This window comes from Streptomyces sp. NPDC031340, from assembly GCF_055569945.1.
Genome location: NZ_JBVIIE010000068.1, coordinates 1 through 48095, shown reverse-complemented (window position 1 = coordinate 48095; position 48095 = coordinate 1). Strand labels below are relative to the sequence as shown.

The 48095-nt window shown below is 73.6% G+C and carries 42 protein-coding genes and 1 pseudogene; 33 read left to right on the top strand and 10 right to left on the bottom strand.

All coding sequences use genetic code 11. The features are described 5' to 3' along the window. Positions 1-605: 605 nt before the first annotated feature. Positions 606-1412 carry a tetratricopeptide repeat protein gene (locus ACZ5GT_RS35465; RefSeq protein WP_469034718.1) on the top strand — a complete coding sequence of 269 codons (807 nt, stop codon included), beginning with the start codon at positions 606-608 and terminating at the stop codon, positions 1410-1412. A gap of 73 nt (positions 1413-1485) precedes the next feature. Here the strand turns inward: ACZ5GT_RS35465 and ACZ5GT_RS35460 are convergent, their stop codons facing one another. Then, a complete protein-coding gene (locus ACZ5GT_RS35460; RefSeq protein ID WP_469034700.1) occupies positions 1486-2778 on the bottom strand; it encodes a DUF1015 domain-containing protein in 1293 nt (430 codons plus the stop codon). Positions 2779-2850: 72 nt separating this feature from the next. Between ACZ5GT_RS35460 and ACZ5GT_RS35455 the strand changes: the two genes are divergently transcribed. From ACZ5GT_RS35455 to ACZ5GT_RS35440, 4 genes are all read left to right on the top strand, one after another. Continuing rightward, a complete protein-coding gene (locus ACZ5GT_RS35455; RefSeq protein WP_469034697.1) occupies positions 2851-3876 on the top strand; it encodes an HAD hydrolase-like protein in 1026 nt (341 codons plus the stop codon). A gap of 73 nt (positions 3877-3949) precedes the next feature. Beyond that, the gene (locus tag ACZ5GT_RS35450; protein ID WP_469034694.1) at positions 3950-4993 is read left to right on the top strand and encodes a FecCD family ABC transporter permease; all 1044 of its coding nucleotides are present in this window, start codon (positions 3950-3952) and stop codon (positions 4991-4993) included. After that, positions 4990-6027, top strand: a complete 1038-nt coding sequence (locus ACZ5GT_RS35445) for a FecCD family ABC transporter permease (RefSeq protein WP_469034692.1) — start codon at positions 4990-4992, stop codon at positions 6025-6027. Before ACZ5GT_RS35450 ends, ACZ5GT_RS35445 begins: the two co-directional genes overlap by 4 nt. Further along, entirely contained in the window at positions 6024-6914 is an 891-nt protein-coding gene (locus ACZ5GT_RS35440) for an ABC transporter ATP-binding protein (protein WP_469034689.1), read from the top strand. Before ACZ5GT_RS35445 ends, ACZ5GT_RS35440 begins: the two co-directional genes overlap by 4 nt. A 39-nt stretch (positions 6915-6953) precedes the next feature. Here the strand turns inward: ACZ5GT_RS35440 and ACZ5GT_RS35435 are convergent, their stop codons facing one another. Continuing rightward, entirely contained in the window at positions 6954-7301 is a 348-nt protein-coding gene (locus tag ACZ5GT_RS35435; RefSeq protein ID WP_469034687.1) for a sterol-binding protein, read from the bottom strand. 42 nt (positions 7302-7343) lie between these two features. On the opposite strand from ACZ5GT_RS35435, the gene ACZ5GT_RS35430 reads away from it, so the two are divergent. The 6 genes from ACZ5GT_RS35430 to ACZ5GT_RS35405 all read left to right on the top strand — a co-directional run bounded on the left by ACZ5GT_RS35430 (position 7344) and on the right by ACZ5GT_RS35405 (position 13665). Beyond that, a complete protein-coding gene (locus ACZ5GT_RS35430; protein ID WP_469034685.1) occupies positions 7344-7673 on the top strand; it encodes a hypothetical protein in 330 nt (109 codons plus the stop codon). A 67-nt stretch (positions 7674-7740) separates the two neighbouring features. After that, positions 7741-8556, top strand: coding sequence for a TlyA family RNA methyltransferase (locus tag ACZ5GT_RS35425; RefSeq protein ID WP_469034681.1), 816 nt, complete (start codon positions 7741-7743; stop codon positions 8554-8556). Further along, positions 8553-9458, top strand: coding sequence for an NAD kinase (locus tag ACZ5GT_RS35420; RefSeq protein WP_469034678.1), 906 nt, complete (start codon positions 8553-8555; stop codon positions 9456-9458). Before ACZ5GT_RS35425 ends, ACZ5GT_RS35420 begins: the two co-directional genes overlap by 4 nt. 301 nt (positions 9459-9759) lie before the next feature. Then, positions 9760-11478 (top strand): DNA repair protein RecN, encoded by a 1719-nt coding sequence (gene recN / locus ACZ5GT_RS35415; protein ID WP_469034716.1) that lies wholly within the window; start codon positions 9760-9762, stop codon positions 11476-11478. A 49-nt stretch (positions 11479-11527) separates the two neighbouring features. Beyond that, entirely contained in the window at positions 11528-12295 is a 768-nt protein-coding gene (locus ACZ5GT_RS35410; protein WP_469034676.1) for a hypothetical protein, read from the top strand. A gap of 209 nt (positions 12296-12504) precedes the next feature. Further along, complete coding sequence (locus ACZ5GT_RS35405; RefSeq protein WP_469034674.1) at positions 12505-13665, top strand: glycosyltransferase family 4 protein; 1161 nt, start codon at positions 12505-12507, stop codon at positions 13663-13665. On the opposite strand, the gene ACZ5GT_RS35400 is transcribed toward ACZ5GT_RS35405, so the two are convergent. The 3 genes from ACZ5GT_RS35400 to ACZ5GT_RS35390 all read right to left on the bottom strand — a co-directional run bounded on the left by ACZ5GT_RS35400 (position 13662) and on the right by ACZ5GT_RS35390 (position 17374). Further along, the gene (locus tag ACZ5GT_RS35400; RefSeq protein ID WP_469034714.1) at positions 13662-15302 is read right to left on the bottom strand and encodes a PucR family transcriptional regulator; all 1641 of its coding nucleotides are present in this window, start codon (positions 15300-15302) and stop codon (positions 13662-13664) included. The genes ACZ5GT_RS35405 and ACZ5GT_RS35400 overlap by 4 nt on opposite strands. A 168-nt stretch (positions 15303-15470) precedes the next feature. Continuing rightward, positions 15471-16103, bottom strand: a complete 633-nt coding sequence (locus ACZ5GT_RS35395; protein WP_469034712.1) for a response regulator transcription factor — start codon at positions 16101-16103, stop codon at positions 15471-15473. Next, the gene (locus ACZ5GT_RS35390) at positions 16103-17374 is read right to left on the bottom strand and encodes a sensor histidine kinase (RefSeq protein WP_469034709.1); all 1272 of its coding nucleotides are present in this window, start codon (positions 17372-17374) and stop codon (positions 16103-16105) included. The genes ACZ5GT_RS35395 and ACZ5GT_RS35390 overlap by 1 nt, the downstream gene beginning before the upstream one ends. 198 nt (positions 17375-17572) lie before the next feature. On the opposite strand from ACZ5GT_RS35390, the gene ACZ5GT_RS35385 reads away from it, so the two are divergent. Together ACZ5GT_RS35385 and ACZ5GT_RS35380 are read left to right on the top strand one after the other, a co-directional pair. Continuing rightward, entirely contained in the window at positions 17573-18310 is a 738-nt protein-coding gene (locus tag ACZ5GT_RS35385; protein ID WP_469034706.1) for an ABC transporter ATP-binding protein, read from the top strand. Further along, positions 18304-20760 (top strand): ABC transporter permease, encoded by a 2457-nt coding sequence (locus tag ACZ5GT_RS35380; protein ID WP_469034671.1) that lies wholly within the window; start codon positions 18304-18306, stop codon positions 20758-20760. Before ACZ5GT_RS35385 ends, ACZ5GT_RS35380 begins: the two co-directional genes overlap by 7 nt. A 120-nt stretch (positions 20761-20880) precedes the next feature. On the opposite strand, the gene ACZ5GT_RS35375 is transcribed toward ACZ5GT_RS35380, so the two are convergent. Then, entirely contained in the window at positions 20881-22683 is a 1803-nt protein-coding gene (locus tag ACZ5GT_RS35375; protein ID WP_469034669.1) for a glycoside hydrolase family 15 protein, read from the bottom strand. A gap of 502 nt (positions 22684-23185) precedes the next feature. Here ACZ5GT_RS35375 and ACZ5GT_RS35370 point away from each other — a divergent pair. From ACZ5GT_RS35370 to ACZ5GT_RS35330, 9 genes are all read left to right on the top strand, one after another. Then, on the top strand, positions 23186-24871 hold the full coding sequence (locus tag ACZ5GT_RS35370; RefSeq protein ID WP_469034667.1) for a CTP synthase: 1686 nt from the start codon (positions 23186-23188) through the stop codon (positions 24869-24871). A gap of 83 nt (positions 24872-24954) precedes the next feature. Then, positions 24955-25581, top strand: coding sequence for an NUDIX domain-containing protein (locus tag ACZ5GT_RS35365; RefSeq protein ID WP_469034663.1), 627 nt, complete (start codon positions 24955-24957; stop codon positions 25579-25581). Positions 25582-25842: 261 nt separating this feature from the next. After that, the gene (locus tag ACZ5GT_RS35360; protein ID WP_469034661.1) at positions 25843-27930 is read left to right on the top strand and encodes a tetratricopeptide repeat protein; all 2088 of its coding nucleotides are present in this window, start codon (positions 25843-25845) and stop codon (positions 27928-27930) included. A 136-nt stretch (positions 27931-28066) separates the two neighbouring features. Continuing rightward, complete coding sequence (gene ald / locus ACZ5GT_RS35355; protein WP_469034659.1) at positions 28067-29191, top strand: alanine dehydrogenase; 1125 nt, start codon at positions 28067-28069, stop codon at positions 29189-29191. A 399-nt stretch (positions 29192-29590) separates the two neighbouring features. Next, positions 29591-30727, top strand: coding sequence for a ParA family protein (locus ACZ5GT_RS35350; protein ID WP_469034658.1), 1137 nt, complete (start codon positions 29591-29593; stop codon positions 30725-30727). Beyond that, complete coding sequence (locus tag ACZ5GT_RS35345) at positions 30712-31311, top strand: hypothetical protein (protein ID WP_469034657.1); 600 nt, start codon at positions 30712-30714, stop codon at positions 31309-31311. Before ACZ5GT_RS35350 ends, ACZ5GT_RS35345 begins: the two co-directional genes overlap by 16 nt. Before the next feature lie 18 nt (positions 31312-31329). Then, positions 31330-32457 carry a segregation and condensation protein A gene (locus tag ACZ5GT_RS35340; protein ID WP_469034656.1) on the top strand — a complete coding sequence of 376 codons (1128 nt, stop codon included), beginning with the start codon at positions 31330-31332 and terminating at the stop codon, positions 32455-32457. Then, positions 32454-33107, top strand: a complete 654-nt coding sequence (scpB, locus tag ACZ5GT_RS35335; protein ID WP_469034655.1) for an SMC-Scp complex subunit ScpB — start codon at positions 32454-32456, stop codon at positions 33105-33107. The genes ACZ5GT_RS35340 and scpB overlap by 4 nt, the downstream gene beginning before the upstream one ends. Further along, positions 33107-34228, top strand: a complete 1122-nt coding sequence (locus ACZ5GT_RS35330) for a pseudouridine synthase (RefSeq protein WP_469034654.1) — start codon at positions 33107-33109, stop codon at positions 34226-34228. The genes scpB and ACZ5GT_RS35330 overlap by 1 nt, the downstream gene beginning before the upstream one ends. A 28-nt stretch (positions 34229-34256) precedes the next feature. Here the strand turns inward: ACZ5GT_RS35330 and ACZ5GT_RS35325 are convergent, their stop codons facing one another. Next, the gene (locus ACZ5GT_RS35325) at positions 34257-35126 is read right to left on the bottom strand and encodes a DUF72 domain-containing protein (protein WP_469034653.1); all 870 of its coding nucleotides are present in this window, start codon (positions 35124-35126) and stop codon (positions 34257-34259) included. A gap of 82 nt (positions 35127-35208) precedes the next feature. Here ACZ5GT_RS35325 and ACZ5GT_RS35320 point away from each other — a divergent pair, with 82 nt between their 5' ends. Further along, positions 35209-35961, top strand: a complete 753-nt coding sequence (locus ACZ5GT_RS35320; RefSeq protein WP_469034652.1) for an NUDIX hydrolase — start codon at positions 35209-35211, stop codon at positions 35959-35961. Beyond that, positions 35958-36980 carry an ADP-ribosylglycohydrolase family protein gene (locus tag ACZ5GT_RS35315; protein ID WP_469034651.1) on the top strand — a complete coding sequence of 341 codons (1023 nt, stop codon included), beginning with the start codon at positions 35958-35960 and terminating at the stop codon, positions 36978-36980. The genes ACZ5GT_RS35320 and ACZ5GT_RS35315 overlap by 4 nt, the downstream gene beginning before the upstream one ends. Positions 36981-37085: 105 nt before the next feature. Here the strand turns inward: ACZ5GT_RS35315 and ACZ5GT_RS35310 are convergent, their stop codons facing one another. Beyond that, positions 37086-37883: a nucleotidyltransferase domain-containing protein gene (locus ACZ5GT_RS35310; RefSeq protein ID WP_469034648.1), complete on the bottom strand. Its 798-nt coding sequence runs from the start codon at positions 37881-37883 to the stop codon at positions 37086-37088. Positions 37884-38082: 199 nt separating this feature from the next. On the opposite strand from ACZ5GT_RS35310, the gene aroH reads away from it, so the two are divergent. The 5 genes from aroH (at position 38083) to der (ending at position 42605) form a co-directional block, all read left to right on the top strand. Beyond that, positions 38083-38451 carry a chorismate mutase gene (aroH, locus tag ACZ5GT_RS35305; protein WP_351899740.1) on the top strand — a complete coding sequence of 123 codons (369 nt, stop codon included), beginning with the start codon at positions 38083-38085 and terminating at the stop codon, positions 38449-38451. Next, positions 38448-39533 carry a prephenate dehydrogenase gene (locus tag ACZ5GT_RS35300; RefSeq protein WP_469034644.1) on the top strand — a complete coding sequence of 362 codons (1086 nt, stop codon included), beginning with the start codon at positions 38448-38450 and terminating at the stop codon, positions 39531-39533. The genes aroH and ACZ5GT_RS35300 overlap by 4 nt, the downstream gene beginning before the upstream one ends. A 180-nt stretch (positions 39534-39713) precedes the next feature. Continuing rightward, positions 39714-40400 carry a (d)CMP kinase gene (gene cmk, locus ACZ5GT_RS35295; RefSeq protein ID WP_469034642.1) on the top strand — a complete coding sequence of 229 codons (687 nt, stop codon included), beginning with the start codon at positions 39714-39716 and terminating at the stop codon, positions 40398-40400. A gap of 53 nt (positions 40401-40453) precedes the next feature. After that, entirely contained in the window at positions 40454-41059 is a 606-nt protein-coding gene (locus ACZ5GT_RS35290) for a lysophospholipid acyltransferase family protein (protein WP_469034703.1), read from the top strand. 67 nt (positions 41060-41126) lie between these two features. Then, a complete protein-coding gene (der, locus tag ACZ5GT_RS35285; RefSeq protein ID WP_469034640.1) occupies positions 41127-42605 on the top strand; it encodes a ribosome biogenesis GTPase Der in 1479 nt (492 codons plus the stop codon). Between the two features lie 126 nt (positions 42606-42731). Here der and ACZ5GT_RS35280 read toward each other — a convergent pair whose 3' ends face one another. Together ACZ5GT_RS35280 and ACZ5GT_RS35275 are read right to left on the bottom strand one after the other, a co-directional pair. After that, on the bottom strand, positions 42732-43118 hold the full coding sequence (locus tag ACZ5GT_RS35280) for a hypothetical protein (protein WP_469034637.1): 387 nt from the start codon (positions 43116-43118) through the stop codon (positions 42732-42734). A 44-nt stretch (positions 43119-43162) separates the two neighbouring features. Continuing rightward, the gene (locus ACZ5GT_RS35275; RefSeq protein WP_469034633.1) at positions 43163-43945 is read right to left on the bottom strand and encodes a hypothetical protein; all 783 of its coding nucleotides are present in this window, start codon (positions 43943-43945) and stop codon (positions 43163-43165) included. Between the two features lie 453 nt (positions 43946-44398). Here ACZ5GT_RS35275 and ACZ5GT_RS35270 point away from each other — a divergent pair, with 453 nt between their 5' ends. The 4 genes and pseudogenes from ACZ5GT_RS35270 to ACZ5GT_RS35255 all read left to right on the top strand — a co-directional run bounded on the left by ACZ5GT_RS35270 (position 44399) and on the right by ACZ5GT_RS35255 (position 47977). After that, on the top strand, positions 44399-45076 hold the full coding sequence (locus tag ACZ5GT_RS35270; protein ID WP_469034631.1) for a LysM peptidoglycan-binding domain-containing protein: 678 nt from the start codon (positions 44399-44401) through the stop codon (positions 45074-45076). Between the two features lie 544 nt (positions 45077-45620). Continuing rightward, a complete protein-coding gene (locus tag ACZ5GT_RS35265; RefSeq protein ID WP_469034628.1) occupies positions 45621-46430 on the top strand; it encodes a hypothetical protein in 810 nt (269 codons plus the stop codon). A 46-nt stretch (positions 46431-46476) separates the two neighbouring features. Then, positions 46477-47439, top strand: a pseudogene (locus ACZ5GT_RS35260) (helix-turn-helix transcriptional regulator); the annotation flags it as partial. Between the two features lie 322 nt (positions 47440-47761). Then, positions 47762-47977: an I78 family peptidase inhibitor gene (locus tag ACZ5GT_RS35255; protein ID WP_469034626.1), complete on the top strand. Its 216-nt coding sequence runs from the start codon at positions 47762-47764 to the stop codon at positions 47975-47977. Positions 47978-48095 lie beyond the last annotated feature (118 nt).

The window sequence follows — 48095 nt, the reverse complement described above, 5'->3', positions numbered from 1 at the left end:
CGGACCGTGGTGACCGGGGCGACCGTCCCTCTTTCCGTCGTGACGACCGTGACCAGGGTCCGCGTCGTGACGACCGGGGCGAGCGTCCGTCGTTCCGCCGTGACGACCGCGGCGACCGTCCGTCGTTCCGCCGTGATGACCGTGGGGACCGTCCGTCGTTCCGTCGTGACGACCGTGGTGACCGGGGCGACCGTCCCTCTTTCCGTCGTGACGACCGTGACCAGGGTCCGCGTCGTGACGACCGGGGCGAGCGTCCGTCGTTCCGCCGCGATGACCGTGGCGACCGCGGCGACCGTCCGTCGTTCCGCCGCGATGACCGCGGCGACCGGGGCAACCGTCCCCCCTTCCGTCGCGACGACCGCCGGGACGACCGCCGAGATGACCGCAGGGACGACCGCGGGGACCGCGGTGGCTTCCGTCGGGACGACAGCCGGGCCGGCGAGCGCGGAGGCTTCCGGGGCCGTGACGACCGTGGCGCCCGTGGGCCCCGGCGCGACGACCGCGGTGGCCGTCCCGGTGGCTTCCGGGGCCGTGACGACCGGGGCGGCGGCGGCCGCTTCCAGGACGACCGGAGCCGTGACCGCGACCGCGAGCCGATCAAGCGGCTGCCCATCCCCGAGGACGTCACGGGCGACGAGATCGACAAGGACGTACGGCAGGAGCTGCAGAGCCTGCCCAAGACGCTCGCGGACGACGTCGCCAGGAACCTGGTGATGGTCGCGCGGCTCATCGACGAGGACCCCGAGGGCGCCTACGGCTACTCCCGGGTGGCGCTGCGGCTCGCCTCCCGCGTGGCCGCCGTCCGTGAGGCCGCCGGATTCGCCGCTTACGCGAACCAGAAGTACAGCGAGGCGCTCGCCGAGTTCCGGGCCGCGAGGCGGATGACCGGTTCCGTCGACCTGTGGCCCGTCATGGCCGACTGCGAGCGCGGGCTCGGGCGGCCGGAGAAGGCGCTGGACATGGCCGGCGCTCCCGAGGTGAACAAGCTCGACAAGGCGGGCCAGGTCGAGATGCGCCTCGTCGCGGCCGGCGCCCGGCGTGACCTCGGACAGTTGGACGCGGCCATAGTGACGCTGCAGAGCCCCGAGCTCGCCTCCAACTCCGTGCAGCCGTGGACCGCGCGGTTGCGGTACGCCTACGCCGACGCGCTGCTCGCCGTCGGCCGTGAGGGCGAGGCACGGGAGTGGTTCGCCAAGGCCGTCGAGGCCGACCGGGACGGCAGCACGGACGCCTCCGACCGGCTCGCCGAGCTGGACGGGGTCGAGTTCGTCGACGCCCTCGACGAGAACGAGGCGGACGACGAGGCCGAGGCCCAGGGCGAGGCTGAGGCCGAGATCGAGACCGAGACCGAGGCGAAGGGCGTGGAAGACGTCCTGAAGGCGGCCTCGGAGGAGGACGGCGACGACGACTGACGTCCGCCGCGTCCGCGCGTGAGAGAAGGGCGGGATCCCTACGGGGTCCCGCCCTTCGTCGTGTCGGGACCCGTCAGGACTCCAGCGTGCGCAGCACCAGACCCGACGCGGGCTTCGGGCCGAAGGACGTCGACTTCCGGGGCATCGTCACGCCCTGGCGGGCCAGATCGCGGACGACCTCCTCACGGACCGGGTGCATCAGGACGGCCGTCCCGCCGTCGCGTTCGGCCTTCTCCACCGTGGCCGCCGCGTCGTGGATGTAGGCGACACGGTCCGGGGAGTCCCCGGGGATGTGCCAGACGTGGTCGAGGAGGGCGGCGTGCAGGACCGTCGCGTCCAGGGTGCGCCAGGCGGTGGGGCGGTCGGCGGGGACCGTACGGGCGAGGAGGCCGGGGTCCGGGCGGTCGACGAGGTGGAAGGAGCCGTCGCCGGCCAGCAGGAACGCGTTGCCCTCGCGGGCCGCGTCGGCGAGGGCGTGCAGGGCCTGCGGCAGGGACACGTCCAGGCGCCGCACGCGGAGCAGTCCGTCGAGGGCGGCGAGCGCGTCCGGGACCGGCAGGTGGTGCAGCAGGCGGTGGATCGCACGGACCCGGAGCGGGTAGCGGGCCGTGTCGACCAGCAGGACCAGGCCGTAGTCCCAGGGGCTGGGGGAGGGATGCTCCGCGCGTAGACGACGGTACGTCGCCCAGCGGTGGTGGCCGTCGGCGATGAGAGCCTGATGCCGGGCCAGGTCGGATTGCACCCGGGCCACCTCGGCCGGGTCGGTGACCGACCAGAGGCGGTGGGCGAAGCCGTCCTCCGTGGTGGTGGCGAGCAGCGGGGGCCGCTGCGCGGTGCGCTCGACGAGTTCCGTGGTGTCCGCGGTCGCGCCGTCGCCGCGGTAGGTCAGCAGCAGCGGTTCGAGGTTCGCGGAGGTGGCCCGCATCAGGGCCGCGCGGTCCGCGACCACGTGCGGCATCACGTCCTCGTGCGGTAGGACCACGCCCTCCGCCGGGTCCGACACGCGCAGGGCGCCGATGACCCCCCGCTGCAGCATGCCGTCGTCGTCCCGCTGCTCGTAGACGTAGAGGCCGGGTTCGGGGTCGGTGGTCAGGATCCCCTCGGCGAGCCAGCGGCGCAGGGTGTCGGCGGCCTGCTCGTTGCGGGCGTCGGGGGTGGTGGCCTGCGGAAGGATCAGGCGGACGATGTTGTGCGGGTCCGCGTCCTGGAGATGGTGCAGGCCGTCGGGGCGGACCACGACGTCGTAGGGAGGGGACGTCACGGCTGCCAGGCTGCCGACCCGGTCGGGGTCGTACCGCAGGCCTCTGAACGGGGTGAGTTCGAGGCCTCGGGGCACCATTGCTTCCGAGTGACCTGCAGTGTTCATCCCGGCATCGTACGTGTGTCGGTGGCATGCGGGATGATCGGGGGAAACCGAGCGAACGAGGAGCGATGTGGAATGAGCCAGAGCGTCAGGACGAGGCCCGAGGCCAGTGGGCAGGCCCTGAGCGAGGCGTACGACACGGCGCTGCTCGACCTCGACGGAGTGGTGTACGCGGGCGGTAACGCGATCGCGCACGCCGTCGAGTCGCTGGCCGCGGCCCGCGCGGGCGGGATGCGTCTGGCGTACGTCACCAACAACGCGCTGCGCACCCCGGACGCGGTGGCGGGCCACCTGACCGAGCTGGGGATACCGACCGGCGCCGACGACGTCATCACCTCCGCCCAGGCGGTCGCCCGGCTGATCAGCGATCAGGTGCCGTCGGGGGCGCGGGTGCTGGTGATCGGCGGGGACGGGCTGCGGGTCGCCCTGCGCGAGCGGGGGCTCGAGCCGGTCGAGTCGGCGGACGACGATCCGGTGGCGGTCGTACAGGGCTACGGGGGGCCCGAGTTGCCGTGGGGGCGTTTCGCGGAGGCCTGTTACGCCATCGCGCGCGGGGTGCCCTGGTACGCATCCAACACCGACCTGACCATTCCGGGCGCACGCGGGATCGCTCCGGGCAACGGGGCCGCGGTGGAGGTCGTCCGGATCGCGACCGGCGCCGAGCCGCAGGTCGCGGGCAAGCCGCTGCCTCCGATGCACCGGGAGACCATCCTGCGCACCGGCGCCGAGCGGCCGCTGGTGGTCGGGGACCGCCTGGACACGGACATCGAGGGCGCGTTCAACGGAGACGTCGACTCGCTGCTCGTCCTGACCGGCGTGACCGACGGCGCGCAGCTCCTCGCCGCGCCGCCGCAGCACCGGCCGACGTACGTCGACGCCGACCTGCGCGGGCTGCTCACCGGGCAGCCGGAGATCACGCAGGCGGGCGACGGGTTCCGCTGCGGCGGCTGGACGGCGACCGCGGGCACCGAGCTCGAACTGGACGGCGACGGCGAGACCCTGGACGGACTGCGGGCCCTGTGCGCCGCGGCCTGGACGGCGGCCGGGGACGGCGTGTGCACGCTCGACCCGGGGAAGGCACTGGCCCGACTGGGCCTGTGAGCCGACGCCGCGGCGGAGAGGGGAAGAGCGGAGGCCGGAGAGGAATGGTGTGAGGGTAGGCTAACCTAACTGCGTGTTGGTCGACGGTCCTCCCGAACAGCGCGCGGACACCGCCCCCGCGCCCCCCACCCGCCGGGCGGTACGCGCCGCCGGGCTGCTCGTGTCCGCGGCGGTCCTGGTGCTCCTCGCGCTGGCGAGCATCGCCATCGGTGCGAAGGAGCTGAGCCCGGATCAGGTCTGGCACGGGCTGTTCCAGGACACGGGGACGTACGGCGACGTCGTCGTGGACGAGCGGCTGTCGCGGACCCTCCTCGGGCTGCTGGCGGGCGCCGCGCTCGGCCTGTCCGGGGCCGTGCTGCAGGCGCTCACCCGCAACCCGCTGGCCGATCCCGGGCTGCTCGGCATCAACGCCGGCGCCTCCGCCGCGGTCGTCACCGCCATGACGTACCTCGGCGTCACCTCGCTGACCGGGTACGTGTGGTTCGCCTTCCTCGGCGCGGCCGCGGTCGGGGCGCTGGTGTGGTTCCTGGGCGGCAGCCGGGGCGCCACCCCGGTGCGGCTCGCGCTGGCCGGCACCGCGATCAGCGCCGCCCTGTACGGCTACCTCCAGGCCGTGATGATCATGGATCAGGCGGCGCTGGGCAAGATGCGTTTCTGGACGGTGGGTTCGCTGTCCTCCGCGACGGACTCGACCATCCTGCAGGTGCTGCCGTTCCTCGCGGTCGGCACGCTCCTCGCTCTCGGGCTGGCCCGCCCGCTCAACGCGCTGGCCATGGGCGACGACACCGCGAAGGCCCTCGGCGCCGACGTCAACCGCACCCGGGCGCTGGCCATGCTCGCCGCCACCGTGCTGTGCGGGGCGGCGACCGCCGCCTGCGGGCCGATCGTGTTCGTCGGACTGATGGTCCCGCACGTCGTGCGGTCCTTCACCGGACCCGACCTGCGCTGGATCCTGCCGTACGCGGCGATCCTCTCGCCGGTGCTGCTGCTCGGTTCCGACGTCGTCGGCCGCGTCGTGGCCCGGCCCTCGGAACTCCAGGTCGGCGTCGTCACCGCGATCGTCGGCGGCCCGGTCTTCATCCTTCTGGTACGACGGCGGAGGACGGCGCAGCTGTGAAGACCAACCGTGTGCTGAGGGCTCCGGGCGGGATCTCGCTGCGCCTGGACGTCCGCGCCGTCACCGTCGTCGTACTGTTGCTGCTCGCCGCGCTCACCGCGGGCGTCGCGCTGATCGGCACCGGCGACTTCCCGATCCCGCCCGGCGACGTGCTCAGGACGCTGCTGGGCGACGGCAACGCGGGGCAGGAGTTCATCGTCAACGAACTGCGGCTGCCGCGGGTCCTGGTCGGGCTCCTGGTCGGCGCCTCGCTCGGGCTCGGCGGCGCGCTGTTCCAGGCCATAACCCGCAACCCGCTGGGCAGCCCGGACGTGCTCGGCCTCGGGCAGGGGGCGACGGCCGGGGCGCTCACGGTGATCGTGCTGTTCTCCGGGAGCGCGGCCCAGGTCACCCTGGGGGCGCTGGTCGGCGGACTGGTCACCGGGCTCGCCCTCTACCTGCTCGCCTGGAAGCGCGGCGTGCACGGTTACCGGCTGGTCCTGGTCGGCGTCGGCGTGTCCGCGATCGTCACCGCGGTCAACGGCTACCTGCTGACCGTCTCCGACATCGTCGACGCGGCGCGCGCGGTGGTCTGGATGACCGGCTCCCTCGACGGCCGCGACTGGGAACAGGTCTGGCCGCTGCTCGGGCTGTGCGCCGTGCTGGTGCCGCTCGTCCTGGCCAACGCGCGCGGGCTGCGGACCATGGAGATGGGCGACGACGTGGCGAACGCCCTCGGGGTGCGTGTGGAGCGCGTCCGGGCGCTGCTGCTGGTGGCCGCCGTGCTGCTCACCGCGACCGCCACCGCCGCGGCCGGTCCCGTCGCCTTCGTGGCGCTGACCGCGCCGCAGCTCGCCCGGCGCCTGACTCGCTCACCCGGCCCGAACCTGCTGCCGTCCCTGTGCATGGGCGCCACCCTCCTGGTCACCGCCGACTGGGCCGCGCAGCGGGTCTTCGGCGCCGACCGGCTGCCGGTGGGCGTGGTCACCGGGGTCCTGGGCGGGGCGTACCTGCTGTGGCTCCTCGTCAGCGAGCGCAGGGCGGGCCGGATATGAGCGGCCCGGCGTACGACACCATCCGAAGGAGCACCGTGAACCGCCTGTCCGCGCAGGACGTCACCCTCGCCTACGACCAGCGCGTCATCGCCGAGCAGCTCTCGGTGGAGATCCCCGACCACTCCTTCACCGTCATCGTCGGCCCGAACGCGTGCGGCAAGTCCACGCTGCTGCGCGCCCTGTCCCGGATGCTGAAACCCAGCCGAGGGCGGGTACTGCTGGACGGGCAGGCCATCCGGTCGATGCCGGCGAAGAAGGTCGCGCGGACGCTCGGCCTGCTGCCGCAGTCGTCGATCGCGCCCGACGGGATCACCGTCGGCGACCTGGTCGGCCGTGGCCGCTACCCGCACCAGGGCATCCTGCGCCAGTGGTCGGCCGAGGACGAGCGGGTCGTCCGCGAGTCCATGGCGCGGACCGGGGTCGCCGAACTCGCCGACCGGTACGTCGACGAGCTCTCCGGAGGGCAGCGGCAGCGGGTGTGGATCGCCATGGCGCTCGCCCAGCAGACCCCGCTGCTGCTGCTCGACGAGCCGACGACCTATCTGGACATCCAGCACCAGATCGACGTGCTCGACCTGTGCGCCGAACTCCACGAGGAAGAGGGCCGCACCCTGGTCGCCGTGCTGCACGACCTCAACCACGCCGCCCGGTACGCCACCCATCTCGTCGCCCTGCGCGACGGGCGGGTCGTCGCCGAGGGCGCGCCGCGGGACGTCGTCACCGCCGGGCTGGTCGAGGAGGTCTTCGGGCTGCGCTGCCAGGTCATCGACGACCCGGAGACGGGGACGCCGCTGGTGGTGCCGGCGGCGCGGAAGGCACGCGGGCGTACGGCGCCGTCGGCCGGGGACCCCGGCCGAGAAGGAGGCCGGGAGCGAGCCAGGAGCTGAGGGGTGCAGGAGCTGAGGGGTGCACGGGGCGGGCCTCGGCTACAGCAGCTTCCTGAGGCGGAACAGGTCGCGCAGGCCGGCGTCCAGCTTCACCCGGCCCGCGCCCCAGGCCCTGGCGAAGTGCAGCTCGCCGTCGACCAGCGCGACCAGGTCGTCGCCGGCCATGCTGAGCCGTATGTCGGCCCGCTCCCGCGGCGGGCCCTCCAGGGTGTCGCGCACCTCGATCCGGCCGCCGGTGAGCCGGCCGGCGAAGGTGACGTCCAGGTCGGTCAGGTGGCAGCTGACCGACCGTTCCATGGCCGTGGCCGAGCGGACGTCGCCCTCGGCGTGCTGCATGTTGTCGGAAAGCTTCTCGAGTGCGGCACGGCACTCCTCGATCGTGGCCATCGGCATCGACCGTACCTCAGGGCTTCGCGGTAGCGTCTTGGCATGAGCGACGCAGCCGCGGAGACGGAGATTCCGGCGCTGGAGGCCAGGACCGAGGCCGATACTGAGGCCGAGGCCGGGGCCGAGGCCCCGGGCGGGCCCGGGGACGGCCCCGCCGCCCCGGCCCCCCTGCACGTGCCCCGCACCCCGACCGGCGACGCCGAGGTCGACGCCCTGCTGGAACGGCTGGCCGACGCCGACCACCTGGCGACCGACGGACACGTGGAGGTGTACGAGGATGTACACCGCGGGCTGCGCGACGCGCTCACCGCGCTCGACGCCCGTCCGGGACCGCCGGCCCCCACCCGTCACCCGGCCACCGCCCCGCAATGAGACCCTACGGGTCCCACCTTTCTTCACACTCTTCGATCGTCGTACGGGAACAGGAGCTGAACCCACCGTGGCAGGAGTCGCACGCCGCCGCCTGGACGCGGAGCTGGTCCGCCGCAAGCTCGCGCGCTCGCGTGAGCATGCCAGCCAGCTGATCACGGCCGGACGGGTCACCGTCGGCAGGACCGTCGCGACCAAGCCCGCCACACAGGTGGAGACCGCGGCCGCCATCGTGGTCGCCGCCGACGAGGCCGACCCCGACTACGTCTCCCGCGGCGGCCACAAGCTCGCCGGCGCCCTGAAGGCGTTCGCGCCGCAGGGGCTGGCCGTGGAGGGCCGGCGGGCGCTGGACGCCGGCGCGTCCACCGGAGGCTTCACCGACGTGCTGCTGCGAGCGGGGGCCGCGCACGTCGTCGCCGTCGACGTCGGATACGGACAACTCGCCTGGACTCTGCAGAGCGATGAACGCGTCACCGTCAAGGACCGTACGAACGTACGCGAATTGACGCTCGAAGCGATCGATGGGGAGCCTGTGGATCTTGTCGTGGGGGATCTGTCCTTCATCCCGCTCGGCCTGGTGCTGCCCGCCCTGGTGCGGTGCGCGAAGCCGGACGCCGACCTGGTGATGATGGTGAAACCGCAGTTCGAGGTGGGCAAGGAACGTCTCGGCAGCGGGGGAGTCGTGCGCAGCCCGCAACTGCGGGCGGAGGCCGTGCGGGGCGTGGCCGAGAAGGCGTGGGAGCTCGGGCTCGGAGTGCGGGGCGTCACCGCCAGTCCGCTGCCCGGGCCGTCGGGGAATGTCGAGTACTTTCTCTGGCTGCGGTCCGGTGCACCCGAGCTGGACCCGGCCGACGTTGACCGTGCAGTGGCGGAGGGGCCGCGTTGACACAGAACCGAGCTCGTACAGTTTTCCTGCTCGCACACACCGGGCGGCCTGCGGCCGTCCGCAGTGCCGAGCTGGTGGTCAAGGGGCTGCTGCGCGAGGGCATCGGCGTGCGCGTCCTGGAGTACGAGGCGCGCGATCTGCCGCTGCCGGACCAGGTGGAACTGGTCAAGGAGGCGACCCCGCAGAGCCTCGACGGGTGCGAGCTGCTGATCGTGCTCGGCGGTGACGGGACGCTGCTGCGCGGCGCCGAGTTCGCCCGCGCCTCCGGGGTGCCGATGCTCGGCGTCAACCTCGGACGGGTCGGGTTCCTGGCCGAGGCCGAGCGGGACGACCTCGACAAGGTCGTCGACCGGGTGGTGACCCGCTCGTACGAGGTCGAGGAGCGGATGACCATCGACGTCGTCGTCCACCGCAACGGCGACATCGTGCACACCGACTGGGCGCTGAACGAGGCCGCCGTGCAGAAGGTGTCCGCCGAGAAGCTGCTCGAGGTCGTGCTGGAGATCGACGGGCGGCCGGTGACCGGGTTCGGCTGCGACGGCATCGTGCTGTCGACGCCGACCGGGTCGACCGCGTACGCGTTCTCCGCGGGCGGGCCCGTGGTGTGGCCCGAGGTGGAGGCGCTGCTGATGGTGCCGATCAGCGCGCACGCGCTGTTCGCCAAGCCGCTGGTGACCTCGCCGGACTCGGTGCTCGCGGTGGAGGTGCTGCCGCACATCCCGCCGGGCGTGCTGTGGTGCGACGGGCGGCGCACGGTGGAGCTGCCGCCGGGGGCGCGGGTGGAGGTGCGGCGCGGAGCCGTGCCGGTGCGGCTGGCCCGGCTGCACCACGCGTCGTTCACCGACCGGCTGGTGGCGAAGTTCGCGCTGCCGGTCTCGGGGTGGCGGGGAGCACCTCACTAGGCGCTCCGCTGGATGCTGGGTGTGCCGTGTTCCTGCGGCGTTCTGCCGTGTTGCGCCGCGTTGTGCTGTCGGTCGGCCGCGTTCTGCCGCGGTGTGTCGTCGGTCGGCTGCGGCGCCGTGGTGGCTGGTCGCGCAGTTCCCCGCGCCCCTGCGGGGGCGCTGCCCAGCCGTCCCTCCGGTGGGGAACGCCTGTTCGGTGAGTGAACCTTCGGTGGGTCGCGGGCCGCGGGACGCCGGATGGGCGGGGCGGCGTCGCACACCGTGCGGGAAACCTCGTAAGGTCGGGTGCGTGCTTGAGGAGATGCGGATACGGTCGCTCGGAGTCATCGACGACGCGGTCGTGGAGCTGTCGCCCGGCTTCACCGCCGTCACCGGCGAGACGGGCGCGGGCAAGACCATGGTGGTCACCAGCCTGGGTCTGCTGCTGGGCGGGCGCGCGGACCCGGCGCTGGTGCGGATCGGCGCCGGCAAGGCGGTCGTGGAGGGGCGGATCGCCGTCCCCGAGGGCGCCGCGGCCGCGGTGCGGGCCGAGGAGGCCGGGGCCGAGCTCGACGACGGCGCGCTGCTGATCAGCCGTACCGTCTCCGCCGAGGGGCGCTCCCGCGCGCACCTCGGCGGACGCAGCGTGCCCGTGGGCATGCTCGCGGAGCTCGCCGACGAGTTGGTGGCCGTGCACGGGCAGACGGACCAGCAGGGGCTGCTGAAGCTGTCCCGGCAGCGGCAGGCGCTCGACCGGTACGCCGGGGACGCCGTCGCCGTGCCGCTGGCCAAGTACACCGAGGCCTACCGGCGGCTGCGGGCCGTCTCCGTGGAACTCGACGAGATCACCACCCGTGCGCGTGAACGGGCCCAGGAAGCCGACATGCTGCGCTACGGGCTCGACGAGATCGCCGGGGTCGAGCCGCGCGCCGGTGAGGACGTGGAACTGGCGGAGGAGGCGGAGCGGCTCGGGCACGCGGAGGCGCTGTCGTCCGCCGCGACGGCCGCGCACGCCGCCCTCGCCGGCAATCCGGAGGACCCCGAGGGCATCGACGCCACGACCCTCGTCGCGGGTGCGCAGCGGGCGCTGGACGCCGTCCGCTCGCACGATCCGGCGCTGGCCGCGCTCGCCGGACGGATCGGGGAGATCGGCATCCTGCTGGGCGACGTGGCCGGGGAACTGGCCGGATACGCCGACGACCTGGACGCCGATCCGCTGCGGCTGGCGGCCGTCGAGGAGCGGCGGGCCGCGCTCACCGGGCTGACCCGGAAGTACGGGGAGGACGTGGCCGCCGTCCTGGCGTGGGCCGAGCATGGCGCCGCGCGGCTGACCGAGCTGGAGGGCGACGACGAACGGATCGGCGAGCTGACCGCCGAGCGGGACGCGCTGCGGGCCGAACTGGGCGGGCTGGCGCAGGCGTTGTCGGACGCCCGGGCGGAGGCGGCGGAGCGGTTCGCGGCCGCGGTGACCGCGGAGCTGGCCTCGCTCGCGATGCCCCACGCGCGCGTGTCGTTCGACATCCGGCAGACCGAGGACCCGGAGGGCGTGGAGGTCGGCGGGCGCACCGTCGCCTGCGGGCCGTCCGGCGTCGACGAGGTGGAGCTGCTGCTCGCCCCGCACCCGGGGGCGCCGCCGCGGCCCATCGCCAAGGGTGCGTCCGGCGGTGAACTTTCCCGCGTGATGCTCGCCGTCGAGGTCGTCTTCGCGGGGACGGATCCGGTTCCGACGTACCTCTTCGACGAGGTCGACGCCGGTGTCGGCGGGAAGGCCGCCGTCGAGATCGGGCGGCGGCTGGCGCGGCTGGCGAAGACCGCGCAGGTGGTGGTGGTCACGCACCTGCCGCAGGTGGCCGCCTTCGCCGACCGGCAGCTGCTGGTGGAGAAGACCCAGGACGGGTCGGTCACCCGCTCCGGGGTGAAGGTCCTCGAAGGAGAGGAGCGCATCCGGGAGTTGTCGCGGATGCTGGCCGGCCAGGAGGACTCGCAGACGGCACGCGCGCACGCCGAGGAACTGCTGGCCACCGCACGGGCGGACGGATAGCGGCCACCGCGCGGGCGGGCGGATAGCGGCCGCCGCGTAGGGTGACCGGATGACCGACCGCGCTCGCCGGGCTTCCTCTTTCTGTCTCGCCGCCGTCCTCACCCGCGCCGGCATCGCGGGTCTGCGTGCCAAGTCGCCGGGCGGGCGCGGGCTCTGGGAGCGCGAGAACTATGCCGGGCGGACCGTCGGGCTGTACGCCGGGCCCGCGTCCGCCCTGGCGGCGGCCGTCGTCGCGGGTCGGCTGCGGCCCGCCGCCGGGTTCGCGGTGCTCGCCGCCGGCGCCTGCGGGGCCTGGGACGACGTGGCCGGCGACCACCGGCGCGGGCTGCGGGCGCACCTGTCGGCGCTGCGGGACGGTGAAGTCACCAGCGGCGTGGTCAAGTTGTTCGGGATCTCCGCGGCCGGGCTGGTCGCGGGGGCGCTGCTGAAGGAGCGGTTTCCGGACAAGGTGCTCGCCGGGATCGTGATCGCCGGGGCCGCGCACTTCGTCAACCTCGTGGACGTACGGCCCGGCAGGGCGGCCGCGGCGGTGGTCGCGCTGGGGGCGCCGGGACTGCTGCGGGAGGGCCCCGGGGCGCGGCCGGCCGCCGGGGTGGCCGCCGCGGCGGTGGGCGCCGCCGTGGCCGTGCTGCCGAACGACCTCGGCGAGCGGCTCATGCTGGGCGACACCGGGGCGCACGCGCTGGGCGCGGCCCTGGGGACCGCCGCCGTCGCCCGCAACGGGCGCGCGGGACTGCTCGCGCACGCCGTGGCCCTGGTCGCCGCGGCGGCCTACGGCGACCGGGTGAGCGGGGCGGCACGCGCGCTCGGCGCGTGAGACCTGTCCGGAACCACACGCTCCTTCACTCGTACGGGTGACGTGCTTCTTGCGCCGCGCCGTCACCCGGCCCGCCGCGTTCCCGGAACACCCGTACGTGCTGGCATCCTTGAGGAGTACGTGGAGGAAACCGCGCGGTACACCCCTCCGTCCGATCCTTCTGTACGTTCTTCGTGACCGCCCGACGCCGAACCAGGAGCCCCGGCCACGTGACCCCCGTGAGCAGCCACTCGCCGCACGGCCAGTCGCCGCTGCGCACCGTGCAGGTGCTGGGCGGCGGCAACGCCGGCAGCAGCGCGCACGTGCGCTCGCTGGCCGCGGGGCTGGTCGCCCGGGGCCTGCGGGTCACGGTGTGCGCCCCCGTCGAGGCCGATCACGCCTACGACTTCACCGGCACCGGCGCCGCCCACGTGCACGTGGCGCGCAGCAGCGACCCGGGCGCGATCGCCGCGCTGCGGGAGGCGTGCCGGGACGCCGACCTGGTGCACGCGCACGGCCTGCACGCCTCCTTCCGGGCCGCGCTCGCGCTCAGCGGCCGGCGCACCCCGCTCGTCGTCACCTGGCACAGCCGGGCGTACGCCGACGGCGCGCGCGCCCATCTGCTGCGCCTGCTGGAGCGCCGGGTCGCGAAGGCGGCGACCGTCGTGCTCGGCACCTGCTCGGACCTCGTGGACCGAGCCCGCCGGACCGGAGCGCGCGACGCGCGGCTCGCCGCCGTGTCGCTGCCCGGCCCGCGCCCCGGCGCGACCGCCGAAGCCGACGACCCGGACCGGCAGCGCGCCAAACTCCGGGCCGAACTCGGCGCCACGGAAAGGCCGTTGCTGGTGGCGGCCGGCCCGCTCGACCGGCACGGCGGCCATCAGACCCTGCTGGACGCCGCGCGCGTGTGGCGCCGCCTCGACCCTGTGCCGCTCGTCGTGCTCGCCGGTGAGGGCCCGCTGCGTCCCGCCCTGCAACGCCGGATCGAGGACGAGCGACTGCCGGTCCGGCTCGCCGGGCTCCGCGACGACCTCGCCGAACTGCTCGCCGCGGCCGACCTCGCGCTGCTGACGAGCAGGTGGGAGGCGCGCTCGGTGCTCGCCCAGGAGGCCCTGCACGCGCGCGTGCCGCTGGTCGCCACCGCGGTCGGCGGGGTACCCGAACTCGTCGGCGACGCCGCCGACCTGGTCCCGTACGGGGACGCGACGGCCCTCGCCGACACCGTCGTACGCCTGCTCGGCGACCCCGAGCGCCGGGAACTGCTCGCGGCGCGGGGCGTCCGGCAGACGGCCAGTTGGCCGACCGAGGACCAGACGGTGGCCCAAGTACTCAGCATCTACGACGAGTTGACCCAGGTCTGGCCGCTCGTCCGGCCTCCGGTGCGGCGTTAGGAGACGTGCCGGCGGGCCCGCAGCGCGAGGCTCAACGCCAGTACCGTCTGCGGGTCCTCGAGGTCGGTGCCGAGCAACTCGCCGATGCGGGCCAGGCGGTTGTAGAGCGTCTGCCGGTTGAGGTGGAGCTCGCGGGCGGTCTCCGCCTTGCGGCCCGCGTGCGCCAGGTACGTCTCCAGCGTCGGCAGCAGCGGCGGCCGGGAACGGCTGTCGTGATCACGCAGGGGACCGATCGCGCGGTCCACGAACGCCGCCAGGTCCGGGTGGTCGCGCAGCCGCCACAGCAGCAGGTCGATGTCCAGACGACGGGCGTCGTGCCAGGGCCGGTCCGACAGCCCCTGCGCCGCGGCCGCCGTCTCGGCCGCGTGCCTGAGCCCCGCCGACGCCGCCGCCCAGCCGCCGGCCACCCCGACCACCACCACCGGGGGCTGGGTCCCCGGGCGCTGCATGCCGGCCCGTTCCACCCCGGCCCGCAGCGCCGCAGCCGCCCGGTCCGCCACCGCCGGCCGCTCCCGCTCCGAACGCAGGCCCAGCAGCACCAGCACGCGGCCCTCGACGGGCCGTACACCCAGCAGCACCGGGACCCCCACCGAGGACAGCTCCTCCAGGACCGCGCGCGCCAGCACCGCCCAGCCGCCTCCGGGGGAGAGGGCGCCGCCGAGCCGCATGACGACCGGCAGCAGCGGACCGTCGCCCGGCTTGAAACCCAGCACACGGGCCTGCGCGGGCGCGTCCTGAGCGGTGATGCGGCCCTCGGCGAGATCGGTCAGGAAGTCACCGCGTCCGCGCGCCGCCAGCTCCTCCTCCTGCCGCGCCTGCATCAGCACCACCGCGAGGATGCCCGCGGCCCGCTCGGCGGCCATGCGGTGGACGGGGGCGAGCGGAGCGCGTACGGGCAGCAGCACCAGCCGGGCCCGCACGGACCCCGTTCCGTGCCCGCCGCCGGGCACGTCCACGAGCACCGAACCGGCGGGCGGCGCGTCCTTGTGCTGGCTGCGCAGCCCCTCCCACACCTGAAGCGGATCCGCTCCTTCCGGTCCGGCGCCGGCCGCGTACAGGAGCCGGCCGTCCGTCGTCTCCAGGAAGACCGGGTTGCCGCCGAAGTCGGCCAGGATGCCCAGCACCTGCGGCACACCGCCGCCGCCCAGCAGGGCCTCGGTGCACCGGCGGTGCACCTCCTCGGCCCGTTGCAGCAGCGCGTAGTGGCCGTTGACGATCTCGGTGTGGATCTCCTCGGTGACCGTGACGAAAGGCACCTCGCGATGCAGCTGGACGAGCGGGAGACCGGCCGTCCGCGCCGTGTCGACGAGGGCGGCCGGCAGCCGCGTGAAGCGCGGGCCGAGCTCGACGACGAGGGCGGCGATGCCGCGCTCGGCCAGCGTGCGCACGAACGCGCGCTGCTCCGCCGGGCGCGTGCCCAGGCCGTATCCCGTGGTCAGCAGCAGCTCACCGCCCTTGAGCAGCGAGGCGATGTTGGGCACCTCGCCCGCGTGCACCCACCGCACCGTGCGCTGCAGCCGGTCGCCGCCCGCCACCACCTCGGGCAGCCCGCTGCGCAGCCCGGGCAGCTCCAGCGCCCGCTGCACGGTGATCCCGGCGCCCTGGGTGTCGAACCCGCTGTTCACGCCGCTGTTCATGCTGCTGTCCGTGCCGCTGCCCGTGCCGCTGTCCATGAGCCGGACGCTACCCGCGCAGGTGCGGCGGCGGCACCTCCGGCGCGAGATCGGGCAGCCCGCCCCACCGCGTCGGGGACCGGCGGACGGCCGTGACGCAGGAGTCCGGGGCGGCCCGGCGCGCCCGGTGGGTCAGGCCCGGAGATACGCGAGGACGGCCAGGACCCTGCGGTGGGTCGCGTCGGTCGGAGGCAGGTCCAGCTTGGCGAGGATGTTGCCGACGTGCTTGCCGATCGCGGCTTCGGAGACCACCAGCTCCCTGGCGATCGCGCCGTTGGACCTGCCCTCGGCGATCAGCGCCAGCACCTCGCGTTCGCGCGGGGTGAGCCGCTCCAGCGGATCGCGGCGGCGGCGCAGCAGCAGGCGCACCACCTCCGGGTCGACCACCGTCCCGCCGGCCGCGACCTTGCGCAGCGCTTCCACGAACTCCTCGACCTGGCCGACCCGGTCCTTGAGCAGATAACCGACGCCCGACCCGTCGCCGGAGTCCAGCAGCTCGGCGGCGTACGTCCGCTGCACGTACTGACTGAGGACCAGGACCGGGAGGGCGGGGCGCTTCTCGCGCAGCCGCACCGCCGCCTGCAGGCCCTCGTCCTGGAATCCGGGCGGCATGCGGACGTCCGTCACCACGATGTCGGGGAGGTGCTCCTCGACCGCGGCGGTCAGTGCCCGCGCGTCCCCGACGGCCGACACCACCTCGTGGCCGCAGCGGCCGAGCAGGCCGACGAGCCCTTCCCGCAGCAGCACGCTGTCCTCGGCCAGCACTACGCGGAGCGGTCGGCCGCCCTGGTCAACTGGCAAGGAAACTCCACACGCAACAGAGTCGGTCCACCCGGCGGACTGGTCAGGGCAAGTCTGCCATCCAGGACCGACACCCGGTCCGCGAGACCGGTGAGGCCGCTGCCCGCCGAGGGGTCCGCGCCGCCGCGGCCGTCGTCGCGCACCTCGAGGAACAGGCGTCCGTCGCGATGACCGCCGCTCACCCGCGCGCGGCCGGCCCCGCTGTGTCTCGACACGTTGGCGAGCGCCTCGCAGACCACGAAGTACGCCGCGGACTCGACCGCCTGAGGCGGCCGTCCCGGCAGCCGGAGATCGACGTCGACGGGGATCACGCAGCGGTCGGCGGCGTCGGCGACCGCGGCCGGAAGGCCGTAGTCCGTGAGGACCTTGGGGTGGACGCCGTGGATGAGCTCGCGCAGTTCCGCGAGCGCCTCGCCCGCCTCCTCGTGGGCCCTGGCGAGCTGGTCGGCGAGCGGGCCGGGCGGGGCGTCGAGGCGGGCCAGCCCGAGGGCCAACGTCAGTGCCACCAGGCGCTGTTGGGCGCCGTCGTGCAGATCGCGCTCGATCCGGCGCCGCTCCGCCTCGAAGGCGTCCACCAACCGGACGCGGGAGCGGGCCAGTTCGACCATCTCGGCGCCGAGCTCGCCCTCGCGGGAGGCGATCAGCAGCCTGGCCAGCCCGGCACGGGCGCCCGCCGTGACGCCGAGCGCGTAAGCGCCCAGGCCCGTCAGGAGCAGACCCAGTACGGCGACGCCGAACGCGGTCGGCCAGGTGGTGACCGTCCACTGTTTGAGCACCTTCGCCTCATGGCCGTCGCCGATCGTGGCCATCAGCAGCGGCGTGGCGGCCATGGACAGCGGGAAGCACAGGGCGACCGTGATCGCCAGGGCGTCGACGGGCCACAGCAGCCCGGCGAACAGCAGCGCGTACCCGAGCTCCCGCCAGGTCGCCTGTTCCCGCAGCCGGGTGGTCAGCCAGGCCCACAGCCCCGGGGCGGCCGGCACCCGGTGCCGGCCGGACACCGGATCGCGGGCGATCAGGCGCAGCCTGCGCCGCTCCACCCAGGCCACCGGGATCCCGCCGAGGGCGATCACGACCAGCAGCGGCAGCCCCACCAGGAGCAGGGCGAGCGCGCCGCAGACCGCTGCCGCGGTCACGATCCCCGCCAGGGTGACGACCCCGGTCACCGCGCCGGTGAGCAGATACGCGGCGGAGCGCCAGGGCCAGGCCGACAGCAGGAAGCCCGGCCGGGACATGGCCTGCCACACGTTCCGAGGGTGCATGTGCATGACCGTAGGGGGCCGCATCGGCCGGTGCCATCGGTCCGGACTCCGTATCCGGGGTAGGTCTGGCCCTACCCCAGGTCTCGTTCCGGCCGTACTGCGTCACCGGGGCGGTCCGCGGTTTCGTGGAGGCACCGACGAACCGAGGAGCAGACGCTGGTGAGGGAACACATGTCCGACGACGCGATCCGACTGCGGTCCGTGACCCGGCGGTACGAGGCGGGCGGCACCTCCGTCACCGCCCTCGACCAGGTGTCGCTCGCCTTGCGGAGGGGGACCTTCACCGCCGTCATGGGCCCGTCCGGGTCCGGCAAGTCGACCCTGCTGCAGTGCGCCGCGGGCCTGGACCGGCCCACGTCGGGCTCGGTCACTGTGGGCGGCACCGAGCTGACCACGCTGAGCGAGACCGGGCTGACCCTGCTGCGCCGCGACCGCGTCGGCTTCGTGTTCCAGGCGTTCAACCTGCTGCCCTCGCTGACCGCCGAGCAGAACGTGGCCCTGCCGCTGCGGCTGGCCGGCCGCCGCCCGAAGAAGTCCCAGGTGCGCGCGGTGCTCGAACAGGTCGGGCTCGGCGACCGGGCACGGCACCGGCCGGCGGAGCTGTCCGGCGGCCAGCAGCAGCGGGTGGCCCTGGCCCGCGCCCTGATCACCCGCCCCGACGTGCTGTTCGGCGACGAGCCGACCGGCGCGCTCGACTCCCGGACCGGCCGCGAGGTGCTGACCCTGCTGCGCGGCACGGTCGACCGGGACGGCCAGACGGTCGTCATGGTCACCCACGACCCCGTCGCCGCCGCCCACGCCGACCGCGTCGTCTTCCTCGTCGACGGCCGGGTCAACGGCGAGCTGACCGGAGCCTCCGCCGAGGACATCGCCGCGCGCATGACCGAGCTGGAGGCGGCGCCGTGCTGAGCACCACGCTGCGCACCCTGCGCACCCGCTGGGTCACCTTCGTCGGCAGTTTCGTCGCCCTCTCGCTGGGCGTGGCGCTGATCGCGGTGATGGGGCTGGCCCTGGCGTCCTCGCTGCACGCACCCGGCCGGGGGCCGGAGCGGTTCGCCGCCGCGCCGGTCGTCGTCAAGGGCCAGGACACCCTCGAGGTGCCCACCTCGAAGGGCGGCCGCACCCAGAAGCTCGCGCGGCCGCGCGCCGTGCCCGACGCCGTGCTCGCGAGGCTGCGGCGCCTCGGGACCGTCGTCGAGGACCGGTCGTTCGCCGTGCGCGCCGCCGACGGGCCCGCCGGACTGGTGGGCCACCCCTGGTCCACCGCGGCCTTCGCACCGTACGAACTGCACGCGGGACGCGCGCCGGAGGCCGCGGACGAGGTCGTCGTCAGCGGTGACTGGGCCCGTCCGGGCACCCGGGTGCGGACCGACGGAGGCACCGTGCGCGTCGTCGGCACCGTGGCCGGGCTCGGCTTCGAGAACGCCGTGTTCTACACCGACACCCGCGCCGCCGAACTGTCGCCGCGCAGCCTCCAGTCGGTGGTCGACGCAGACGCGGCGGCCGTGCGCGAGGCGGTGCGCGGCAGCGGCGGCGTGCAGGTCCTCACCGGGGACGCGCGCCGGTACGCCGACGCCGACCCCGACCGGGACAGCGAGGCCCTCACCGCGATGAACGCCATGTTCGGCACGGCCGGCGGCGTCACCGGGTTCGTGTCGGTGTTCGTGGTGGCCTCGACGTTCGCGTTCGCGGTGGCCCAACGGCGTCGCGAGTTCGGGCTGCTGCGCACCGCCGGGGCGACCCCGGGGCAGATCCGCCGCATGGTCGTCTCCGAGGCGCTCGTGGTCGGTGTGCTGGCCTCGGCCGCCGGCTGCGCGCTGGGTTCCTACGGGGCTCCGAAGCTCGCCGAGTGGGCGGTCGACGAGAGGCTCGCGCCCCGCTGGTTCACCATCGGCGACGACACCTGGCCCTGCCCCGTGGCGTTCTCGACCGGCCTGTCGGTGGCCCTGTGCGGCGTGCTGGCCGCGTCCTGGCGGGCCGGTCGCACACCTCCCGGCGAGGCGCTGCGCGAGGCGGCCGTGGACACCCGGGCGCTGACCCGGTGCCGCGGGCTGTCCGGCGCGGCCCTGCTGATCACCGCCGCGGTGACGCAGGCCCTGGCCCTGCTGACGGACCCGGGCGACCTGCTGCATCGCAAGACCTATGTGAGCCGGCCGATGCTGCTGATCACCGCGGTGGCGCTGCTCGCGCCGGTGCTGGTGCCGCCGCTGGCCCGGCTGATCGCCTGGCTGCCGGCCCGGCTGCCAGGCGCGGGCGGGACGCTGGTGCGGGAGAACGCCGCGGCCGGGGTGCGCCGTACCGCCGCCGTCGCGGCGCCGGTGCTGGTCACGGTCGCGCTGGCGGGCTCGCTGCTGGGCGCCACCGCCACCCTCGACGAGGCGAAGGCCGCCGAGCTGCGCGCGCGGACGGCCGCCGACTTCGTGGTCACTGCGGCGGGCGGCGCCGGCTTCGACGAGGCGACGCTGAGGCGGCTGCGGGCCGTGTCCGGTGTCGTGGTCTCCGCGAGCTCGTCGAGCGCCGTGTACGTCCTGGAGGACGGCACGGCGCTCATCAGGTCCGACGCCAGGGCCGTCGAGCCGGAACCGCTCGCGGCGACGGCGCGCCTCCCGCTCGCCGCGGGGAAGGTGAGCGACCTGGACGACGACTCGATCATCGTCAACGAGGAGTGGCAGAAGCACACCGTGGGCGAGCGCGTGGACGTGTGGCTCGGCGACGGCACGCGGAAGTCCCTGAAGATCGCCGCGGTCATGACCACCGGCACCGGCGGCAACGGCGTCTACGTCACCCCGCGCAACGCCCCCGGGGCGCCTGTCGACCGGGTCGACGTACGCCTCGCGGACGGCGCCGGTACAGCCGCCGTGGCCGCCGGTCTGCGTCGGGCGGTGCGGGCGTCGGGCGGGCAGGTCCTCACCGGGGACGCCTGGGTGCGGGCGAGCCGCTCCGGGGCCGGCCGGACGACCCGGGCGGGCCTCTTCCTGGTCCTCGGGATCGCCCTGCTGTACACCGGCATCTCACTGGCGAACACGATGGTCATGGCGACCTCCGGCCGGGTCCGCGAGCTGGCTGCGCTGCGGCTGGCCGGCGCCACCAGGGGGCAGGTGCTGCGGCTGGTGGGCGGCGAGGCGCTGCTGGTCGTCATGGTCGGCGGACTGCTGGGAGCGCTGGTCGCCGGGCTCGGCCTGGCGGGCATGTGGAGCGCGCTGGGCCTGCTGTCGGTGCGGACGTCCGTCGCGGTGCCGTGGGCGACGCTCGCGGCGGTCGTGGGCGCCTGCGCGGTGCTCGCCGTGATCTCGGCGGTCGTCCCGGCAGGCCTCTGCCTGCGCCGCGGAACGGTGGAACTCGCGGGCATGCGCGAGTGACCGGCCGGCGTCGGCAGCCGTCCCGGATCCGGCGGCGGCGGGCGGAGCACCCGGTCGTGTGCCGTTCGCCGGCGGCGCGCCCCGGTCGTCCGCGCGGGACGACCGGGGCGGTCCGAGCGGTCAGCCGCCGTACGCGCCCGAGGCGGTCAGGCGCAGGGCCGTGTCGATCAGGGGCACGTGGCTGAAGGCCTGCGGGAAGTTGCCGACCTGGCGCTGGCGGCGCGGGTCCCACTCCTCGGCGAGCAGGCCGAGGTCGTTGCGCAGCGACAGCAGCTTCTCGAACAGCTTGCGGGCCTCGTCCACCCGGCCGATCATCGCGAGGTCGTCCGCCATCCAGAACGAGCAGGCCAGGAACGCGCCTTCGTCGCCGGGCAGGCCGTCGACGCCCTCGCTCTCGCCCTCGGTGGGGTAGCGCAGGATGAACCCGTCCGGGGTGGACAGCTCGCGCTGGATCGCCTCGATGGTGCCGATCACCCGCTTGTCGTCCGGCGGCAGGAAGCCCATCTGCGGGATCAGCAGCAGCGAGGCGTCCAGTTCCTTCGAGCCGTAGGACTGGGTGAAGGTGTTGCGCTCCTTGTCGTAGCCCTTCTCGCAGACGTCCCGGTGGATGTCGTCGCGCAGCTCGCGCCAGCGCTCCAGCGGGCCGTCCGCGTCGCCGGACTCGATGAGCTTGATCGTGCGGTCGACGGCGACCCAGGCCATCACCTTCGAGTGCACGAAGTGACGGCGCGGGCCGCGCACCTCCCAGATGCCCTCGTCCGGCTCCTGCCAGTGCTTCTCCAGGTAGCGGATGAGCTTCAGCTGGAGCAGGGAGGCGTAGTCGTTGCGGGCCAGGCCCGTCATGTGGGCCAGGTGCAGCGCCTCGGTGACCTCGCCGTACACGTCCAGCTGGAGCTGGTGGGCGGCGCCGTTGCCGACGCGCACCGGCGCGGAGTTCTCGTAGCCGGGCAGCCAGTCCAGCTCCGCCTCGCCCAGCTCCCGCTCGCCCGCGATGCCGTACATGATCTGCAGGTTGTCCGGATCGCCGGCGACGGCCCGCAGCAGCCACTCGCGCCAGGCGCGGGCCTCCTCGCGGTAGCCGGTGCGCAGCAGCGAGGACAGGGTGATCGCCGCGTCGCGCAGCCAGGTGTAGCGGTAGTCCCAGTTGCGGACGCCGCCGATGTCCTCGGGCAGCGAGGTGGTCGGCGCGGCGACGATGCCGCCGGTGGGGGCGTACGTCAGCGCCTTCAGCGTGATCAGCGAGCGGACCACCGCCTCGCGGTAGGGGCCGTGGTACGTGCAGTGCTCGACCCACTCCCGCCAGAAGTCCTCGGTGGCCTGGAGCGACTGCTCCGGCTCCGGCAGCGCGGGCGGCTGCTTGTGCGAGGGCTCCCAGGAGATCGTGAACGCGATCCGGTCACCCGGGGCGACGGTGAAGTCCGAGTAGGTGGTGAGCCCCTTGCCGTACGTCTCGCACTCCGTGTCGTACCAGACGGAGTCCGGGCCGGCCACGGCCACCGTGCGGCCGTCGTGCCGGTGCACCCAGGGCACGACACGGCCGTAGGAGAAGCGCATCCGCAGCGCCGAGCGCATCGGGACCCGCCCCGTGACGCCCTCCACGATCCGGATCAGCTGGGGGGCGCCTTCACGCGGCGGCATGAAATCGGTCACCCGGACCGTGCCGCGCGGGGTGTCCCACTCGGACTCCAGGATCAGCGAGTCGCCCCGGTAGCCGCGCCGGGCCGCCGTGGGGGGCTCGGCCTCGGAGGCGTGCGCGGGGCCGAGCCGCCAGAAGCCGTGCTCCTCGGTGCCCAGCAGGCCGGCGAAGATGGAGTGCGAGTCGAAGCGGGGCAGGCACAGCCAGTCCACTGTCCCGTCCCGGCAGACCAGCGCCGCTGTCTGCATGTCTCCGATGAGTGCGTAATCTTCGATGCGCCCGGCCACGTGCAACTCCAGTCGAACGGCCACGTCGCCCCGGGAAGGGGCTGTCGCTAGTGCGGTCAAGGGGTCGTTGTATTGCGTCGTTGAGCGGTGAAGCAAAGCAGTCGTCCGTGCTGGGTGGCAAAACGACGATTCATGCTCAATGAACTGACGAGCTCTCGTTGTTCCGGTGAGTACGGGCGGGGGTGTGCCGTCCTACCCGGCCGGGCTCGGCAGCGAGTGTCCGAGCAGGATACGACGCACGTAGATGATCTGCGTGCCGCTCTCGGCAACCCGGGTCAGCCGAACGGGTGAGCAACGGGTGAGAAACCCGTGAGGGCGCGCGGGTCCGTGTCGACGCGTGCGCGGAGAGTGGCCGGAAGCCTTGGTGTCCCGGCGCTGATACCCTGGTAGCCCGTGGACCGGTGGGAGAAACCCCCCGAACCGCAGCGACGGCACCCCCGGAGATTCCCGGTCGGCAGCCGCACAGCACCCAGACCGCGACCACGGGAGCCCCCTCTTGGCCATGCCCGCTGCTTTCCGAAACAGCACAGCCACGACGACCAAGCACATCTTCGTCACCGGGGGTGTCGCCTCCTCGCTCGGGAAGGGTCTGACGGCCTCCAGCCTCGGCATGCTGCTCAAGGCGCGGGGCCTGCGCGTCGTGATGCAGAAGCTCGACCCGTACCTGAACGTCGACCCCGGCACGATGAACCCCTTCCAGCACGGTGAGGTGTTCGTCACCAACGACGGCGCCGAGACCGACCTGGACATCGGCCACTACGAGCGTTTCCTCGACCGTGACCTGGACGGCTCCGCCAACGTCACCACCGGCCAGGTCTACTCGACGGTGATCGCCAAGGAGCGGCGCGGCGAGTACCTCGGCGACACCGTGCAGGTCATCCCGCACATCACCAACGAGATCAAGCACCGCATCCGCCGCATGGCGACGGACGAGGTCGACGTCGTGATCACCGAGGTCGGCGGCACGGTCGGCGACATCGAGTCGCTGCCGTTCCTGGAGACGGTGCGCCAGGTCCGCCACGAGGTGGGCCGCGACAACGTCTTCGTCGTCCACATCTCGCTGCTGCCCTACATCGGCCCCTCGGGCGAGCTGAAGACCAAGCCGACCCAGCACAGCGTGGCCGCGCTGCGGAACATCGGTATTCAGCCGGACGCCATCGTGCTGCGCTGCGACCGCGAGGTGCCGACCGCGATCAAGCGCAAGATCTCGCTGATGTGCGACGTCGACGAGGCCGCCGTGGTCGCCTGCCCCGACGCCCGGTCGATCTACGACATCCCGAAGACCGTGCACGGCGAGGGCCTGGACGCCTACGTCGTCCGCAAGCTGGACCTGCCGTTCCGCGACGTGGACTGGACGACCTGGGACGACCTGCTCGACCGCGTCCACAACCCCGACCACGAGATCACCCTCGCCCTGGTCGGGAAGTACATCGACCTGCCCGACGCCTACCTCTCGGTCACCGAGGCGCTGCGCGCCGGCGGCTTCGCCAACCGGGCCCGTGTCAAGATCAAGTGGGTCACGTCCGACGACTGCAAGACCCCGGCGGGCGCCAAGGCGCAGCTCGCGGACGTCGACGGCGTGTGCATCCCCGGCGGCTTCGGCGACCGCGGCGTGCTGGGCAAGGTCGGCGCGATCCGCTACGCCCGCGAGAACCGGATCCCGCTGCTGGGCCTGTGCCTGGGCCTGCAGTGCATCGTGATCGAGGCCGCGCGCAACCTGGCCGACATCTCGGACGCCAACTCCACCGAGTTCGACCCGGCCACCGCCCACCCGGTGATCTCCACCATGGCCGAGCAGCTGGACATCGTCGCCGGCGACGGCGACATGGGCGGCACCATGCGCCTGGGCATGTACCCGGCCAAGCTGGCCGAGGGCTCCATCGTGCGCGAGGTCTACGACGGCAAGGAGTACGTCGAGGAGCGCCACCGGCACCGCTACGAGGTGAACAACGCCTACCGCGCGGAGCTGGAGAAGAAGGCCGGCCTGCTGTTCTCGGGCACCTCGCCGGACGGCAAGCTCGTCGAGTACGTCGAGTACCCGCGCGACGTCCACCCCTACCTGGTCGCCACGCAGGCGCACCCCGAACTGCGCTCGCGCCCGACCCGCCCGCACCCGCTGTTCGCCGGCCTGGTGAAGGCGGCCGTCGAACGCCGTCAGGAAGCGGGCGAGCGGGAGAATTCGAAGTAACACACCGGTTGTACGGTGGCCGGGGTGCATACCTTCACGAGGTGAGCACCCCGGTTTTCTCTTTGCGCGCGGAAGGGCAGGGCATGACGATCAAGGACACCCCCGAGGAGTGGGAGATCCGGGCGACGGACACCCCCTTCACGGGCAACAAGACCTCCGTCCGCACCGACGACGTGGTCATGCCCGACGGAACGGTCGTCCACCGCGACTACCAGGTCCACCCCGGCTCGGTCGCCGTCCTCGCCCTCGACGAGGAGGGCCGGGTGCTGGTCATCCGCCAGTACCGCCACCCGGTGCGCCACAAGCTGTGGGAGATCCCGGCGGGCCTGCTCGACGTGCCCGGCGAGAACCCGCTGAGCGCCGCCCAGCGCGAGCTGTACGAGGAGGCCCACGTCAAGGCCGGGGACTGGCGGGTCCTGACCGACGTCTACACCAGCCCCGGCGGCTGTGACGAGGCCGTGCGGATCTTCCTCGCCCGCGACCTGTCCGCGGCCGACGGCGAGCGCTTCGAGGTCGAGCACGAAGAGGCCGACATGGAGATCGCCCGGGTGCCCGTGGCCGAACTGGTCCGGGGCGTGCTCGCGGGCGAGCTGCACAACAACTGTCTCGTGGTGGGCGTGCTCTCGTTGGTCGCCGCGCGGAACGGGGACGGGCTGGACGCGCTGCGCCCGGCCGAGGCGCCGTGGCCGGCGCGCCCCTTCGAGGCCTGAAAGCGGGCCTGAAAGCGGGCCTGAAAGCGGGCCTGAACGCGGGCCTGAACGCGGGCCCGCACGCGGGCCTGAACGCCGCCTTGAACGCAACCGGCCCCACCGCCCCCGCCGTCCCCACCGGTACGACCATCGCCTGATCCGATCGGGGGATGCGCCCGCCGCGCTCGTCACGGAACGTTGCAGAGCGTGAACTAGGCTCTGTACATGCCCGGACCGGGGTCCCGGCGGGCTTGCGCGTGCGGTGGGACGGGAGTGTGGCCCGTGACGGATCAGGCGGTGGACACGGCCGGCGTACGGCTGTCGGAGCGCGCTGCCGAGGAGAGTCAATTCCTGGGCCGCATCCGTGAGTTGAAGGAGCTGCGGGCCGACATCGAACGCGCCGGCCTGGACACCCTGGCCGGCCGCAAGGCTCCCCGCGCGCGCGTGCTGCTCATCGCCGGCCGGCCCGGCTCGGGCCGCACGGCGCTCGCCGAGGAACTCGTACGGCAGGTCGCGGACCGTTACCACGACGGGGTGCTGCGCGCCCGCCTGAGCGAGCCCGACGGCACCCCCGTCCCCGTCGGGCGGACCGCCCGGGAACTGCTCGCCGCGCTGGACCGGTCCGCCCCGCCCGGAGCCACCGAGGACGACCTGAGCGACGCCCTGCGCGCCGCCCTCGCCGGCCGCCGCGCCCTGCTCCTGCTGGACGACGCGGCCGACGCCGAACAGGTCGACGCGCTCCTCCCGGACAACCCCGACTGCCTGGTCGTCGCCGTGTCCGGCGGCCCGCTCACCGGCATCTCCGACGTGCGCCCCTGCACCCTCGGCGGCCTGGACACCAAGTCCGCCATGGAATTCCTGACCCGGTACGCCGGCTCCGTGCGCGTCACCGTCGACCCCCGGTCCGCCGAGGACCTCGTCGAGGAGTGCCAGGCCCAGCCCGCCGCGCTGCTGCTGGCCGGCGGCTGGCTGGCCGCCCGCCCCGGCGCCGCCGTCGCCGACCTCGCCAAGCAGCTGCGCGCCGAGGGCGAGGAGGCGACCCCGCTGAGCCGGGTCTTCCGGCTCGCCTGCGCCGCGCTGCCCGCCCCGGCCACCCGCGTCCTGCGGTTGCTCTCCCTCGCCCCGGCCGGCCTGGTCGACCCGCACACCGCCTCCGCGCTCGCCGGCTGCTCGGTGGGCGCCGCGCGCGCCGCCCTGGACGACTTCACCGCCCTCGGCCTGCTGCGGGCGGTGGACTCGCCGCTGCCGCGCTACGAGGTCCCCGGTTGCCTGCACCCCCTGCTCGAGGCGCTCGCCGAGAGCCAGGACCGCCCCGGGGAACTGCAGCTGGCCCGCGCCCGGATGCTGGAGCGGACCGTGCGGCTGCTGCAGTCGTGCCGGGCGATCACCGAGACCGACAGCCTCGACGCGCGCGAGAAGCTCCAGAGCATGCCCCGCTCCCTGCGCTTCCCCAATCCGCGGGCGGCCGAGGAGTGGCTGCGGGTCAGCGGGCCCGCCCTGCTCGCCCAGGCCCGCCTCGCGGTGGCCGACGGCGAGCTGGACACCCTCGCCCGCCGCCTGATGTCCCAGCTGGTCAGGGCCATGATCGCGCACTTCGGCACGCAGGCCGCCGCGGCCGACCTGTACGGCGTCCACCGGCTGGTCCTCGACGTGGCCGAGCGGCGCGGCCTGCCCCGCGAGAAGGCCGCGGCGCTGCTGAACCTGGGCGACCTGGACGCCCGGACCGGCCGCACCGCCGAGGCGCTGGCACGCTATCGGGCCGCGCTGGACGCCGGACGCGAGGCGAACGACCCGTACGCGACCGGCCGCGCGATGGAATCCGTAGGCGGCGCCCACCAGGAACTCGGTGATCACGACCGGGCCGCCGACTGGTACGGCCGGGCTCTCGCCCAGCGCCTGGCCCGCGGCGAGCACGCGGACGCCGCCCGGCTGTACGGCCGTATCGCCGAGGCCCACACCTACACGGGCCGCTACGGCGAGGCACTGCGCAACTGGCGCGCGGCGGTCGCCGGGTACCGAAGGACCGGCGATGTGGCCGCCCAGGCAAGGGCGTTGAGCGAGCTGGCGCGGGTCCAGGAGTACGCGGGACGGCCCGCGGAGTCGCTGGGGACCTGCCACGAGGCGGTGGAGCTGGCGAGCCGCGCCGGGGACGTGCGTCTGCAGGCCGCGCTGCAGCTACGGCTCGCCGACACGATGGAGCACCTGGGCGACCCCGTGGCGGCCGGGGTGCACCGGAGCGCGGCCGAGCGGCTGCTGGCGGATGAGCCGGATGAGCCGGATGAGGGGGTGGATGAGGCACCGGAGGGGACCGGTCAGCCGAAACACGGCGCTGACGCCTGCGAAATCCGTAGTACATCCGCTGAAGATTGATGCAATGAAAGGCTAGACAGCGGGAACACCTTCATTAAACTGGCTCTGCCGCACCTTCTCCTGCGGTGTCTCCCGGTGTGCCGCGGCATGCCTGGGTATGTCCTGTAATGCACCACATTCCCCTGAGCCAAGGACCGTGATCCACGTGAAGGTCGGCATCCCCCGCGAGGTCAAGAACAACGAGTTCCGGGTGGCCATCACCCCCGCCGGCGTGCACGAGCTCGTGCGCAACGGGCACCAGGTCGTCGTCGAGCGCAACGCCGGTGTCGGCTCCTCGATCACGGACGACGAGTACGTCGCCGCCGGTGCCCGGATCCTCGACACCGCCGACGAGGTGTGGGCGACCGCCGACCTGCTGCTGAAGGTCAAGGAGCCGGTCGCCGAGGAGTACCACCGGCTGCGCAAGGACCAGACGCTCTTCACCTACCTGCACCTGGCCGCCTCCAGGGAGTGCACGGACGCCCTCCTGGAGTCCGGCACCACGGCGATCGCCTACGAGACCGTCGAGCTGCCCAGCCGCGCCCTGCCGCTGCTCGCCCCGATGTCCGAGGTCGCGGGCCGGCTGGCCCCGCAGGTCGGCGCCTACCACCTGATGCGCGCCGGCGGCGGCCGCGGCGTGCTGCCCGGCGGCGTCCCGGGCGTGCCGGCCGGCAAGGCCGTCGTCATCGGCGGCGGCGTCTCCGGCTGGAACGCCGCGCAGATCGCCATCGGCCTGGGCTTCCACGTGACCCTGCTCGACAAGGACGTCAACAAGCTCCGCGAGGCCGACAAGATCTTCGGCACGAAGATCCAGACCGTCGTCTCCAACGCCTTCGAGCTGGAGAAGGCCATCCTCGAGGCCGACCTGGTCGTCGGCGCGGTGCTCATCCCGGGCGCCAAGGCCCCGAAGCTGGTCACCAACGAGCTCGTCTCCCGCATGAAGCCCGGAAGTGTCCTTGTCGACATCGCGATCGACCAGGGCGGCTGCTTCGAGGACTCCCGTCCGACCACGCACGCGGAGCCGACCTTCCCGGTCCACGGTTCGGTCTTCTACTGCGTCGCCAACATGCCCGGCGCGGTGCCCAACACCTCCACGTACGCGCTGACCAACGCGACGCTGCCGTACATCGTCGAACTCGCCAACCGTGGCTGGGTGGAGGCGCTGCGCCGCGACCCCGCGCTGGCCAAGGGCCTCAACACGCATGACGGCAAGGTGGTTTACCGGGAGGTCGCCGAGGCACACGGACTGGAGCACGTGACGCTGGAGTCGTTGCTCGGCTGATCCGGGGCCAAGTCACCTTTTCATAAAGGCGATACGTCAACAAGACGCGTCAACCACGCACCCGCGGCCGGACCTTGCCCGACAAGGTCCGGCCGGATGTGTGTATGGTCACCTCGCGGCTCTCGACCAACTCGCCTCGAACGTGACTCTTCGGTCGATTCGCACGCCGGTGGGACCTGCCGTGCGACGGCCGTACGCCCTTGACAGAGGGATGTTTCATTGCCGACACATCCTGCCGGGTCCGGTGGATTGTGTTGCTGCGGACGCCCGACACGCCATAGAGTCGCCAATCGTCGGCATGGTGCCACGCTGACCTTGTCTAGAAGTTTCCTGGTCACCAAGGAGGTAAGACGACTTGTGAATGAGTCGACATTTTCTCCCGGGGGTGGTCAACCAGGAATGCCTGTCCGGGGCCAGGGCGGCGCCGCGGGATTCGAGGCTGTCGGCTCCGTCGCTGTGCGCACCTTCGCAGCCCACCAGAGTCACCGCGCAGGCGTGACTCAGCCAGCACACCAGAGCATGGATGGCCATCACGTGAACGCCATGGCCGGCGACGGAAGTGGCGCGCCCCACAACCACTTCGCCGACTACGACGAACTGCCCGACGGGCACTTCTACGACCCCGACGCCGAGTACGAGCCCGACCCGGAGTACGCGGCCACGCTCGCGCCCGACGCCGCCCGCCAGCGCCGCGAGCGCATCGGCCCGACCGGACGCCCGCTGCCGTACTTCCCGATCCCGGGTCCGCTGACCAGCCACGGCCCCGCGACGATCATCGCGATGTGCAACCAGAAGGGCGGCGTTGGCAAGACGACGTCGACCATCAACCTGGGTGCCGCGCTCGCGGAGTACGGCCGGCGTGTGCTGCTCGTGGACTTCGACCCGCAGGGCGCGCTGTCAGTGGGTCTCGGCGTCAACCCGATGGAGCTCGACCTCACCGTCTACAACCTGCTCATGGAGCGGGGCATGGCGGCCGACGAGGTGCTCCTGAAGACGGCGGTCCCGAACATGGACCTGCTGCCCAGCAACATCGACCTGTCGGCGGCGGAGGTCCAGCTGGTCTCCGAGGTCGCGCGCGAGTCCACGCTCCAGCGCGCCCTGAAGCCGCTGATGGCCGACTACGACTACATCGTGATCGACTGCCAGCCCTCGCTCGGCCTGCTGACCGTGAACGCGCTGACCGCCGCGCACAAGGTGATCGTGCCGCTCGAGTGCGAGTTCTTCGCGCTGCGCGGTGTCGCCCTGCTGACCGAGACCATCGAGAAGGTCCAGGAGCGGCTCAACCCGGAGCTGGAGCTCGACGGGATCCTCGCCACGATGTACGACTCGCGCACGGTGCACAGCCGTGAGGTGCTCGCGCGTGTCGTCGAGGCGTTCGACGATCACGTCTACCACACGGTCATCGGGCGCACGGTCCGCTTCCCGGAGACCACGGTCGCCGGTGAGCCGATCACCACGTACGCCTCGAACTCCGTCGGTGCCGCCGCCTACCGTCAGCTCGCCAGGGAGGTGCTCGCCCGGTGTCACGCCGAGTGAGTCTGCCGGGGGCCGACGAACTCTTCCGTACGACAGGGGGAACGGCGCTCCAGCCGTCCAGCCCGCGGCGGGCCAACGGCGAGGCCCGCGTGCCGCCTCCCGCCGGGGAGAGCGACGCGATCGCGGCCGCGGAGGACGCGCCGCAGTCGGTGCCCGCGCAGGGCGGCGACGGCGACGGCGCGGAGCACGTGGCGGTGGAGCCGGAGCCGGCCGACGCGGGGCAGTCCCGCAGCCGGGGCACGGAACGCTCAGACCGCCGGCAGCAGGGCCAGCAGGGTCAGCAGGCGCAGGAAGGTTCTGCCGCCCAGGCTGCCGCTGCCGCGGCGGGCGCCCAGCCGCGCAAGCGGGGGCGGGCGGCGGCGCGGCGGCCCAGCGGGCGGGAGAGGCACGACGAGAAGATCACCGTCTACGTCTCCGCCGAGGAACTGATGGACCTCGAACACGCGCGTCTGGTGCTGCGGGGCGAGCACGGGCTGGCCGTCGACCGCGGGCGCATCGTGCGCGAGGCGGTCGCCGTGGTGCTGGCCGACCTGGAGTCCCGCGGGGACGCGAGCATCCTCGTACGCCGGCTGCGTGGGCGGTAGCGGTAGCCTGCGGAGGCCATGACCTCCAGCGACGCTCCCGCCCCCGGCGCATCCGCCGGCCGTCGGCGCGCGCTGGGGAGAGGGCCCGGGGTGCCACCGGCCGCTCCGCCGGCCGAGCGCGCGACGCCCGTGGCGGACCCGGAGCGTACGGCGCCTGAGGCGCCTGTGGTGCCTGTGGCCGAGCCGACGGTCGGCGCGGAGCCCGTGCCTGCGGAGCCGGTGTCCACGGAGCCCGTGCCTGCGGAGCCTTCGGCCGAATCCGTCGCGCTGGAGCCGGAAACCGACCCCGGGCCGGAACGCGTGCGGGAGGTGCCGGCCGGCGACTCCGAGGCGTCCGGCGACGGCGTCTTCAAGGTCCGGCTCGCCAACTTCGAGGGGCCCTTCGACCTCCTCCTCCAGCTGATCTCCAAGCACAAGCTGGACGTCACCGAGGTGGCGCTGTCGAAGGTGACCGACGAGTTCATGGCCCACATCCGGGCGCTGGGCCCGGACTGGGACCTGGACGAGACGACCGAGTTCCTGGTGGTCGCCGCCACGCTGCTCGACCTCAAGGCGGCCCGGCTGCTGCCCGCCGCCGAGGTGGAGGACGAGGCGGACCTGGCGTTGCTGGAGGCACGGGACCTGCTGTTCGCGCGGCTGCTGCAGTACCGCGCCTACAAGCAGATCGCCGACATCTTCAGTCACCGGCTCGACCAGGAGGCCCGCCGCCACCCCCGTACCGTCGGCCTCGAACCGCACCACGCCGCGCTGCTGCCCGAGGTGGTGATCAGCATCGGCGTGGAAGGGTTCGCCAGGCTCGCGGTCAAGGCGATGCAGCCCAAGCCGAAGCCGCAGGTGTACGTGGACCACATCCACGCGCCCCTGGTGAGCGTGCGGGAGCAGGCCGGCATCGTCGTCGCCCGGCTCAGGGAGCTCGGCGAGGCCAGCTTCCGCACCCTGGTCGCGGACACCGGCGACACGCTGACCGTCGTGGCCCGTTTCCTGGCGCTGCTGGAGCTGTACCGCGAGAAGGCGGTGGCGCTGGACCAGGAGGCGGCGCTGGGGGAGCTGATCGTGCGCTGGACGGGCGGCGAGGGGGACGCCCGGCCGATGGTGACCGACGAGTTCGACCGGCCGCCCGAGCGGCCCGAGGAGGACAAGGCGTGAGCGAGGAGACCACCGACGTTCCGGCCGGGCTGCGCACGGTCGCCGATCTCGACCTCAAGCCCGCCCTGGAGGCGGTCCTCATGGTCGTGGACGAGCCCGCGACCGAGGAGCACCTGGCCCGGATCCTGGAACGGCCGCGTCGGCGGATCGAGGCCGCGCTGCGCGAGCTGGCCGACGAGTACACCGCCCAGGGCCGCGGCTTCGAGCTGCGGCTGATCGCGGGCGGCTGGCGGTTCTACACCCGTCCCGAGTACGCGGCGGCCGTCGAGCGTTTCGTCCTCGACGGCCAGCAGGCCCGGCTGACCCAGGCCGCCCTGGAGACCCTCGCGGTGGTCGCGTACCGGCAGCCGGTGAGCCGCAGCCGCGTCTCGGCCGTCCGAGGAGTCAACTGCGACGGTGTCATGCGCACCCTCCTGCAGCGCGGTCTGGTCGAGGAGGTGGGCACCGAACCCGAAACAGGTGCGATCCTGTACAGGACGACGAACTACTTCCTGGAGCGGATGGGCCTGCGCGGCCTGGACGAACTCCCGGAACTCGCGCCCTTCCTCCCGGAGGCGGAGGCGATCGAGGCCGAGACCCAGGAGGGTGTGCCGTCGTTCGATCCGGACGCTCCGGATTCCGAGGACGCAGACGACAAGACGGAACTTTGATGCGAAGCAGCAGCGGCAGGAACAGCAGCGGAAACAACGGCGGGAGCCGTGGTGGCAACAGCGGCGGCCGCGGCGGGAGCAGCGGTGGCCGCGGTAACTACCGCGGCGCCGGGAACGCCCGCGACGACAAGCAGGGCGGCCGGCCGAAGAAGCCGCGCCCGGAGGAGCGGCGCTACGACGTGGGACCCGGCGCCACCCAGGACGGCCCGAAGTCGGGCCGTGGCGCCTCGGCGCGCGGCGGCGCCAAGGGCGGCCCCAGGCAGGGCCAGGGCACCGGGCGCGGCCGTACGGCTCCGGCGAGTTCCCGTGAGTACGACGCCCGCGCCGAGGAGCGCAACCGGGAGCGGTACGCCGGTAAGAAGGACATCAAGCTCCCCAAGACCTTCCCGGGCGCCGAGCAGGAGGGCGAGCGGCTGCAGAAGGTCCTCGCCCGCGCGGGCTACGGCTCCCGGCGAGCCTGCGAGGAGCTGATCGAGCAGGCCAGGGTCGAGGTCAACGGCGAGATCGTCCTGGAGCAGGGCAAGCGGGTCGACCCGGAGAAGGACGAGGTCAGGGTCGACGGGCTGACGGTCGCCACGCAGTCGTACCAGTTCTTCTCGCTGAACAAGCCGGCCGGCGTGGTCTCCACCATGGAGGACCCGGACGGCCGGCAGTGCCTCGGCGACTACGTCACCAACCGGGAGACCCGGCTCTTCCACGTGGGGCGGCTCGACACCGAGACCGAAGGCGTCATCCTGCTCACCAACCACGGCGAGCTGGCCCACCGGCTGACCCACCCCAAGTACGGCGTGAAGAAGACCTACCTCGCGCACATCGTCGGCCCGATCCCGCGCGACCTGGGCAAGAAGCTCAAGGACGGCATCCAGCTGGAGGACGGCTACGCGCGCGCGGACCACTTCCGGGTCGTCGAGCAGACCGGCAAGAACTACCTGGTCGAGGTGACCCTGCACGAAGGCCGCAAGCACATCGTGCGCCGCATGCTCGCCGAGGCCGGCTTCCCGGTCGACAAGCTGGTGCGCACGGCCTTCGGCCCGATCACCCTGGGCGACCAGAAGTCGGGCTGGCTGCGCCGGCTGTCGAACACGGAGGTCGGCATGCTGATGCAGGAAGTCGACCTGTAGGGGCGTCCCGCACCGCGTAACGCCGCGCTCACCCCGCCGGGGAGCGCGGCGTCGACGTGTCGAGGAGGCGCCGCATGGTTTCCGCGGCCCGGACCGCCGCCGTGCCACAGCAGTTGTTGAACAGGACGTGGACCCGGTCGACCCGGGCCGCCAGGCGGCGCAGACGGGGCAGCCACTCGGTGAGTTCGGCCTCCGAGTAGTCGTGGCGGAAGCGGTCCTCCTTGCTGCCCGTGCCCCAGGCGGGGCTGCGTCCGTGGAAGCGGACGACGGACAGGCGCGGGGAGGTGACCGGGGTGACCGGCGGGATCGAGCCGGGCAGGGACCGGGCCATGTCGACGGCCACGGCCGCCATGCCGTACCGCGTGAGCAGTGCGCGCGTCGCCTCCGCCCACTCCGCGTTCCACCACCCGGGATGCCGGAACTCCACGGAGACCGGCCAGCCGGCGGTCCGCTCGGCGCACTCCCGCAGGAACGCCCCGGCCCGCCTGCCCGGCCGGAACCACGGCGGTAACTGGAACAGCACGCTGCCCAGCCGCCCCGCCGCGCGGAGCGGCTCGATCCCCTCGGTGAACCGTGCCCACACCTCGTCGAGCACCTTCGGGTCGCGCGGCTCGGCGGGCAGCCCGCCGGGCATCGCCGAGGCACGCGTCGGGTGCCCGGTCAGCAGCGAGAAGGCCTTCACGTCGAAGACGAAGCCCTCCGGCGTCCGCTCGGCCCACAGGTGGCTGTTGCGCGCGCCGGGCAGCGCGTAGTACGCCGAATCCACCTCCACCACCGGGAACCGCTCGGCGTAGTGCCGCAGCCGTCCCTCGGCGTCCCGCCGCCCCGCCGGATACCAGCCGCTGCCGACCAGCGCCCGGTCCGTCCAGGAACACGTGCCCACCAGGATCTCGCCCATCCCGTGCGGTTACCCGAAGAGGGGTTGTGAAAGCACGCGCCGATATTTATAGTCGATCTGACCATTAAAGAGGTGGGTGCGCATGGCCTTCGACAAGGACGAGTCCGGCAAGGGAACGGCGGGCTACGACAAGTACGCCTACGAACCCTTCGCCGTCACCGTCGACCTCGCCGTCCTCACCCTGCGCTCCGGCGCCCTGCACGTGCTGCTCGTCGAGCGCGGGCAGGAACCGTACGCCGGTCACTGGGCGCTGCCCGGCGGCTTCGTCGAGCCGGACGAGTCCGCCGAGACGGCCGCCCGGCGCGAACTCGCCGAGGAGACCGGCCTGGACGACGTCACCGGACTGCACCTGGAGCAGCTGCGCACGTACAGCGAACCCGGCCGCGACCCCCGCATGCGGGTGGTGTCCGTCGCCTTCACCGCCCTGCTGCCCGACGCGCCCGAACCGCGGGCGGGCAGCGACGCGGCGCGGGCGAGCTGGCTGCCGTACGACTCGGCCGGCCCCCTCGCCTTCGACCACGACCGGATCCTGGCCGACGCCCACGAACGCGTCGGCGCCAAGCTCGAGTACACCTGCCTCGCCACCGCCTTCTGCCCGCCCGAGTTCACCCTCGGCGAGCTCCAGCAGGTCTACGAGACGGTGTGGGGCACCGCCCTCGACCGCCCCAACTTCCGCCGCAAGGTGCTCGCCACGCCCGGCTTCGTCGAACCCGTCCCCGGCGCGGCCCGGTTGACCGGCGGCCGCGGCAAACCGGCCGCGCTGTACCGCGCCGGCCCGGCCACCACCCTGTACCCGCCCCTGCTCCGACCGTCCCCGGAAGGAAACACCGAATGAGCGACTGGACCGTCCACAAGCGCGCCGCCTCCGGTTCGTTGACCGGCCTCGCCCTCGGGGACGCCCTCGGTTTCCCCACCGAGTTCAATGACGTGCCGTCGATCCTCACCAAGTTCGGGCCGTGGCGGGAGATGGCACTGCCGCGGCCGGCCGTCGTCTCCGACGACACCCAGATGACGCTGGCGCTCGGCCGCGGACTCAGGACCGCCATGGACCGCGGGGTGCTGGCGCCGAAGCGGCTGGAGCGGCCGCTGCGCGAGGAGTTCGTGGACTGGTACCAGTCGCCGGAGAACAACCGGGCCCCGGGAAACACCTGCCTGCGGGCGTGCAGCCTGCTGAAGGCGGAGGGCCGGCCCTGGCAGGACGCCAGCCAGATCGACTCCAAGGGCTGCGGCGCCAACATGCGGGTGGCGCCCGTCGGGCTGGCGCCCGGCCTGAGCGACGACCAGCGGGCCGGCGCGGCCCAGTTGCAGGCCGCGCTCACGCACGGGCACCCCACGGCCCTGGCCGCCTCCGACCTCACCGCCCACGCCGTGCGCCTCCTCGCGCAGGGCGCCGAACCGACCGGCCTCGTCGGCCTGCTGCGGTCCTACGCCCATGACAACCGCACCCGCTACCACCACGCGTGGCTCGGCGACCTGTGGACCCGGGCCGGCGACGCCGGCCCCGAGAGCTTCATCGCCCGCGGCTGGGACGAGTGCCTGGAGATCCTCGTCCGCCTCCAGGACGCCGTGCGCACCGTCTCGCCCGAGACCGACCCGTGCCTGGCCACCGGGGCGGGCTGGATCGCCGAAGAGGCCCTGGCGACGGGCCTGTTGTGTTTCCTCCTCTTCGTCGACGAGCCGGTGACCGCCATCCGCCGGGCCGCCTGCACCTCCGGCGACTCCGACTCCATCGCCTGCCTCACCGGCGCCTTCGCGGGCGCGTACCGCGGCGCGGACGCCTGGCCCACGGAGTGGGCGGACCGCATCGAGTACCGCAGCGACCTGATGACCCTCGGGGCGCTCTGGGATGCCTGAGCGGTGGGCGACCCAGCGGTGGCCGGCCGAGCGGTAGGGGACCCAGCCGTGGCCGGCCGAGCGGTGGGCGACGCCCCGGACGCCGGGCGGGCGCGTGCGCGGGACTCAGCGCTGCCCGGCGCCGCGCGGGCCTACGACGCCCCGCACAGGTCCGTCGCCCCGCACGGGGGCGTCGCTCCGCACGGGGGCGTCGCCCCGCGCGGCCTCGTCGTACGGGTCCGGCCGGAGGGCCGAGGCGCGGCGGACGCGGACGAGGAAGTCCTCCACGCGGCGCCGGTCCGGCTCCTCGGGCAGCGGGCTGCGCCCGGCGGCCTCTTCCGCCTCGGCCGCCAGGCGGTGCATCCAGGTCTCCACCTCCGGCCACGGGACCTCGCCGCGCTTGACCTCCAGCAGCGGCTCCCGCAGCCGGCCCACGTCCACCGTGAGGACCCCGGTGCGCAGCAGATCGCGGACGCCGGCCAGCAGCCGCAGCAGGTGCATGGCGTGCTTCCAGCGCGGGGCGCCGTGCGAGCGGACGTCGGCCGCCAGCTTCCTGCGCTGGCCCAGCGCGTAACGGCTGAACGACCGGTGCACCTGGCGGGAGAGGAACGCCCCGCGCAGCGCGAGGAGTTCACGGCCGGTGTCGTCGACGTGCTCGACGAGCGGGGAGTGCAGGCACTCCAGGATGTTCGGGTTCGCGCGCAGGCCCAGTTCGCAGAAGCGCTCCAGCTCCCAGCTGAACTGGTCCTCGGCCGGGCCCTCGACGTGCGTCGGCGGCTTCTCGAACCGCCAGAACAGGGGAGCGGGGGCGGCGAACACGCCCCGGAGGTCGGTGTCGCTGGCGTCCGTGGCCAGGCCGAAGGCGCGCGAGCCCATCACGCAGGAGTAGACGGTGTGGTCGCGTACCAGGGCCTCGGGGTGCATGCCCCGGAGCGTACGCGGCACCGCACCCCGGGCGGACCGAATTTCCGTCCGCCTCGGTCCGTCGCGTGGGTCGCCCCGCCGTCTCAGCGTGCGGGCGCCGCGTCCCGGTCCGGCGGGCGCTGACTACGCTGGTCGGCGAGAGCCGATACGCACGCCGAGCAACACGCCGAGCAACAAACCGAGCAAGGGGAGCAGCACCGTGGCGGTACGAGCGGTCCGGGGGGCCGTCCAACTGGAGCGGGACGACGCCGACCACATGAACGAGCAGGTCGGGGCCCTGCTCACCGCCGTCCTGGAGCGGAACGGGCTGACCGCCGACGACCTGATCAGCGTCTGGTTCACGGCCACCCCCGACCTGCACAGCGACTTCCCGGCGGCCGCCGCCCGCAAGCTCGGCGCCGGCTTCGCCGACGTACCCCTGATCTGCGCGCAGGAACTCGACGTCGAGGGGGCCATGCCACGCGTCGTCCGGATCCTCGCGCACATCGAGTCCGACCGGCCCCGTGCCGACATCGCCCACGTCTACCTCGGCGCCGCGGCCGCCCTGCGCAAGGACATCGCCCAGTGAGAACCGCACTCGTCATCGGCACCGGCCTCATCGGCACCTCCGCCGCGCTCGCGCTGTCCCAGCGGGGCGTCACCGTCCATCTCAGCGACCGCGACCCGGAGCAGGCCGTCACCGCGGCCGCCCTCGGCGCGGGCACGGCCGAGGCCCCCGAGGGGCCCGTCGACCTGGCGATCGTCGCGGCGCCGCCCGCGCACGTGGCGACCGTGCTGGCCGACGCGGTGCGCCGGGGCGTCGCCCGTGGCTACCTCGACGTGGCCAGCGTCAAGGGCGGCCCGCGCCGCGAGCTGGAGGCGCTGGGCCTGGACCTGTCGTCGTACATCGGCACCCACCCCATGTCGGGCCGCGAGAGGTCCGGCCCGCTGGCCGCCACCGCCGACCTCTTCGAGGGCCGCCCCTGGGTGCTGACCCCCACCCGGGACACCGACACCGAGGTGCTCAACCTCGCCCTGGAACTGGTCTCGCACTGCCGGGCCGTGCCCGTGGTGATGGACGCCGACGCGCACGACCGCGCCGTCGCGCTGGTCTCCCACATGCCTCACCTGGTGTCCAGCATGGTCGCCGCGCGCCTGGAGCACGCCGAGGAGGCCGCCGTACGGCTGTGCGGGCAGGGCATCCGGGACGTGACCCGGATCGCCGCCTCCGACCCCCGGATGTGGATCGACATCCTGTCCGCGAACCCGGGGCCGGTGGCCGACCTGCTCACCGACGTCGCCGCCGACCTGCAGGAGACCGTGCAGGCCCTGCGCGCCCTCCAGGCCTCCGACGAGGCCAAGCGGCTCGAGGGCAGCTCCGGCATCGAGGAGGTCCTGCGGCGCGGCAACGCCGGCCAGGTCCGCGTCCCCGGCAAGCACGGGTCCGCCCCGCGGGCCTACGAGGTCGTGGCCGTCCTCATCGACGACCAGCCCGGCCAGCTGGCCCGCATCTTCGCCGACGCGGGCAGGGCCGGGGTCAACATCGAGGACGTGCGCATCGAGCACGCGACCGGGCAGCGGGCGGGCCTGGTGCAGCTGATGGTGGAACCGCAGGCGGCGCCGGTGCTGTCGGCGGCGCTCAAGGAGCGGGGCTGGGCCGTCCGGCAGTGACCGTCCCGGCCGTCCGTCGGTGACCGTGCCGGCCGCCCGGCGGTGACCGTGCCGGTCGCCCGGCGGGGAGCGTCCCGCCGTCCGCCTGCAAGAGGGGGTCCGGGGAGCCAGTAACCTTGTGCGGGGCACCCTCGCCGCCCCGCACACTCCCACCACACCGCACCAGGAAGGTGTCCCCCTGTGGAAAACGGTGCCGCCCAGCCCGTGATCGTCGCCATCGACGGCCCCGCCGGCACGGGCAAGTCGAGCACGTCCAAGGCCGTGGCCGCGCAGCTCGGCCTGAGCTACCTGGACACCGGCGCCCAGTACCGGGCCATCACCTGGTGGATGGTGAGCAACGGGATCGACATCGACGACCCGACCGCGATCGCCGCCGTGGCCGGCAAGCCGGAGATCGTCTCCGGCACCGACCCGGAGAACCCGACGATCACTGTCGACGGCATAGACGTGGCCGGTCCCATCCGCACCCAGGAGGTCAGCTCCACGGTGAGCGCGGTCAGCGCCGTGCCCGAGGTGCGGACCCGTATCACCGAACTGCAGCGTTCCCTGGCGGCCTCCGCCGAGCGGGGCATCGTCGTCGAGGGCCGCGACATCGGCACCACCGTGCTGCCCGACGCCGACCTGAAGGTCTTCCTCACCGCCTCCCCGGAGGCGCGCGCCGCCCGCCGCAGCGGCGAGCTCAAGGGCGCCGACGTCCACGCCACCCGCGAGGCCCTCATCAAGCGCGACGCGGCCGACTCCAGCCGCAAGGCCTCGCCGCTCGCCAAGGCGGACGACGCCGTCGAGGTGGACACCACGGACCTCACCCTGGCCCAGGTCATCGAGTGCGTGGTCACCCTCGTCGAGGAGAAGCGGGCGGCGAAGTGACGGCGGCTTCCGAGCGGGGCGCGGAGGTCGGGCGGCGCATCGGCGTCGGCCTGATGTACGGGCTGTGGAAGCCGCGCGTGCTGGGCGCCTGGAAGGTTCCGGCGACGGGGCCGGCGATCCTCGCCGTCAACCACTCCCACAACATCGACGGCCCGATGGTGATGGGCGTGGCGCCCCGGCCGACGCACTTCCTGATCAAGAAGGAGGCGTTCGTCGGCCCGCTCGACCCCTTCCTGCTGGGCATCGGCCAGCTCAAGGTCGACCGGTCGGTCGCCGACCGCACCGCGATCACGCAGGCGCTCGACGTGCTGTCGGCCGGCGGCGTGCTCGGCATCTTCCCCGAGGGCACCCGGGGCGAGGGCGACTTCGCCTCGCTGCGGGCGGGGCTCGCCTACTTCGCCGTGCGCAGCGGCGCGCCGGTCGTCCCGGTCGCCGTGCTGGGAAGTTCCGAGCGCCGCGGGCGGTTGATAAAGCAGTTGCCCCCGCTGCGCAGCCGCGTCGACGTCGTCTTCGGCGACCCGTTCGAGGCGGGCGACGGCAGCGGGCGGCGCACCCGCAGGGCGCTGGACGAGGCGACCGAGCGCATCCAGAAGCAGCTCACCGCCCACCTGGAAAACGCCAGGCGCCTGACCGGGCGCCGGGCGACACTGAGTAACTGAGTAGTGGATCCGCCCGTCGGAAGACGGCCGTTCCACCGATCACCACGATGAACGAGGTACCGACTTCATGAACGACCAGATCACCTCCGGCGGCTCGGGCGAGGAGCACGAGCACGGAGCGCTTGGCGACGCCGAGTACGCCGCGTTCATGGAGCTCGCCGCGGAAGAGGGCTTCGACGTCGAGGACGTCGAGGGCGCCATCGAGGCGGCCGGGCACGGCCCGCTGCCCGTGCTGGCCGTCGTCGGCCGCCCGAACGTCGGCAAGTCCACCCTGGTGAACCGGATCATCGGCCGCCGCGAGGCCGTCGTCGAGGACAAGCCGGGCGTCACCCGCGACCGCGTCACCTACGAGGCCGAGTGGGCCGGCCGCCGCTTCAAGGTCGTCGACACCGGCGGCTGGGAGCAGGACGTCCTCGGTATCGACGCCTCCGTGGCCGCGCAGGCCGAGTACGCAATCGAGGCGGCCGACGCCGTGGTGTTCGTGGTCGACGCCAAGGTCGGCGCGACCGACACGGACGAAGCGGTGGTCCGGCTGCTGCGCAAGGCCGGCAAGCCCGTCGTGCTGTGCGCCAACAAGGTCGACGGCCCCAGCGGCGAGGCCGACGCGGCCTACCTGTGGTCCCTCGGCCTCGGCGAGCCGTACCCCGTCTCCGCGCTGCACGGCCGCGGCACCGGCGACATGCTGGACGCCGTCCTGGAGGCGCTGCCGGAGGCGCCGGAGCAGAGCTTCGGCATGGCCGTCGGCGGTCCGCGCCGCATCGCTCTGATCGGCCGCCCGAACGTCGGCAAGTCCTCGCTGCTGAACAAGGTGGCCGGCGAGGAGCGCGTCGTCGTCAACGAACTCGCCGGCACCACCCGCGACCCGGTCGACGAGATCATCGAACTCGGCGGCAAGTCCTGGAAGTTCGTCGACACGGCCGGCATCCGCAAGCGCGTCCACCTGCAGCAGGGCGCCGACTACTACGCCTCGCTGCGCACGGCCGCGGCGGTGGAGAAGGCGGAGGTGGCGGTCGTCCTGATCGACGCCGCCGACTCGATCTCCGTGCAGGACCAGCGCATCGTCACCATGGCGGTCGAGGCGGGCCGCGCGCTCGTCCTCGCCTACAACAAGTGGGACACCCTCGACGAGGAGCGCCGCTACTACCTGGAGCGGGAGATCGAGACCGAGCTGGGCCAGGTGGCGTGGGCGCCGCGGGTCAACGTCTCGGCGCGGACCGGCCGTCACATGGAGAAGCTGGTCCCGGCGATCGAGACCGCCCTGGCCGGCTGGGAGACCCGCGTGCCGACCGGCCGCCTGAACGCCTTCCTCGGCGAGCTGGTGGCCGCCCACCCGCACCCCGTCCGGGGCGGCAAGCAGCCGCGCATCCTCTTCGGCACCCAGGCCGGCACCAGGCCGCCACGGTTCGTGCTGTTCGCCTCCGGCTTCATCGAGGCGGGCTACCGGCGCTTCATCGAGCGCCGGCTGCGCGAGGAGTTCGGGTTCGAGGGGACGCCGATCCATATCTCGGTGCGGGTGCGCGAGAAGCGCGGCGCGAAGAAGAAGTGAGTCACCCGGTAGTGAGTCACCCGGAAGTGATTCACGCGGGCATGTGAAGGAGGGGCGGCCCCGACCGGGGCCGCCCCTCCTTCGTCGGCTCGCCGGGCTTCGCCGCTCAGCCCTTCGCCGCGCCGCTCAGGGCGCCTTGCTCGGCGCGGGCGGCAGGGCGGGAGGGACGCGGTGCGACCCGGTGCCCTGCGGGCCGATGTGCCCGACGCGCTGCCACTGCGGCTGCTGACGAGTGCTGTAGGCGCCCGCACCGTAGGCGCCGTACGAGCTGCTGAACGACCCCGGCCGGTGACCGCCGGCGGCCGGACTGCGGGGGATGTTCCCGAAGGCGGTGAAGCCCAGATCCTCCTCGCCGCTGCGGTCACCCGGCAGCGCGCGGAAGGACTTGACGTACTCGGCGTAGAGCGCGTCGTAGATCGGCGTGGCCGATGGGCCGCCATGGTGGTCCTGAGCCGGCCGCGCGGACGGGACCGGCTGGCGGGACGGGCGGCGGGGAACGTCGTAGATGTGCACGTATGTCCAAACGACCCCGGGTCGAAGGGGATGCGGGGCTCGTCTCACGTCCCCGCGAGAGGCAGGGCGGCCGCCACCAGCTTGCCGCCCGCGGCCGCCCGGTCGAGCGCGTGCCGCAGCAGGTCCTCGCGCGGCTGGCGGCCGATCGAGCCCACCGGCGCGGCGAACACCAGTGCCTGCTGGTGCTTGCTCGCGGCGTTGCGCCAGCTCTCGGTCACCTGCAGCGGCTGATGGGCCTGCCACCAAGCGACCGGCTGCCCGCCCGGCACGCCGGGCTGCAGGACCGCGTGCAGCTGGCCCATGGCGAGCAGCACCGACCAGCCGTGCAGCACCGGCGGCACCTCGGCCAGCTCCGTCAGCGGCATGAAGCCCTGCTCGATGAGCAGCGGCAGGAAGTCGTCGCCGGCGCCGGTGGTGCCCGGCCGCACGACGGGCGCGGTCGGCTCGACGACCAGCGCCGGGTGCAACTCCCCGGCCACCAGGACGAGCCCGCTGGTCACGCCGAGCACGGCCTGCTCGGGGACGACCTTCGCGGGCTGCGGGCCCGGGGCGTCCTCGGAGATCGACCGTACGGCCCCCTGGAGCTGCTCCTCGGTGACCTGCACGACCTGCGAGGGCAGGCAGGTGGCGTGGGCGAAGGCCAGGACGGCGGTCTCGTCGCCGACGAACAGGACCGTGCTGGTGCGCTCCTGTCCGGTGTCGCCCGGGGTGCGGCAGGACGTGCAGTCGTAACTGTCGGGGGCGTTCTCTCCGGCGAGCAGCCGGTCGGCCTCTTCGTCGCCGATCTCGGCGCGTACCTCGTCGCTGACGTCGAGCATGCGCGGCACGGGGGGCTCCCTCGGGATGTGGTGCGTGGCGGGGCCGGTGGCTCCCGGCCCGTGAACCGGGCGGATCCCGGGCTCATGAAGAAGACAACGGGCGATCTGTGGCGGTAGTCACGCTCGGCGGCGAACGGAATCGAACCATCCACCGCGCAGGGTGACGATGGGTGCGGAATCGGGCACTCACCGTCAATTGCCGGAAAGTGGAAGGGGGTTGCTTGCGTGAGGTGGCTCACAGAACGGCCGGACGGATGGTCGACAAATCCCGAAATCGCGGAATGAAGTGGGTGGCCGGATTTCGCCGCTACCTCGGGTAACGGTGAACTGGCCTGGAAAGACAGGCAGTTGGTTGATCCCGGCTCGCTGACCTCCCTACATTCCTCCGCCGTGTGCAACGAGCGGTGCAACGAGCCCCGCTCGGGTCCGTTTGCGGATCCAGGTCCTTCGGGAAGGAATCACATGTCCGAATGTGCCGATACCACCCGCGACAACGTCCGTAAGACCCGTACGACGGCGGTCCTCGCCGGGGCCGCGCTGCTCGCCGCCCCCCTCGGACTGCTGACCGCGGCCGGCGACGCCGCGGCGGCGGACGGCGGGGTGTGGGACCGTATCGCCCGCTGCGAGAGCGGCGGCGACTGGCACATCAGCACCGGCAACGGCTACTACGGAGGACTCCAGTTCTCCGCCGGCACCTGGCGCGCGTACGGCGGCACGGCCTACGCGCCGACGGCCGACGGGGCCACCAGGGAACAGCAGATCGCCGTCGCCGCCAGGGTCCAGCGCGCCCAGGGCTGGGGCGCCTGGCCGACCTGCGCGGCACGGGCCGGGGCGTACGGCGACGCCCCCGCGGCCGCGTCCGGCTCCACGTCGGCCACCGAGTCCGCCGCATCCAAGCCGTCCGCGTCGTCGAAGCCGTCGAAGCCGCCGGTGTCGAAGCCGGCGCAGGCGCCGGAACGTTCGGCGGGCCACACCGGCCGCGGGGGGTCCCGCGGCGACTACACCGTTCGCGCGGGCGACACGCTGAGCACGATCGCCGCCCGGCACGGGACCACCTGGCAGCGGCTGTACGCCCGCAACAAGGCCGTCATCGGCGCCGACCCCGACGTCATCATGCCCGGGCAGCGACTCGAGATCTGACCGGCCCCGCCCGCCCCGGCCCGGGTCCCCGTCCGGGCCCCGGGCCGGGGCGCCGCCGACGCCCTGCCGTCCTTCCGTCCGCCCGGGGATCGCCGGGCCGCCTGTTCCCGGTCCGGCGTCGGGCGGTCCGCATCGCCGGCTCCCCCCGGTAGGTCCGCCGGCGGACTTGCACTGTGCCTCCCGGAAGCCGACCCTTGAAGCACCGGGCGCCCCTCGCCCGGACCGACACCCGGTGGTCGGCCTGACGGTCACCACCAAGGGCCCGAAGCCGCAATCCCAGTGGGAGTTGGAGGCTGGGCGGCCCCCAGGCGGTTCACGGACGCCGCCGCGAAGTCCCGTGCCTCGTGCCAGGACGACGGGCGTCACGCGCGTGCGTGGAAGCCTTCACAACCGCAGCGAGGACATGAACGGCACCTGCTTCGATGCGCCGCAACTGCCGTACGAGCCGTAGATCATGCAACCAAAGCGCCGGGTCGGTGGTCCAACCGGGCAGAGCACGCCGAGGAGGGCCCCGGGAAGGGACCCGGGGGGAGATCCGCACCGCATGACGACGCCGGCTCCGCGGTCCGCACCGCTGCGCGCCGACTGCATCGCCGACTCCGCGGGCGGGCTGACCTTCGACGTCACCGCGGCCGGGGAAGCGGGGACGGCCCACCTGGTGCTGCGCCGCCGAGACGGGCGGGAGGAGGTCTGCCTGCCGCTGACCCCGGCGGCGGCCGGCCGCCTGCGGGCCGCGCTGCCCAGCATCGTCGAGCTGCCCGAGGGCCGCTGGGACGCCTACGCGTGCACGGACGACGGCGAGACGCGGCGCCTCGTGCCCGGCGTCACCGACCTGCGCTCCCTCGCGGCCCGCACGCCCAGCGGCTCCCGCGGGCATGTCGCCGTGCGCGTCCCCTACGCGACCCGGCAGGGCAACCTCACCGTCCGCAGCTGGCTGCGCGCCCCGCACGCCGAGGCGGACGAACTGCGCACCGACGAGGGCACGCTCACGGTGCACGGACGCGTCTACGGCACCGCGCTCACCGCCGACGCCTGCGCCGAACTGCGCGGCCGCCACGCCCCGGACCCGGTGCGGCGGCTGGACATCCGCGCCGAAGACGCCGACTTCCGCTTCACCGTGCCCTACGCCCGCCTGGAGCCGGGCATCTGGGACCTGTGGCTGCGGCCCGCGGGGAGGACGGGGCCGGGCGTGCGGATCGCGCGGCTGCTCGACGACGTCGCCGAACGGAAGCCCGGGCCCGCCGGCGCGCGCGTGCGTGTGGACACCGCGCACGGCCCGGTGGAGGCCGGGCCCTACTACACACGCGACAACGACCTGTCCGTGTCCGTCGCCCCACTCGCGTCACCGCGGTGAACCATCGCGGACAAGGACTGTCCGCAACGGCTGGCAGACTCGGGCCATGTTGGAGACCTCGGCACGACTGCTGCGCCTGCTCTCGCTCCTCCAGGCCCACCGCGAATGGTCCGGCGCCGACCTCGCCGAACGTCTCGGCGTCACGCCGCGCACCGTGCGCCGGGACGTGGACCGGCTGCGCGAACTCGGCTACCCGGTCAACGCCAGCCCCGGCACCGGCGGCGGCTACCAGCTGGGCGCGGGGGCGGAGCTGCCGCCGCTGCTGCTGGACGACGACGAGGCCGTCGCCGTGGCCGTCGGGCTGCGCACGGCCGCCGGGCAGGGCATCGAGGGCATCGGCGAGACGTCCGTGCGGGCCCTCGCCAAGCTGGAACAGGTGCTGCCGGGCCGGCTGCGCCGTCGCGTCGGCGCGCTGAACGCCTTCACCGTGCCGATGCTGCGCGGCCCGCAGTCCTCCGCCGTCGACCCGGCGGTGCTGACCGAGCTGGCCGCCCTGTGCCGGGACGGCGAACGCCTGCGCTTCGAGTACCGCGACCACGGCGGCGCCCCCAGCCGCCGCACGGTCGAGCCGCACCGCCTGGTGTGCACCGAGCGCCGCTGGTACCTGGTCGCCTGGGACCTCGACCGCGACGACTGGCGCACCTTCCGCGTCGACCGCATCACCCCCCGGCCCCCGCACGGCCCCCGCTTCGCCCCGCGCACCCCGCCGGCCGACGACCTCGCCGCGTACGTCTCCCAGGGCGTCTCCACGCGCGTGTACGCCGAGCACGCCGTGGTCCGGCTGCTGGCGCCCCTGGAGGCGGCGGCCGAGCGCATCTCGCCGTCGGCCGGCCGGCTGGAGGCGGACGGGCCCGGCCGCTGCATCCTGCGCGCCGGAGCGGCGAGCCTCGACGTGATGGTGCTCCACGTCATGATGACCGGCTTCGACTTCGAGGTGCTGGAGCCGGCCGAGCTCACCGACGCGATCAGGACCGCCCGGGACCGGCTGTCCCGGGCCCTGGGCGAGGCTCCGTGACGCGGGGATCCTGTGGCCGAACGGTGTTTTCCCCGTGTCCGGCCGGTTCGTGCCGCCCGGACGGAATCGGCCGGTAATGGGGTTCGGGGGGACTTTCAGGGCGTTTTCCGAGCGGTTATCCGCGGCGCTGTCGCGGCGCTCGGGAATTCCGTTCGTTTACCCGCGGAAGACGTCCGGAACCGTCCGAACGGGTGACGGTGTTCGAGCGGAACGCGTGTCGTGGTCCTGTGACAGAAGTGTGACCGGAGCAGGACGGGGCGCCCCTCGGCGCCGGTCCGGCCTTCCCCGGCCGCGGGCCAGGGCCTAGCGTGGCGGCATGGACTCGATTCCCACTCCGCAGGCGGAGCCCCAGGACAGCCCGGAGGGCTACGTCGGCCTCGACGCCGCCGGGGCCGAGCGGCTCGCGCGCGAGCGTGGCTGGAGCACGGTGCGCTCGCTGCCGCCGGGGGCGATCATCACGATGGAGTACCGCGTCGGCCGGCTGAACTTCGAGGTGACCGACGGCCGGGTGACGCGGGCCTGGAAGGGCTGACGGACGGCGACGGGGGGGGGGCCTGCTCCCCGGGGGGAAAACGGGCTTGGCCCAGCTCGGGGTGGGGTGTTTGTCCCGCCCCCCCTCTTCATAGGGGTGCGCTCCTCCCGGACGGAAC

What these genes read in the sequence shown, in the direction of transcription:
- ACZ5GT_RS35460 (WP_469034700.1), bottom strand. Translation starts at nt 2,778, where the DNA reads ATGAACACTGCAGGTCACTCGGAAGCAATGGTGCCCCGAGGCCTCGAA.
- ACZ5GT_RS35455 (WP_469034697.1), top strand. Translation starts at nt 2,851, where the DNA reads ATGAGCCAGAGCGTCAGGACGAGGCCCGAGGCCAGTGGGCAGGCCCTG.
- ACZ5GT_RS35440 (WP_469034689.1), top strand. Translation starts at nt 6,024, where the DNA reads ATGAGCGGCCCGGCGTACGACACCATCCGAAGGAGCACCGTGAACCGC.
- ACZ5GT_RS35435 (WP_469034687.1), bottom strand. Translation starts at nt 7,301, where the DNA reads ATGGCCACGATCGAGGAGTGCCGTGCCGCACTCGAGAAGCTTTCCGAC.
- ACZ5GT_RS35430 (WP_469034685.1), top strand. Translation starts at nt 7,344, where the DNA reads ATGAGCGACGCAGCCGCGGAGACGGAGATTCCGGCGCTGGAGGCCAGG.
- recN (WP_469034716.1), top strand. Translation starts at nt 9,760, where the DNA reads ATGCGGATACGGTCGCTCGGAGTCATCGACGACGCGGTCGTGGAGCTG.
- ACZ5GT_RS35410 (WP_469034676.1), top strand. Translation starts at nt 11,528, where the DNA reads ATGACCGACCGCGCTCGCCGGGCTTCCTCTTTCTGTCTCGCCGCCGTC.
- ACZ5GT_RS35400 (WP_469034714.1), bottom strand. Translation starts at nt 15,302, where the DNA reads ATGAACAGCGGCGTGAACAGCGGGTTCGACACCCAGGGCGCCGGGATC.
- ACZ5GT_RS35390 (WP_469034709.1), bottom strand. Translation starts at nt 17,374, where the DNA reads ATGTCCCGGCCGGGCTTCCTGCTGTCGGCCTGGCCCTGGCGCTCCGCC.
- ACZ5GT_RS35385 (WP_469034706.1), top strand. Translation starts at nt 17,573, where the DNA reads ATGTCCGACGACGCGATCCGACTGCGGTCCGTGACCCGGCGGTACGAG.
- ACZ5GT_RS35370 (WP_469034667.1), top strand. Translation starts at nt 23,186, where the DNA reads ATGCCCGCTGCTTTCCGAAACAGCACAGCCACGACGACCAAGCACATC.
- ACZ5GT_RS35365 (WP_469034663.1), top strand. Translation starts at nt 24,955, where the DNA reads ATGACGATCAAGGACACCCCCGAGGAGTGGGAGATCCGGGCGACGGAC.
- ACZ5GT_RS35350 (WP_469034658.1), top strand. Translation starts at nt 29,591, where the DNA reads ATGCCTGTCCGGGGCCAGGGCGGCGCCGCGGGATTCGAGGCTGTCGGC.
- ACZ5GT_RS35340 (WP_469034656.1), top strand. Translation starts at nt 31,330, where the DNA reads ATGACCTCCAGCGACGCTCCCGCCCCCGGCGCATCCGCCGGCCGTCGG.
- ACZ5GT_RS35330 (WP_469034654.1), top strand. Translation starts at nt 33,107, where the DNA reads ATGCGAAGCAGCAGCGGCAGGAACAGCAGCGGAAACAACGGCGGGAGC.
- ACZ5GT_RS35325 (WP_469034653.1), bottom strand. Translation starts at nt 35,126, where the DNA reads ATGGGCGAGATCCTGGTGGGCACGTGTTCCTGGACGGACCGGGCGCTG.
- ACZ5GT_RS35320 (WP_469034652.1), top strand. Translation starts at nt 35,209, where the DNA reads ATGGCCTTCGACAAGGACGAGTCCGGCAAGGGAACGGCGGGCTACGAC.
- ACZ5GT_RS35315 (WP_469034651.1), top strand. Translation starts at nt 35,958, where the DNA reads ATGAGCGACTGGACCGTCCACAAGCGCGCCGCCTCCGGTTCGTTGACC.
- ACZ5GT_RS35310 (WP_469034648.1), bottom strand. Translation starts at nt 37,883, where the DNA reads ATGCACCCCGAGGCCCTGGTACGCGACCACACCGTCTACTCCTGCGTG.
- ACZ5GT_RS35290 (WP_469034703.1), top strand. Translation starts at nt 40,454, where the DNA reads ATGTACGGGCTGTGGAAGCCGCGCGTGCTGGGCGCCTGGAAGGTTCCG.
- der (WP_469034640.1), top strand. Translation starts at nt 41,127, where the DNA reads ATGAACGACCAGATCACCTCCGGCGGCTCGGGCGAGGAGCACGAGCAC.
- ACZ5GT_RS35270 (WP_469034631.1), top strand. Translation starts at nt 44,399, where the DNA reads ATGTCCGAATGTGCCGATACCACCCGCGACAACGTCCGTAAGACCCGT.
- ACZ5GT_RS35265 (WP_469034628.1), top strand. Translation starts at nt 45,621, where the DNA reads ATGACGACGCCGGCTCCGCGGTCCGCACCGCTGCGCGCCGACTGCATC.
- ACZ5GT_RS35255 (WP_469034626.1), top strand. Translation starts at nt 47,762, where the DNA reads ATGGACTCGATTCCCACTCCGCAGGCGGAGCCCCAGGACAGCCCGGAG.